Genomic DNA, 57,671 nt, shown 5'->3' with positions numbered 1-57,671 from the left:
CGGCTCCCGGCTCACCGGCCCGGCTCCCCGACGATCTCAGCCTTAAGGACCGCACGGATGGCAACCATGGTCGATGTCGCCCGTCGCGCCGGGGTGTCCGTGGCCACCGTCTCGCATGTGCTCAACGAGACCCGGCCGGTCCGCCCCGGCACCCGTAAGGCCGTGCTGGACGCCATGGACGACCTCGGGTACATCCCCAATACGCTGGCGCGCTCCCTGGTGACCGCGCGTACCCACTCGATCGGCCTGGCCGTCTCGGCGATCAGCAATCCGTACTTCACCGAGATCCTCCAGGGCGTCGAGGCCAGCGCCCTGGAGCGGGGCTACGGTCTGCTGATCGCCGATCCGCATGATGACCCCGCCCATGAGCTCACCGTCGTCCGGCTGCTGCACGAGCGACGGGTGGACGGCGTGCTCGTCGCCCCGTCGGCCGAGCCCGCCGGGCTGCTGGAGTACCTGGCCCGCCGTAAGATCCCCGCGGTCTTCCTCGACCGGCTGGTCGGCGACGCCCATGACCAGGTGTGCGCCGAGAACGCCCGCCCGATGGAACAGCTGGTCAGCCATCTCGCCGGTCTCGGCCATCTCCGCATCGGACTGGTCGCGGGGCTGCCGGGGCTGAGCACCACCACCGAGCGGATCGCGGGCTACCGGACCGGGCTGGAGCGGTACGGGCTGCCGTTCCGCCCCGGGCTGCTGGCCGGGGGCCACTCCGAGGCGCGGGGCGCGGAGGACGCCGTCCACCGGCTGCTCGCCTCCGCCGAGCCGCCCACCGCGATCATCACCGCGAACAACGCGATGACCATCGGCGCGCTGCGCGCCCTGCGGACGGCGGGGCTGAGCGTGCCGGACGATCTCGCACTGGTCTGCTTCGACGACTTCTCCTGGGCGGATGTCTTCTCCCCCGGGCTCACCGCGATCTCCCAGCCCAGCCGGGAGGTCGGCGCCACCGCCGTCCGGCTGCTGCTCGAGCGGCTGGAGAACCCGGGGCGGCCGCCGCGCACCGTCCGGCTGCCCTGCGCCTTCGTCCACCGCACCTCGTGCGGCTGTGTGGCCGAAGCCCTCGACCGACCGCTCCCCGGAACTCCCCGTCCCACCGGAAAGGACCCCGTCTCGTGATCGTCGTCGCCGGAGAAGCCCTGATCGACCTCGTGCCCGAGCGCACGCCGAGCGCCGCGGCGGGTGACCGGCTGCCCGCGCTGCGCCCCGCGCGCGGCGGCGGCCCGTACAACACCGCGCTGGCGCTGGGGCGGCTCGGCTCGCCCACCGCGTTCTGCTCGCGGGTCTCCACGGACGGCTTCGGGGAGGCGCTGCTGGCGGGGCTGCGGAAGGACGGCGTGGACACCGCGCTGGTGCAGCGCGGCGAGGAGCCCACGACCCTGGCCGTCGCCTCCATCGGGGCCGATGGCTCGGCCGGGTACGGCTTCTATGTGCAGGGCACCGCCGACCGGCTCTTCGCCCTGCCACCGTCCCTTCCGGAAGGGGTGCGCGCGCTGTCGCTGGGCACCTGCTCACTGGTGCTCGAGCCGGGCGCGAGCGCGTACCAGGAGCTGCTGCGGCGGGAGGCCGCGCGCGGGGTCTTCACCACGCTGGACCCCAATATCCGCACCGGTCTGATCCCCGACGCCGATGCCTACCGGGCCCGCTTCCACGGCTGGCTGCCCCATATCGGCCTGCTGAAGCTGTCCATAGAGGACGCGAGGTGGCTGGCCGACTCGGAGGACCCGGGGGATGTCGAGAGGGCGATGGGCGGGTGGCTGGCGGCGGGTCCAGCGGCCGTGGTGCTCACCCATGGCGGGGAGGGGCTGAGCGTACGGCGGCAGGACGGGCCGGTGATCTCGGTACCGGGCGAGCGGGTGGACATCGTGGACACCATCGGGGCGGGCGACACCGTGAACGCCGCGCTGCTGCACCGGCTGGCGGGGCACCAGGCGCTGTCGGCGCCCGCGCTGGCCAAGCTGGACGAGGCGGCCTGTCGGGATGTGCTGGGCTTCGCCGCCCGCGCCGCCGCGGTCACCTGCTCCCGGGCGGGCGCGGAGCCGCCGTACGCGTCCGAGCTGGCCTGAGCCCCCAACCGTTGCGCCTGAGCCCCGCTGTTACGCCCGCTCTCGCGCCGCGCCCGGATCGGTCCGGGCACGGCACGGGCGCAGGAGCGTGGGACTACTTCGCGGCCGTCCGTTTGGAGGCGGCCGTGGTCTTGGCCGCCGCCTTCTTGGCCACGGTCTTCTTCGCCGCGGTCTTCTTGGCCGCCGTGGACTTGGCGGCGGTCTTCTTGGCGGAAGCCTTCTTGTCGGGCGCGCCGCCCTTGCGCGCGGCGGGCACCGTGGCGTCGCTCACCCGGTCGCCCAGCATGTCCCGCAGGAACTTCCCGGTGTGGCTGACCGGGATCGAGGCCACGTCCTCGGGGGTGCCCTCGGCGATCACCAGACCGCCGCCGCTGCCGCCCTCGGGCCCCATGTCCACGACCCAGTCGGCCGTCTTGATCACATCGAGGTTGTGCTCGATGACGATCACCGTATTGCCCTTGTCGACCAGTCCGGAGAGCACGCTGATCAGCTTGCTGATGTCCTCGAAGTGCAGACCGGTGGTCGGCTCGTCCAGCACATACACCGTGCGGCCGGTCGACCGCTTCTGGAGCTCACTCGCCAGCTTGACGCGCTGGGCCTCACCGCCGGAGAGGGTCGGCGCGGGCTGCCCGAGCCGGACATAGCCCAGCCCGACCTCGTTGAGGGTGCGCAGATGGCGGGCGATGGTGGGCACCGCCTCGAAGAAGTCCAGGGCCTCCTCGATGGGCATGTCCAGCACCTCGGCGATGGACTTGCCCTTGTAGTGCACCTCCAGGGTCTCCCGGTTGTAGCGCGCGCCATGGCAGACCTCGCACGGCACATACACATCCGGCAGGAAGTTCATCTCGATCTTGATGGTGCCGTCACCGGAGCAGTTCTCACAGCGGCCGCCCTTGACGTTGAACGAGAACCGACCGGGCTGGTACCCGCGGACCTTGGCCTCCATGGTCTCCGCGAACAGCTTGCGGACGTGGTCGAAGACGCCGGTGTACGTGGCCGGGTTGGAGCGCGGGGTGCGGCCGATGGGCGACTGGTCGACATGCACCACCTTGTCGACCAGATCGTCGCCCGCGACCCGGGTGTGCCGCCCGGGAACCGCCCGCGCACCGTTCAGCTCGCGGGCCAGATGGGTGTAGAGGATGTCGTTGACCAGCGTGGACTTACCCGATCCCGAGACGCCGGTGACGGCGGTGAGCACCCCGAGCGGGAAGGACACATCGATGTCCTGGAGGTTGTTCTCCCGGGCGCCGTGGACCGTAAGGCGCCGCTTGGGATCCATGGGCCGGCGCCCCGCCGGCAGCGGGATGGCCTTCTTGCCGGACAGATAGTGGCCGGTCACCGACTCCTGGTTGACCAGCAGCTCGCTCAGCGGGCCGCTGTGCACCACCTTGCCGCCGTGCTCGCCCGCGCCCGGGCCGATGTCCACCACCCAGTCCGAGGTCTTGATGGTGTCCTCGTCGTGCTCCACGACGATCAGGGTGTTGCCCAGGTCGCGCAGCCGCACCAGCGTCTCGATCAGCCGGTGGTTGTCGCGCTGGTGCAGGCCGATGGAGGGCTCGTCCAGCACATAGAGCACACCGACCAGACCGGAGCCGATCTGGGTGGCCAGCCGGATGCGCTGGGCCTCGCCGCCGGAGAGGGTGCCCGCGGCGCGGTTGAGCGAGAGGTAGTCCAGGCCGACGTCGACCAGGAACCGCAGCCGCTCGTTGACCTCCTTGAGGACCCGCTCGGCGATGGTCTTCTCGCGCTCGCTCAGCTCCATGCCGCGCAGGAACTCGGCGCATTCGCTGATCGACATCGCCGAGACATCCGCGATGGACTTGTCCTGCACGGTGACGGCCAGGACGATCGGCTTCAGGCGGGTGCCCTCACAGGTGGGGCAGGGCACCTCGCGCATATAGCCCTCGAACCGCTCCCGGCTGGCGTCGCTCTCCGCCTCAGAGTGGCGCCGCTTCACAAAGGGCAGCGCGCCCTCGAAGGCCGTGGTGTACGCCCGCTGGCGGCCGTAGCGATTGCGGTAGCGGACCTCGATCTGGGTGCGGTGGCCGTTGAGCAGCGCCTTCTTGGCGCGCTGCGGAAGCCCCGCCCAGGGGACGTCCGTACGGAAGCCGAGCGCGTCGGCGAGCGCGCCGACCAGGCGGCCGAAGTAGTCCTTGGTGTGGCCGTGGGACCAGGGGTGGATGGCGCCCTCGTCCAGCGACTTCTCCTCGTCCGGGACGATCAGCTCCGGATCGACCTCCATCCGGGTGCCGATGCCCGTGCACTCCGGGCATGCGCCGAAGGGCGAGTTGAAGGAGAAGGTGCGCGGCTCAAGCTCCTCGAAGGACAGGTCGTCGTACGGGCAGTAGAGATGCTCGGAGAACATCCGCTCCCGCTGCGGGTCGTCCTCCGCCAGGTCCACGAAGTCGAGGATCACCATGCCGCCGGAGAGGCCCAGCGCGGTCTCCACCGAGTCGGTCAGCCGGCGCTTGGCGCTGTCCTTGACGGTGAGGCGGTCCACGACCACCTCGATGGTGTGCTTCTCCTGCTTCTTCAGCTTCGGCGGGTCGGAGAGCTGGATGGTGGCGCCGTCCACCCGGGCGCGGCTGTAGCCCTTGGTCTGGAGATCGGAGAAGAGGTCGACGAACTCCCCCTTGCGCTCGCGCACCAGCGGGGAGAGCACCTGGAAGCGGCTGCCCTCGGGGAGCTCAAGCACCCGGTCCACGATCGCCTGCGGCGACTGGCGGGCGATCGGACGGCCGCACTCGGGGCAGTGCGGCTTGCCGATGCGGGCGAACAGCAGCCGGAGGTAGTCATAGACCTCGGTGATGGTGCCGACCGTCGAGCGCGGGTTCCGCGAGGTCGACTTCTGGTCGATCGACACCGCGGGGGACAGGCCCTCGATGAAGTCCACATCGGGCTTGTCCATCTGCCCCAGGAACTGGCGGGCGTAGGAGGAGAGCGACTCGACGTACCGGCGCTGCCCCTCGGCGAAGATCGTGTCGAACGCGAGGGACGACTTGCCCGACCCGGACAGCCCGGTGAAGACGATGAGCGAGTCGCGAGGAAGGTCGAGTGAGACGTTCTTGAGGTTGTGCTCGCGAGCGCCACGAACGATGAGACGGTCGGCCACGCCGGTCGGCACCTTTCTTGAGTGAGTCGGGGTGCGCCGAGCCCGCTCGCGGGGCGGCCCTGCGATCGGAGCAGAGGCGGAGCGGAGCGAAGCCCCCAACCCAGGGTATGGGGGCACGACGACGATGTCTTAAGGATGCAGCACACCGAGCCTATAGCACGCACATTCGATTTGCGGGACGTGGGAGCCGACTTCACCCGATCGTGTAGTACGGACCGGGGTCGCCGACACCGGCTCACCGCACACATCCGTACAAGCTTCACCGGACACCGGATATTCCCCCGCCACAGCCACCCACAGCGCCTCCGCACTAGGCTTGAGGCCATGACCTACAGCGGAGTGGTGACGGTCGGCGGACCGGCCGATGTACATGAACTGCCCGATCTCATGATCTCGAAGGTCGCGGTGGGCCCCATGGCCAACAACGCCTATCTGCTGCGCTGCCGCGCCACCGACGAGCAGCTGCTGATCGACGCCGCCGCGGAGCCGCACACCCTGCTCTCCCTCATCGGCGAGAGCGGGATCGCGTCCGTGGTCACCACCCACCGCCACCCCGACCACTGGGGCGCGCTGCGCGAGGTGATGGAGGCCACCGGCGCCCGCACCTACGCGGGCCGCTACGACGCGGAGGGCATCCCGGCGCGGACCGATGTGCTGGTCGAGGACGGCGACACGCTGCGGGTCGGCCGGGTCGAGCTGACCGCGCGCCATCTGGTCGGCCACACCCCGGGCAGCATCGCCCTGATCTATGACGACCCGCACGGTCATCCGCACGCGTTCACCGGCGACTGCCTGTTCCCTGGCGGGGTCGGTAACACCCGTAAGGATCCCAAGGCGTTCGAGAGCCTGATCAACGACGTCGAGACCAAGCTCTTCGACCAGCTCTCCGACGAGACCTGGGTCTACCCCGGCCACGGCGACGACACCACCCTCGGCGCCGAGCGCCCGCACCTCGGGGAGTGGCGCGAGCGCGGCTGGTAGCTGTCCAGCGCCCGGCGCCGTACGGCCGCCGGGCGCTCTCGGGCGCCGTCAGATGTCGACGCCGCCCTTGTCCCGGGCCCGGTCCTCCCCGCTTCCCGCCTCCGCCAGGGCCTGCTTCTTCGAGGCGTACAGACTGGTGGCCGTGGTGACGGCGAGCACCGCGCAGATGACGCCGAGCGAGACCGGGATGCTGATCTCCGGGACATCCACCCCGGACTCGTGCAGCGCGTGCAGCACCAGCTTGACGCCGATGAAGCCGAGGATGATCGACAGCCCGTACGAGAGGTGGACCAGCCTCTTGAGGAGGCCGCCGATCAGGAAGTACAGCTGGCGCAGGCCCATCAGCGCGAAGGCGTTGGCAGTGAAGACGATGTACGGATCCTGGGTGAGGCCGAAGATCGCGGGAATCGAGTCCAGCGCGAAGAGGATGTCGGTGGTGCCGATCGCCAGCATGACGATCAGCATCGGGGTCATCAGCCGCTTGCCGTTCTCCACGATGAACAGCTTGGTGCCGTGGTACTGGTCGGTGGAAGGGAACCGCTTCTCGACCGCCTTGAGCAGCCGGTTCTCCTCGAACTCCGCTTCCTCCTCATCGGCCCGCGCCTCCTGGATGAGCTTCCAGGCCGTCCAGATGAGGAAGGCGCCGAAGATGTAGAAGACCCAGGCGAAGGTCGAGACCATCGCGGCGCCGGCGGCGATGAAGACCGCGCGCAGCACCAGGGCGATGAGCACGCCCACCATCAGCACGCGCTGCTGGTAGATCGTCGGCACGGCGAACTTCGCCATGATCAGGACGAAGACGAAGAGGTTGTCGACGCTCAGCGACTTCTCGGTGATGAAGCCCGCGAAGAACTCGCCGGAGGGCTGGCCGCCCGCGAAGAACAGCAGCCCGAGCCCGAAGAGCCCGGCGAGGGCGACCCAGACGCCGGTCCAGATCCCGGCCTCCTTGATGGAGACCTCATGCGGCTTGCGGCCGCCGATGAAGAAGTCGACGGCGATCAGGGCGCAGAGGCCGATGATCGTCAGCCCCCACATGGTCACGGAAACGTCCACGGGTCCTCCGGCATCCGTACGGCAGTCTCAGCGTCGTCGCTGCCGGAGGTCTCTTCCGCCCATGGACCGCGCCGTGGACCGGTGTCCCGGGATTCCATCCGGCCTCCTGGTACCGGACGGAATCCGTGGTGGCGGGAACACCGCTAGGGAGTACTCCCCTCCGCGTAAAGAGAGTACAGGAATCCCCATGAGAGAGTAAAGAGAAAGACAAAAGACCTGGTCAGAGCGATCAGACCTGGTCAGCCGCCATGGGGCCGGTCAGCTGCCATAGGACTCGCGCGCCCGTGCGGCCTTCAGGGCCTGGGCGGCCCTCCCCGCCTCCCCCAGCACCTGGCCCAGCACCCCGCTGCCCGTCGGCACCGTCGGCGGCTCGTACGTCCACGCATGGCCCACCCAGGGGTCGGCGAGGTGGTCGTCGGCCACCGGGGTGAGCCGCAGCAGCGACCGCCACAGCGGGTCCAGCACCGGACCGTAGGCCCGCGCGTCCTCACGGTCGGCGACCATCATCAGATGCACGCCCACCGAGGGCCCCTCGTCCGCCAGATAGCGCAGCTGGGTGACGGCCCGGTCGTCGAAGCCGTGCGGGAAGTCATGGACGATCAGCAGCTGCTCGGCGGTGTCCAGGTCCGGCGGCAGCGCGTCCGTGGCCCCGCTGCGGATCGCCATCTGCACCAGGTCGACACGCTGGGTCAGCGCGGCGAGCACCGCCGAGACCCCCTGGGCCCCGGCCGCCGGCGGCTCGGCCAGCACCCCGGCCCCCACCAGCGGCGCCAGCGAGCCCGCGGCCGAACCCGCCGGGTCGATCACCCGCACCGCGAACTCCCCCGCCGGATAGACGGCCAGCATCCGCGCCGCGATCGCCACCGCCGTGTCCGCCGCCAGCCTGCGCAGCTCACCGGAGTCGGCCGGTTCGTCGAACGAGCCCGAGCGGCCGGCGTCGATCCACAGCCCCCGCTCCAGCGGCAGCCGCACCAGCATGGGGATGTGCAGATCGGCGCGCTCCGGAAGGTGGAGATCGCCCAGGCGCAGGGCCATCGGAACCTCCATCGGCACCTGGTACGCCTGCCACACCGGGCTGTCCCAGCGGGCGAAGGCGTACGGCAGCGCGGGCTCCACCACCTCGGCCTCGGCGATGAGCTGCTCCAGATCGCGGTCGAGGGCGGTCCGGGCCTGCTCGACCAGGTCGGTGTGCTTGGCCCGCGCCTCGGCCCGGGCGGAGTCGGCGGCCGGGCCCACCCGGGTGCGCGGGTCGGAGAGCACCCGGTCCAGCTCCTGCTCCATACGGGACTCGGCGAAGTCCACGGCGCTGCGATAGGCCGCGGCCGTCCGGGCCAGGTCCTCGAACATCCCCCAGACCTGGTTGTAGAGCCGCTCGTCCATGGACCAGCCGGAGGCGTCGCCCGCGACCGGCCGGGCGGGCTCTCCGGGCGCGGCGGGCGGCGCCGCGGGCGGGGGCGTGGGCGGCGCTGCCGTACGGCGGCCCGGGTGCTGGTAGTCGATGGACCCTCCGGCGGCGGGCGTGCCCGATGGCTGCTGCGACGGGTTCTGCGGCTGCGTGGGGGCCAGGTCGGTGCCGCCGTCCGGGGCGGCCGTACGCACCCGGCCGTCGCCCTCCTGGCGGGGCGGGGGCTGGGCGACCGAGCGGGCCATGCCGCGGGCCACCGCCTCGTTGATCCGCGCCGCGAGGCCGGCGCCCTGCTCCAGCCCCTGGTCCTGCAGCATGGCGGCCAGCCCGCCCGCGTACCCCTGGCCGATGGCGCGCACCTTCCAGGCGCCCTGCCTGCGGTAGAGCTCCAGGGCCGCCACCGCGGACTCCGAGTCCAGGTCGGTGATGGTGTAGCTGGCGATCTCGGTGCCGTCGAGGCCGGTGACGGCGATGAACGGCGCGGCCATGGCGCCGAACCGGGCCGGGCCACCGACGCCGGTCGGCAGTGCGAGCAGCACGGTGACCCGGTGGATGTGCTCGGGCACCGCGTCGAGGTCCACGGCGAGCCGGTGGGCGGCCGCCGCCTGTTTGGGCACTTCCAGCCCGGCCAGTTGGGGCGAGGCTGGATGCGCGACCCATTCGTCGCCGTGCACCGTGCCCCGCTCATCGCCGAGTGTCGCCCCGGACACGATCGGATTGCCCGCAGAGATCCGGATCTCCAAACGGGTCTGGGGCAGCGGGTGGTTCTGCCCTCGGACCAGCTCGGCCGTCATGGCTGCGTCCCCTCGTTGTATTCCGCTGTGTGCCGTACATATGGGTGGTGGTGCGGTGGTGCGGTGAGCGCGTCGGCCCGGCGAGCTCTGCTCAACCGGGCCGACGCGCTCATCTGGGCGGTGCGCCGTGATCCCGGCGGTACGCCCTTACGGATGCGGCTTTACAGATGCGGCAGGATGTGCGGCATCAGGTCCTGGAAGGTGCGGCCGTTGGCCGGCTCGCCGACCGCCTTCATCTGCCAGGCGCCGCCCGCGCGCTGCACCGTGGCCATGATCTGGGCGGTGTACTGCCCGCCGCCGGTGAGGGTGTAGCGGGCGAGCTCCTGGCCGTTGGTCTCGTCCACCAGCCGGCAGAACGCGTTCTGCACCTCGGCGAAGGTCTGGCCGGTGAAGGAGTTCACCGTGAAGACGATCTGGTCGATGTGAACGGGCACCCGCTGGAGGTCGACCAGGATGGACTCGTCGTCGCCGCCCTGTCCGGCGCCGCCCACGAGGTTGTCACCGGTGTGGCGGACCGAGCCGTCGTCGCTGACCAGGTGGCGGAAGAAGACGACGTCGGTCGGCTGCTTGTCCGCGAAGAGGACGGCCGACGCGTCGAGGTCGATCTCCCGCGTACGGGAGCCGAACAGCCCGCGGCGGGGCGCCGCCTGCCAGCCCAGCCCCATCCGCACCGCGGTCAGAGTGCCCCCGTCAGCCTTCTGCAGGCTGATGGCCTGTCCCTTGGACATGTTGACCGTCACGCGCTGTCCCTACTCTCATCTCTCGATTCCCCGTGGCCGCCGCGGGTGTGCGGCCATGACCGCGCCGTACGCACGGCCCTTCCGAAAACCCTATGCACTACCGCCGGGGCTCCGGCCGGACGAGCGGACTTTTGTGTCGGTCTTGCAACACAGGGAACCCAACGGGCGCCCCGGTGGGAACCCGGGGCGCCCGGTGATCAGGAGACTCCGGCCTCCCTCATCTGCCGCAGCTCCCTCTTCAACTCCGATACCTCGTCGCGCAGTCGAGCCGCCACCTCGAACTGAAGCTCCGCCGCGGCGGCCCGCATGCGGTCGGTCAGCTCCTCGATCTGCTCGGCGAGCTCGGCCGCGGGCCGGTCGGTCAGCACCGCCTCCTTGGCCTTGCCCTTGGCCGCCTTGGCCTTGCCGCCCTTGGCCGCCTTGCCGCCGGCCGCCGGCTCGGCCGCCTTCCCGCCCCGGCCCTCCTTGCCCTTGCGGTAGCCGGTGCCCAGCAGCTCCTCCGTGTCCACGTCCTCGCGGGCGATCTGGGCCACGATGTCGTTGATCTTCTTGCGCAGCGGCTGCGGATCGATCTTGTTGGCCGTGTTGAACGCGATCTGCTTCTCGCGGCGGCGGTTGGTCTCGTCGATGGCCTTCGCCATCGCCGGGGTGACCTTGTCGGCGTACATATGCACCTGGCCCGAGACGTTACGGGCGGCACGGCCGATGGTCTGGATCAGCGAGGTGCCCGAGCGCAGGAAGCCCTCCTTGTCGGCGTCCAGGATGGCGACCAGCGAGACCTCGGGAAGGTCAAGGCCCTCCCGCAGCAGGTTGATGCCCACCAGCACATCGAACTCACCGGCGCGCAGCTCGCGCAGCAGCTCGACCCGGCGCAGGGTGTCCACGTCGCTGTGCAGATAGCGCACCTGGATGCCCAGCTCGAGCATGTAGTCGGTGAGGTCTTCGGCCATCTTCTTGGTGAGGGTGGTGACCAGGACCCGCTCGTCCTTCTCGGTGCGGGTGCGGATCTCATGGATGAGATCGTCGATCTGGCCCTCGGTCGGCTTGACGACGACCTCCGGGTCGACCAGCCCGGTGGGGCGGATGATCTGCTCCACGAAGCCGTCACCGCGGGACATCTCGTAGGTCCCCGGGGTGGCGGAGAGATAGACCGTCTGGCCGACGCGCTCCAGGAACTCCTCCCACTTCAGCGGGCGGTTGTCCAGCGCGGAGGGCAGCCGGAAGCCGTGCTCGATCAGGGTCCGCTTCCGGGAGGCGTCGCCCTCGTACATCGCGCCGATCTGCGGCACCGTGACATGCGACTCGTCGATGACCAGGAGGAAGTCCTCCGGGAAGTAGTCCAGCAGGGTGTGCGGCGGGGAGCCGGTCTCACGGCCGTCGATGTGCAGCGAGTAGTTCTCGATGCCGGAGCAGGTGCCGATCTGCCGCATCATCTCGATGTCGTAGGTGGTGCGCATCCGCAGCCGCTGGGCCTCCAGCAGCTTGCCCTGCTTCTCCATCCGGGCCAGGGTCTGCTCCAGCTCGGCCTCGATCCCGGCGATGGCCTTCTCCATGCGCTCGGGCCCGGCCACATAGTGGGTGGCCGGGAACACATACAGCTCCTGGTCGTCACTGATCACTTCGCCGGTGAGCGGATGGAGCGTGGAGAGCGCCTCGATCTCGTCGCCGAACATCTCGATGCGGACCGCGAGCTCCTCGTAGACCGGGAAGATCTCGATGGTGTCGCCGCGGACCCGGAAGGTGCCCCGGGTGAACGCCATGTCATTGCGGCTGTACTGGATATCGACAAAGCGACGCAGCAGCTGATCGCGGTCGATCTCGTCGCCGACCTTGAGCTGCACCATACGGTCCACGTACTCCTGCGGCGTACCGAGGCCGTAGATGCAGGAGACGGAGGCCACCACGACCACGTCACGCCGGGTGAGCAGCGAGTTCGTCGCCGAGTGGCGCAGCCGCTCCACCTCCTCGTTGATCGAGGAGTCCTTCTCGATGTAGGTGTCCGACTGCGGGACGTACGCCTCCGGCTGGTAGTAGTCGTAGTACGAGACGAAGTACTCGACCGCGTTGTTCGGCAGCAGCTCGCGGAACTCGTTGGCCAGCTGGGCCGCCAGCGTCTTGTTCGGAGCCATGACCAGCGTGGGCCGCTGCAGTTTCTCGATCATCCATGCGGTGGTCGCGGACTTGCCGGTGCCGGTCGCACCGAGCAGGACGACATCCCTCTCCCCCGCGCGGACGCGCCGGTCGAGGTCGGCGATGGCGGTGGGCTGGTCACCGCTGGGCTGATAGGGGCTGACGACCTCGAAGGGCGCCACCTTGCGTTCGAGCTGAGTTACGGGCCGCATGAGACCAACGGTACGACTCGCCACTGACAACGGCGGAGCGCTCGTCCGCGCCACCCCGGCCCCGGCCTTCCGGACGGATTCGGGCGATCATGCGCATGATGTCGCCCGTGGCACGAATTTTCAGCCCATCCGGTATCTATCCTCCACTGCCGCGCATCTGGGACCCTCTGCCCGTCCATGAGTCGGACGAGAACCAGACGACGCGAGGAGTCCGTATGCAGATCCGCCCGGCCGCCGCGTTAACCGGCGCGCTCATCGGGATGTCCGCGCTCTTCCTCCCCACGGCCACGGCCCAGGCCACCGGCCGGACGACGCACCACCACCACCACCACCACCCGGTCACCGTGGCCCATCGCGGCGCCTCCGGGTACGCCCCCGAGAACACCCTGGCCGCCGTCGACGCCGCCGACGACCTGGGCATCGACTGGGTGGAGAACGACATCCAGCGCACCAGGGACGGCGAGCTGATCGTCATGCACGACACCACGCTGAACCGGACCACCGATGTGGAGCAGGTCTTCCCGGACCGCGCGCCCTGGAAGATCTCCGACTTCACCCTCGACGAGATCGAGAAGCTGGACGCCGGAAGCTGGTTCGGCCCCGACTTCCAGGGCGAGACGGTGCCCACCCTGGAGGAGTACATGGACCGGGTTTCGGACAACCACCAAAAGCTCCTGCTGGAGCTCAAGGCTCCCGAGCTCTATCCGGGGATCGAACGCCAGACACTGCGGGAGCTGCGCAGAGAGGGCTGGCTTGACCACCGGCACAAGCGGCGGCTGATCGTCCAGAGCTTCAACGCCGAATCCGTACGGACGGTCCACCGGCTGCGGCCGGACGTCAAGACGGGTTTCCTGGGCACCCCGGCCGTCGCCGACCTGCCGGAGTACGCCGAGTTCTCCGACCAGATCAACCCCAGCTACCCGACCATCGACGCCAGCTATGTGGCCGCGGTGCGGTCGGTGGACGGGGCGCACGGCAAGCCGCTGGAGGTCTACACCTGGACCGTCAACGACGGCCCGACGGCGGTCTCGGTCGCGGGCATGGGCGTGGACGGCATCATCACCAACAAGCCCGATGTGGTCCGGGACGCCCTCGACGACGCCTCGTGATCCACGGCCGCCCCTGACCGGGCGCCCCGTCGGCCGACCGGCGGGGCGCTGTCAGTGGGGGGTATGGGGCGCCGTGGAGGGGCGCTGTCAGTGGGGGGTTCTACGCTGAAGGCGTGACGATCGCAGAGCGGCAGACACAGCCGGACCCGCGGGAGCGGACGGAACAGCCGGAGCGCCCGGAGGGGCGGGAGGCGCGCGCCTGGACCTGGGCGGTCCTGGCCACACCCATCGGCCCGCTGCTGCTCGCGGCCACCGACGAGGGGCTGGCCCAGGTGGTCTTCCACGCGGAGGAGAAGGCGGCGGCGGAGGCCGTCGCCAGGCTGACACGCCGCCTCGGCGCAGAGCCCACCGCCGCGCCGCCCGGGGCCAGCGGTACCGAGGCCGCCCCGCCCGCCCCGTCCGCCCCGTCCACACCTCGCAGTGCCGGGCATCTCGCCGAGGCGATACGGCAGTTGGAGAGCTATTTCGCGGGGGGCACCAAGGCGTTCACCCTCTCCCTGGACTGGTCCCTGATCACCGGCTTCAACCGCCGGGTGCTGCGCGAGCTGGCCGCGCACGTGCCCTACGGCACGGTCGTCGGGTATCAGAACCTCGCCGACCGGGTGGGCGAGCCGGGCGCGGCCCGCGCCGTCGGCGTGGCCATGGGGAGCAATCCACTGCCGGTCGTGGTGCCGTGCCATCGAGTGGTGGAGAGCGGCGGGGGCATCGGCGGCTTCGGTGGCGGGCTGGAGACCAAGCGCCACCTGCTGGCGCTGGAAGGCGTCCTTCCGCGGCCGCTCTTCTGAGGCGTTCTTCTGAGGCGTTCTTCTGAATCGTTTGTGCGCACCGCCGCGAAACGCATCCGGCTACGGTTCCGGGCGGTGCCAGGCCGGATGCCGGGGGTCGTCCATCCGCACCACCACATCCGCCGCCTCCCCGGGCCCCACCTCGTCCTCGTAGCGCGCGAAGGCGGGCAGGGTCCAGCGGTCGCCCTCGTCGGTGCGGCGGGCGAGGGCGGCCGGGGACAGCCGCAGATGCACCGAGAGGTCGAACGGGAACCAGTGCCCCAGCAGCAGCGCGCCGTGCAGCAACAGCACCCCGCCCGGCGGAAGTTCGGCGTACGGGCTGCGCGTGGCCCGGTCGGTCTCCGGATCCCACAGGTCGGGCAGCACCCGCCCGGTGCCGCCGGGACCCGGTTCCAGCGGATCGAAGACCTCGCGCCACAGGGCGCCGGTGTCGAGCCAGCGGTCGTAGTACGCGTCGGGGTCCCGCTTCCCGTACTCGTAGCGCAGCGAGGCGGGCCGCCAGAACCCCGCCGCCGCGACCACCAGTGCCGGCCGGCCGAGGACGCGCAGCGCCTCCGCCAGATCCCGCGCCAGCTCGCCCGTGGGGGCCGCCGGAGCCCCGTCGACGGCCACCCTCAGCCAGGGGCCGCCGTCCGCCGCCGTCAGCCCGGCGATGCGGTCGGCGGTCTCGTCGGTCAGCCGTTCCCAGGTGATCGCTTCGAGCCGCACGCCCCCATCATGCCGGGGCCCGGGGGCCACGGGGGATCTGGGGCTCCGGGCTCCAGGGCCCCAGGCCGCTGGTGCCCCGGAGAGGTACCCTCCGGCCATGGCCTCTCAGATAGCGCTGCTCCGCGGCATCAATGTGGGCGGGAACAGGAAGTTCCCCATGGCTCGGCAGCGTGAGCTGATGGCCGAGCTGGGCTTCGAGGACGTCACCGTCCACCTCCAGACCGGCAATATCGTCTTCGCCGACCCCGGCACCCCGCCCGAGCAGACGGCCCGCACTCTCGAGGACCACTTCGCCGCCGGTCTCGGCTTTCCCGTGGAGGTCATGGTCCGTACCCGCGACGAGCTGGCCGCGGCGATCGGGGCCAACCCCTATCCGGAGGCCGTGGCCGAGCCCAAGAGCCTGCACGTGGTCTTCCTCACGGACGTGCCCGCGGACCCGGCCGCGCTGGACGCACTCGATCAGGCCGCCCACGCCCCCGATGCGTTCCGCCTCATCGGCCGCGAGATCTTCCTGCACTGCCCGGACGGGATCGGCCGCTCCAAGCTGGCCGCGAAGGTCACCAACGCCCGGCTCGGAGTGCGGGCCACCGCCCGCAACTGGAACACGGTCACCAAGCTGCTGGCGCTGGCCGACGGCTGAGACGCGCCCCCAGACGTTCCCTCAGCACCGGCCGTGGCCCCGCCGGGCCGCGCTCAGCTCCAGCCGTACCGCTGCCGCAGCCGCAGCACGACCAGGTCGAAGCGCGGCCGGTCGAGGGCGCAGGCCTCGCGCCGCATCCCGTCCGGGTGCAGCCGCAGCACCCGGTCCACATCGACCCATGACTCCCGCCCGGCCCGGTCCCACGGCCCGGAGCCGATCGGCACCCACTCACGGTCGCCGTCGTGCCGCTTGCTGGACAGCTGCACGGCGAGCAGCGTCCCGGCCCGCTCCCGCGCGACCACCAGCACCGGCCGGTCCTTGCCGCGACCGTCGTTCTCCTCGTACGGCACCCATGTCCAGACGATCTCGCCGGGGTCCGGGTCCCCGTCCGGATCGGGTGCGTACTGCGTCCGTACCCGCCCGACCTGGCGCGGATGGGCCTCGACGGTGGCGGCCGGGCCGGTGCTCCCGGGAAGCGCCGCGCCGTCCCCCGTCCCCTGCGTTCCGTTGAATGGGCTGATCACGCCGGACACGTTAACCCGTCCGCGAAGCCCGATGACATGGCGGCCCCCTCGACGTGGAAAGGGCATGTACGTGCCCGATGTTCTCGACCCACTGGCGGAGGTCGTCAAACGGCGCCATGACCCGGTCGTGGTGCAGACCGTGCGCTCCACGGCGGCCGCGACCATCGCCTATGTCGTCGCCCTCGAGCTCAGCAAGGAACCCGCCCCGCTCACCGCCCCGCTGACCGCCCTCCTGGTCGTCCAGGTCACCCTCTACGCGACCCTCACCAGAAGCCTCCGCAGGGTCGAGGCCGTGGTCGTGGGCGTCCTGATCGCCGTGGCCTTCAGCGTGCTGGTGGGGCTGACCTGGTGGAGCCTGTGTCTGATCATCCTCGCCGCCCAGACCGCCGGCTACCTCACGCGCGTGGGCGACTGGGTCCAGGAGGTGGCGATCAGCGCCATGCTGGTCCTCGGTGTGGCGCAGGTGACCACTTACGCCTGGGACCGGGTGCTGGAAACCCTCATCGGGGCCGGTGTCGGCATGGCCTTCAACTTCTTCCTCGCCCCTCCGGTGTGGGTCCAGACGGCCGGGAAGTCCATCGAGGACCTGGCCCGCCGGATGCGTCAGCTGCTGCTGCACATCGGCGAGGAGCTGGGCGGCCAGGTGGGCGTCGACCGCGCCGCCGCCCGGCTCTACGAGGCCCGCCTCCTCGACCACGACATCTCCCAGGTCGACGCCGCCCTCCGGCAGGCGGAGGACAGCGTGCGGCTCAACCCCCGCGTCAAGGAGGGCCTGCTCTACCGCGTGGTGCTCCGTACCGGCCTGGACACGCTGGAGATCTGCACCGTCATCCTGCGCGTCATGACCCGCACCCTGACCGACCTCGCCAGGGCGCGGACGGACGAACCCCTCTTCCCCCCGGACGTGGCCGACGCCCTTAAGGACCTCTTCGCCCATCTCGCCGCCGCCGTCGAGAGCTTCGCGATCCTGGTCACCACCCAGGTCAGCGCCAACGCCGAAGAGGCCGAATCCCGGCTCTCCAGCGAGTTGGTCAAGGCCCACGCCAGCCGCGACCGCGGCGCCGACCTCCTGCTGCGCCGCGTCCAGGAGCACCCCCGCCAGTGGCAGCTGCACGGTGCCCTGCTGGCGGAGATCGACCGCATCCTCGACGAACTCGACATGGAGGCCCGCTCCAAGCGGCTCATGGAAGAGCTCGACCGCAGCACCCGCGAGAAGCGCGAGCGCTTCCGCTTCCTCCACAAGCTGCGGCGCCGGGTACGGCGCGGCCGTACGGATGGCTCCGGAGCGGTCTGAGCCCCCCCGGGGCCTTAAGGGGGCGGTCAGTTGAGCGGGTAGCGGTCGCGGGGGAAGACCACGTCGTCGTAGGGCTCGTACAGCTCTACCGAGCGGTGGAACTCGGCGGCGAAGTCATCGGCGAGTTCGGCGATCGTGCCGCGGCCCTCGGTCAGGGCCAGCCAGGACGGCGGAAGGCGGAGGTCGCCGTGGTGGGCACCGAGGATGTTGCCGCAGATCGAGCCCGTCGAATCGCTGTCGCCCGAGTGGTTGACGGAGAGCAGCAGGGCCGCCTGGACGGGGGTGCGCGGGGGCGTCGGATCGTAGCTGATCTCACCGCCCGGACCGTACAGGATCTGCTGGGCGGGGGTGCGGGCCAGGGCGCTGTACACCGCGATGGCCAGGGCCTCCTCGGCGACCCAGCCGCCGCCGAGCGATTCTGCCTTCTCGGGCGTCGGCTCGCCCTCGGCCGCCAGGTCGACCGCCTTGCGGAGGACGGCGGTGGTCTCCTCGTGGCCGGGGTAGCGGGCCAGGAGCTCCAGGGTGCGCAGGGTCGCGCCTTCTAGGGACTCGCCGTCGAGCAGGCACGCGATCATGGCGGCCAGGGCGCCGGCCGCGTTGTAGCCCGTCGGATGGCCGTGGGTGATCTGGGCGCAGCGGGCGGCGAGTTCGAAGCAGTCACGGGGGGCGAGCCCGGTGAGGCCGAACGGCGCCGAGCGCATCACGGTGCCGCAGCCCTTGGAGCCGGTGTTCACCGGGCCGGGGGTGCCGTCGAGGGGCGCGCGCGGGGCGGGGACGTGCTTCGCGGTGAGGCCGGAGAGGCAGGCGTTGCCGGGGGCGCGGCGGGCGTACAGCCAGGGCTGGGTGCGCAGCCAGCCGGAGCGGACCAGGTCCCCGGTGCCCTCCGCGGGCGGCGGACCGGGGTGGTTCTGGGTGTCCAGCCAGCGCAGATAGGCATGGCGGACAACGGCGGTCTCAATTCCCCCGAGGCCCTTGGACGAGCTTCTGGCGTGGGCCCGTATCAGGCCCTCGGCCGTGAAGAGGGTCATCTGGGTGTCATCGGTGACCCGGCCCACGACTCCGCTGCCGTCCGGGACGAGGGTGGTGACGCCGGTGGCGCCATGGGTCTCGCGGATCGACCGCAGGGACAGGAACTCGATGGGATTGCCGAGGGCGTCACCGATCGCCCCGCCCAGCAGGCAACCGCGGATGCGGGCCCGCTTGGCGGCGGTTTCGTCCCATGACTGGCGGATCACTGGCAGCTCCTCATCGTCCTGGTTCCCTGCCGTCCCGGGTGGATGCATACGACATGATCTCAGCTGTCGGTGGGCGCCCCCCGGCGGTAGATTCGAGAGGGCAGAAAGCGGAAGGAAGCGGCCGAAAACGGGAGATGCGGTGCCATGCCGATGCGGCTGATCCGAACGGGCGATGAACCGGTACACGCGCGCAGTCCGCTGCGGATGCGGCTGGGGCTGGCCGCATGGGGGCTGCTCTGGACGCTCGGCGGCGCGGTGGCCTTCGCGGTGGTGGGACGCCCGGGCTGGGCGGCGGCGTGCGGGGCGCTCGCCGTCATCACGCTGATCGACCTCGTCCTGGTCATCCGGCACATCCGGCAGGGGCCGCACTATCAGCCGGGCCGGGATGTGCCGCCGTACGCACCGATGGCCGAGCGCGGCCGGGGCCGCGGGCGGCGACGGGCTCCGTAAGGCGGCGTCGGCGTCTCGCCGCTGAAGCGTGGGCACCGTAAGGCGGGCACGGCACCGTAAGGCGGGCACGGCCTCCGGCGGTGGCGGGATATCGACGGCGGGGAGCACCCCGTTCCGGGGGATACTGCCCAGTACCAGCTGAGTACCTGCCGCGACAGGGGGCCGTCATGGGGGTGCTGGCGATCGGCATCGCGCTCTGTGCGCTCGGGCTGATGCTCTCCGGGACCGGAGAGCCATACGGGCGGCGGGAGGTGCGGCGGGGCCCGGAGGCCCCTCCGCACGACCCTTACGACATCGCCCGTCAGCGCGGAGTGGCGCTCGGGCTCGGCGGGGTGGTGCTGCTGGGCGCGGTGGTCCTCGGCGGCTTCGCGCTCTGGCGCTGACCGGGGGCCAGGCCCGCGCCCCGGCTATCCGCTCCGGCCCCCCTTCTCCTCGAACCGGGCCGCCTCGACGAAGTCCGGGCGCGGATCGAGCGCCGCGGCCAGCCGGAAGTGGCGGGTGGCCTCGGACGGGCGGTTGGCCCGCTCCAGGGTGCGGGCCAGGGCGAAGTGAGCGAAGGCGTTGTCCGGCTCGCGCTCCAGGACGAGCTGGAACTCCAGCTCAGCCGAGCGCAGCTGGGCCGCGCCGAAGAAGGCACGGGCCCGGAGCAGCCGGGCAGCCGTGTTCTCGGGGTGGGCGCTGATGACCGAGTCGAGCAGCTTCACGGCGCCCCGTGGATCTCGGGCGGCCAGCAGCTGCTCAGCGGCGCGGAAGTCGATGACGTGGGTCTCGGGCGTGGGCTCGGGCACAGCCGTTTCCTTCCCCGGGTACGTACTCCGTGGTGAGGCGTCGGATGAGGTGGGGGATGGGATGAACCGATACGGATGATCGTTCGCTACGGGGTGCACAACAATCACCCCGCACGGCGCATTCCCCGCCACGAGCCGCCGCACGCGCCCCGCCCCGCCCCGGCTCGCCGCTCCCCCGCCCGGCTCAGCCCCGGGCGCTCCGTACGCCTCCGCCCCGCCCCGGCTCGACCGCTCAGCCCTCCGCCGTGGCCGCTCGCCGGGCCAGATCCGCCCAGGCCCTTCTGACCTGCGGCTCCAGCGCCTCGATCGGGCCATTGTTGTCGATCACGACATCGGCGATCGCCAGCCGCTCCGCGCGGGTGGCCTGTGCCGCCATCCGGGCCCGCGCCTCGTCCTCGGCCATGCCGCGCAGCCGCACCAGCCGGTCCAGCTGGGTCTCGGGCGTGGCGTCCACGACCATGACCAGGTCATAGAGCGGCGCCAGCTCGTTCTCGGCCAGGAGGGGGACGTCATGGACGACCACGGCGTCGGGCGCGGCCGCCGTCTGGAGTTCGGCGGAGCGGTCCCGGACCAGCGGGTGGATGATCGCGTTCAGCGCGCTCAGCCGCTCCGGGTCGTTGAAGACGATCCCGCCCAGCCTGGGCCGGTCCAGACGGCCGTCGGCGGTCAGCACCTCGGACCCGAACTCGGCGACCACGGCGGCCAGTCCCGGCGTGCCCGGCTCGACCACCTCGCGAGCGATCCGATCCGAGTCGATCAGTACCGCTCCCAATGAGGTCAGGATCCGTGAGACCTCGCTCTTGCCCGCGCCGATTCCGCCCGTGAGCCCCAGGTTCAGCATGGGGCCCACGCTATACGGCGGGTCGGTGGGGCTGTCGGTCAGGCTCCGCCGTCGCCCTCGCGCTCGGCGAGGAACCGTTCGAACTCCGCGCCCAGTTCATCCGCCGAGGGCAGCTCGGTCGGCTCCGCGACCAGATTTCCGCGGCTCTCGGCCCCGGCCACCGCGTCGTACTGGTGCTCAAGGCCCCGTACGAGCGCGACCAGCTCCTCATCGCCCTCCGCGATCTGCCGCTCGATCTCCTCCTGCGTCCTGAGGGCGTCGTTGCGCAGGGCGTGGGTGGGCCCCGGCAGCACCAGACCGGTGGCCGCGGTAATGGCCTCCAGCGCGGTGAGCGCCGCGTCCGGGTAGGCCGACCGGGCCAGATAGTGCGGCACATGCACGGCGACGCCGAGCACATCGCGGCCCGCCTCGGCCAGCCGGTACTCGATCAGGGACTCCGCGCTGCCGGGCACTTGGGCCTCGTCGAAGTAGCCCCGGTGACCGGGCATCAGATCGGTGCGATTGCCGTGCGGGGTGATGCCGACCGGCCGGGTGTGCGGCACGCCCATCGGGATGCCGTGGAAGTTCACCGCGAGCCTGACGCCCAGCCGCTGGACCATCTGCCGCACGGCCGCCGCGAACCGCTCCCACTCCACATCCGGTTCGGGCCCGGTGAGCAGCAGGAACGGGGCCGCGGTCGCGTCGCGCACCAGATGCAGCTCGATCTTCGGGGTCTCGTACGCCGTCCACCGGTCCCGCTGGAAGGTCAGCAGGGGACGACGGGCCCGGTAGTCGACCAGCCGGTCATGGTCGAAGCGCGCGACCACCTTGCGCGGCAGACCGTCGAGCAGCCGCTCCACGATCTGGTCCCCGGTCTCGCCGGCGTCGATATAGCCGTCGAAGTGGTACAGCAGCACCAGCCCGGCCGAGTCCCGCGAGGCTATCGCGTCGACCTCCGCCAGCCCGCTCGGTTCCCATGCGTACAACTCCTGCGGATCATGCACTGTGACCGCTCCTCCTCGTGTTCGCACCGAAGAACACCGAATGGGGGCGGGGGCATTCCCCGGGTGGGGTCTTCGATGATTCCCCGGGCGGGACCTCCGAGGTCCTGGCGGCCCCGAACCCCGTCTCCGAGGGGCCCACTTGGGCGAGGTTTCCCACGCCCCACGGGGGTGGACGGAAGCGGCCCGATCTCGACGTCGGCGCACGTCGCGGGGTTGACGCGCATATGCGGCACGCCTATCTTCGCCAGCCGTCAGCCGTTCACCATGTCATCCGGCGTTCACTGGTCAGAACCTCGCGCGTTCACCTCCGGCCACGGCACAGGAAGGCAGCCTCGTATGCACTCCCCCGGCCGCACCGCCACCCGATTACGCACCCTCCTCATCGCCATCGCCGCCGGGCTGATCGCCACCGGCGGGCTGATCGCGTCGGGCACGACCGGGCGGGAGGCTCCCGCCGCCCGCGCCGCCTCCGTCGTCCCGATCTCCGTCGAGGACACGGACGGGCTCAGGAAGGCCCTTGCCGGGGCCCGGCCCGGCGATACGATCCGGCTCGCCGACGGCCGGTACCGCGGCGGCTTCGAGATCACCGCCTCCGGCACCTCCGGCTCGCGGATCACCCTCACCGGCTCCCCGAAGGCGGTCCTCACCGCGAGCGGGGGCTACGGGCTGCGGCTGAACGGCGCCTCGTACTGGACCGTCAGGGGGATCACGGTCCGCGGCGGCGAGGAGGGCATCAGGATCGACGGCGCCCGGGGCGTGACCGTTGACTCCGTTTCGGTCAGTGTGCGGCGCCATGGGCATGCGTAAGGCCCGCCCCCCAGGGGGAGCGGGCCTTACCTGCTCAGCTGGTGCCAGCTAGTGGCAGCTGCTGGTGCCGACTAGCGGCGGCTGGTCAGCTCTGGCCGCCGGCCAGCTTCTCGCGGAGCGCGGCCAGCGCCTCGTCCGAGGCCAGGGCGCCGGAGTTGTCGGTCGACTCCGAGGAGTACGAACCGCCGCCGGCCGCCTGCCCGCCCGGGGCCGGGGCGGCGCTACCCGCCTCGGCAGCGGCCTGCTCGTCGGCCTCGCGGGACTTGATGACCTGCGCCTGGTGCTGCTCGAAGCGCTGCTGCGCCTCGGCGTACTGGCGCTCCCACTCCTCGCGCTGCTTCTCGTAGCCCTCGAGCCAGTCGTTGGCCTCGGGGTCGAAGCCCTCGGGGTAGATGTAGTTGCCCTGGTCGTCGTAGGACGCGGCCATGCCGTACAGGGTCGGGTCGAACTCGACCACGGACGGGTCGGCACCGAAGGACTCGTTGGCCTGCTTCAGCGAGAGGCTGATGCGGCGGCGCTCGAGGTCGATGTCGATGACCTTGACGAAGATCTCGTCGTTGACCTGGACGACCTGCTCCGGGATCTCCACGTGGCGCTCGGCCAGCTCGGAGATGTGGACCAGGCCCTCGATGCCCTCGTCCACCCGGACGAACGCACCGAACGGCACCAGCTTGGTGACCTTACCCGGGACGACCTGACCGATCTGGTGGGTCCGGGCGAACTGCTGCCACGGGTCCTCCTGGGTCGCCTTGAGCGACAGGGAGACGCGCTCGCGGTCCATGTCGACGTCCAGGACCTCGACCGTGACCTCCTGGCCGACCTCGACGACCTCGGAGGGGTGGTCGATGTGCTTCCAGGACAGCTCCGAGACGTGGACGAGACCGTCGACGCCGCCCAGGTCCACGAACGCGCCGAAGTTGACGATGGAGGAGACGACGCCGGAGCGCACCTGGCCCTTCTGGAGGGTGGTGAGGAAGGTCTGGCGGACCTCGCTCTGGGTCTGCTCCAGCCAGGCGCGGCGGGACAGGACCACGTTGTTGCGGTTCTTGTCGAGCTCGATGATCTTCGCCTCGAGCTCCTTGCCCACGTAGGGCTGCAGGTCGCGAACGCGGCGCATCTCCACCAGGGAGGCGGGGAGGAAGCCACGGAGGCCGATGTCGAGGATGAGACCACCCTTGACGACCTCGATGACGGTACCGGTGACGATCCCGTCCTCTTCCTTGATCTTCTCGATGGTGCCCCAGGCGCGCTCGTACTGGGCGCGCTTCTTCGAGAGGATCAGTCGGCCTTCCTTGTCCTCCTTCTGGAGGACAAGGGCCTCGATCTCGTCGCCGACGGCGACGACCTCGTTGGGGTCGACGTCGTGCTTGATCGACAGTTCGCGAGAGGGGATGACGCCTTCGGTCTTGTAACCAATGTCGAGCAGGACCTCGTCCCGGTCGACCTTCACGATGACGCCGTCGACGATGTCGCCGTCGTTGAAGTACTTGATCGTCTCGTCGATCGCGGCGAGGAAGGCTTCCTCGGAACCGATGTCGTTGACCGCCACCTGCGGGGTGGTGCGGGTTGCCTCGGTGCTGCTCGTCATGTGGAAAAGGGCTCCGGTACGGACATGAAGTCGTAGGTACTGCTACGCCGAGGACCCTTATCGCACCGCCGAAGCCGGACAGCCTTGGAGACGCCGATTCTTTCCGATGTCAGGAATCGAAAAGCACTAGCGCCTCGACAACCGAGGGGACATACAACAGATGCGAGCGCGGCCTGCTCCGTCCGAGGCGCACAGGCCCGCAGCGCAACTTGTAGCATACGGGGGCAGCCGGGCATGGTCAATGCACGAAGAGCACACGCGGGGATTAACGCCCCGAACCCGGCAAATTGCATGGTCCGTACTGCGACGCGGTTCTCACCGTGCCCCGCAGCCACAGGTCGATACAGAGAGTACGACGACGCGCGCGATGGTCCAAGAACACGAGCCCAGCACCCCTGGGGAGGCCGCCGAGCCGACGGCCACCCGCCGGATCGCCGACACGGCGGAGAGCAGCCGGGCCAACCGGGGCTGGTGGGACCGCAACGCGGATGAGTACCAGGAGGAGCACGGCGCCTTCCTGGGCGACGACCGGTTCATATGGGGCCCGGAGGGGCTGGACGAGGCGGAGGCCGGGCTGCTTGGCCCGGCGGCGGCGCTCAAGGGGCGCGATGTGCTGGAGGTGGGCGCGGGCGCCGCGCAGTGCGCCCGCTGGCTGGCCGCGCAGGGGGCGCGGCCGGTGGCGCTCGACCTCTCCCACCGGCAGCTGCGGCACGCGCGGCGGATCGACGCGGAGGCGGCGGTCCCCGGGGCCTCCGGAGCTCGGAGCGGCGACGCGGCCGGGGTCGCGCTGGTGCAGGCCGACGCCACCGCCCTGCCCTTCCGGGACGGCTCGTTCGACCTGGCGTGCTCCGCGTACGGGGCGGTGCCGTTCGTGGCCGAGCCGGTGCGGGTGATGCGCGAGGTGCGCCGGGTGCTGCGGCCGGGCGGACGGTGGGTCTTCTCGGTGACGCACCCGATCCGCTGGGCGTTCCCCGACGAACCGGGCCCCGAGGGGCTGTCCATCGCCGCCTCCTACTTCGACCGCACGCCCTATGTGGAGCAGGACGGGTCGGGCCGGGCCGTCTATGTGGAACACCACCGGACGCTGGGCGACCGGGTGCGGGACGTGGTGGCCGGGGGCTTCCGGCTGGTCGACCTGATCGAGCCGGAGTGGCCCGCGTGGAACCACCAGGAATGGGGCGGCTGGTCCCCGCTTCGGGGGAACCTCATCCCGGGCACGGCGATCTTCGTGTGCGAGCGGGACTGAGCGGGATCGGGGCGGAGGGGTTGACCATTCCCACGGACGCGCGCGCCGAGGCACTGGGCCGCCTTCCCGTCCGCGAGGCGGTGCCCGAACTGCTGCGCGCGCTCGACGACCGCGGGGTCGCCGTGCTGTGCGCGCCCCCGGGGACCGGTAAGACGACGCTGGTGCCGCTGGTGCTGGCCGGGCTGGTGGACGGCGGGCCGGTGCGGCGGGTGCTGGTGGCCGAGCCGCGGCGGATCGCGGCACGGGCCGCCGCGCGGCGGATGGCGTGGCTGCTGGGCGAGCGGCCGGGCGGCAGGGTCGGCTTCACCGTGCGCGGCGAGCGGCAGGTTGGCCGCGGGACTCTGGTCGAAGTGGTCACGACCGGTGTGCTGCTGCAACGGCTGCAACGTGATCAGGAGCTGGCCGGTGTCGATGTCGTCGTGCTCGACGAATGCCATGAGCGCCATCTGGACGCGGACACGGCCGCCGCCTTCCTGCTGGACGTCCGGGCCGCCCTGCGCCCCGATCTGCGGCTGATCGCCGCCTCCGCGACCACGGACGCGGAGGGCTGGGCACGGCTGCTCGGCGACGGCGGGGATGACGGGCATGTGGGGGCTGGCGGGACGCACGGCGGGGGCGGCCCCGGGGAGCCCGCTCCTGTCGTTTCCGCGCCGGGGGTCTCCCATCCGGTGGAGGTGGTGTGGGCGCCGCCCGAGCGCCCCGTAAGGCCGCCGCACGGGATGCGGGTGGACCCCGCCCTGCTGGACCATGTCGCGGCCGTGGTGCGGCGGGCGCTGGGCGAGCGGGAGGGCGATGTGCTGTGCTTCCTGCCGGGCGTCGGGGAGATCGCCCGGGTGGCCGGGAAGCTGGGCGGGCTCGCCGGCGCGGAGGTCCTTCAGGTGCACGGGCGGGCGCCCGCCGCCGTCCAGGAGGCGGTGCTCGCGGGCGCGGACGGCGGACGGCGGCGGGTGGTGCTGGCCACCTCGGTCGCCGAGTCGAGCCTGACCGTGCCGGGCGTGCGGATCGTCGTGGACTGCGGGCTGGCGCGTGAGCCCCGGATGGACCACGCACGCGGGCTGAGCGCGCTGACGACCGTAAGGGCGTCACGGGCCACCGCCGGGCAGCGCACGGGCCGCGCGGGGCGCGAGGCACCCGGGGTGGTCTACCGCTGCTGGCCGGAGGCTGAGGACGCCCGGCTGCCGCGTTTCCCGTCCCCGGAGATCGCCGGTGCGGACCTTACGGCCTTCGCCCTGCAGACGGCGTGCTGGGGCGATCCGGACGCCTCGGGGCTGGCCCTGCTCGATCCGCCGCCCGCAGGGGCGATGGCGGCCGCGCGCGAGACGCTTACCGCGATCGGCGCCGTGGACGCCGCCGGGCGGGCCACCGAGCGCGGCACCCGGATGGCGCGCCTCGGCCTCCACCCCCGCCTCGCGCGGGCGCTCATCGACGGCGCGCAGGAGGTCGGCGCGCGCCGGGCGGCCGAGGTGGTGGCCCTGCTGAGCGAGGAGCCCCCGAGGGAGTACGGCGACGACCTCGCCGCCGCCTGGCGCACCGCCCGCCACGGCAGCGACCCCTACGCCACCCGCTGGCGCCAGGAGGCCCGCCGCCTCGAACACGCCCTGACCACGACGGAGACTCCCCGACAGGGCGACGCACAGGCCAGTGACGGCCCCCTGCGAGGCGGCGACCGCCCGGGGCGTGACGGGGACGGCCCGGCGCACGGCAGTGGTGACCGTGCGCGTGGCAGTAGTGGTTCGGCCCGCGGCGGAGTCGGTCCGCGCGACGGTAACAGCGGCCCCATCCACGGCGGAGACGGTCCGCACGACGGCGATGGCGGGCCCGCCCGCCGGGGCGACGGTTTGCGTGGGGATGATGCCGTGGCGGGGCTGTTGGCCGCGTTGGCGTTTCCGGAGCGGGTGGCGCGGCGGCGCGGTGAGCGGGCGTATCTCATGGCCGCCGGGACGGGTGCGGAGCTGGGCGGCGGTTCGCGGCTGGGCGGGGCGCCGTGGCTCGCGGTCGCCGTCGCGGACCGGCCGGTGGCCTCCGCGTCGGCGCGGGTGCGGCTCGCCGCGGTGACCGACGAGGACACCGCCCGGGCGGCGGCCGCGGCGCTGGCCTCGGAGGGTGCGGAGGTGCGCTGGGCCGACGGGGACGTCCTGGCCCGGCGGGTGGCTCGGCTCGGCGCGATCGAGCTGGTGTCCCGGCCGCTGGCGGACCCCGATCCGGAACGGGTGCGACAGGCGCTGCTGGACGGGCTGCGCCGCGAGGGCACGGGGCTGCTGCGCTGGTCGGCGCAGGCCACGGCGGTCCGGCAGCGGATGGCGTTCCTCCACCGTGAGCTGGGCGGGGCCTGGCCGGATGTCTCCGACGAGGCGCTGCTGGACCGTGCGGATGACTGGCTCGGGACGGAGCTGGCGCGGGCCCGCGGGCGCGCCGAGCTGGGGCGGGTGGACGCCGGGCAGGCGCTGGCCCGGCTGATGCCGTGGGCCACGGGCGAGGCGGCGCGGTTCGAGGAGCTGGCGCCGGAGCGGATCGAGGTGCCGAGCGGATCGCGGGTACGGGTGGACTACGGCGCGGACCGGCCCGTGCTGGCCGTCAAGCTGCAGGAGCTGTTCGGCTGGCCGGAGGCACCCCGGATCGCGGGCGGCCGGGTGCCGCTGCTGATCCACCTGCTGTCCCCGGCGGGGCGCCCGGCCGCGGTCACCGCCGATCTGGCGTCCTTCTGGAAGGACGGCTACCGCTCGGTCCGCGCCGAACTCCGCGGCCGGTACCCCAAGCACCCCTGGCCCGAGGACCCGACCACGGCCGAGCCAACCCGCCGCACCAACACCCACCGCTGAACGGTGCGCCCAAGGAGCGGCCCAGTTGAACCACAGGGGCGCGGCGGGCCACGCGGCGTCAGTCGGCCCAGGCGCGCAGGCGGCGGGCGGTTTCGCTGAGGCGGAAGCCGCTGATCTCCCGTATGTCGCGGACCAGTTTGACCATGGCACCCGGCGGGGGCGCGATCGGCTCCCCGGACTCCTCCATGTACATCTGCGCGCAGGCCACGCCGATCGTGGCGTTGTAGTCGGAGAACGGCTCGAGGATCAGTGAGGTGTGCAGAAAGGTCGCGGCGCGGGCGGCGGCCTCCTCGTAGTAGGGCTCGCCCGCGAACCGCTCGTAGCGGTGGCGCTCGGTCATGCAGTGCAGCGCACCCCAGTCCCGGACCGGGGTGTTCACCGGGGAGACCTCGACCTGGACGTTCAGCACCCAACCGGCGTCGACGTACAGGATCACCGCATGCCGTGCGGGAACTCCCGCTCGAACTCGGCCTTGTAGGCCAGGGCGAACTTCACGGCGCCCTCGACGAAGCGCTGCCTCTGGCGCCGCCGCACCACGTCCTCGGTCAGTATGTCGTGCGCCAGCCGCTTGATCGGGACGCCCTTCTCCCTCGCCTCGGCACGCAGCTCGGCCAGCTCCTGCTCGGTGAACTCAATCGTGATGCCAGGCATGGGCGGCATGCTAGCCACGCCCGCGCCCTGATCACTACCGGCTTGGCCACCACGAGCGAATCGCGGGACGGAGGTTGACGCGATGCCCGTCCCGCGCACCGGTCCGCCCTGCTCACCAAGCCAACCCGCTCAGCACTCCAGCCTCAGCGCCAGCTGCTCCCCCGTCGGGAAGGGCTCGTCCACGGCGTGCGGCCCGATCCATATGAGCGCCTGTTCGAAGGTCATATACGAGCCGCTGTCGACGCACTGGCCGACCACCACCGCATTGCCGCCGCAGCGCCATGCGGCGTAATTCCACGGGTGGTCGCCCTTCTCGTCCCGCACCACGGTCTCCGGCTCGCCCAGACGCTCGCTGAAGGCGTCCACCGCGGCGCGCCAGCGGCCGTCGAAGCCCGAGCGGTCGGCCTCGCGGTCGAAGACCCAGCCGGGGGCGCCGGAGTGGTACCCGGCGAGCCAGTCGACATTGCCGCTGAGCCCGTCGGCCTGCAACTCCGCGTCGAAGTCGTCCGGTTCGTAGTAGTAACAGAACGGGATCATGCATTCGGTGTCCGCGTCCTCGGGCCCGCCGAACCACTCCGGGAGGACATGGTGCCCGGTGTTGGTGGCGTAGGAGGACGTGCGCGAGCCGTCACGCACCCAGCCGAAGCGCTTCGCGGCGGCCGCCGTGGCGCCCGGGGTCCATTCCAGGCGCGCCAAGTCGGCGATGTGGCCGATCAGTTCGGGGCCGGGTACGCAGCTGTTCACTGGCATGGTCCTACGCTACGGCCCGCCACTGACAACGGGGTCGGCCGACACCGCGGGCGGCTGCGCCGGGGCGGCCGGCGGGCGCACCGCGCGCCCGCGCGCCTCCAGCAGCAACGCGAGCGCGAGCAGGGCCAGCCCCAGGACCAGGAAACCCCACGGCAGATAGGACGTGAGCAGCAGGACCAGCTGGCGCTGGGACGTGACCAGGTCCACCGTGTGCCGGATGTAGTCCTCGCGCATCTTCACATGGCCGGAGAAGGCGGTCACCCGGTCGCGGTCGCCCAGCAGGGTGCCGCCGCGCAGCTCCTCCCGGTGGATCTCCTGCCCGTTGACCGGGGCACCCGTGGTGGGCTCGACCCAGAACATCCGCTTGGTGCTGTACCAGCGGGTGGTGCCCGCCTTGCGGACGGTCTCGGGGGTGACGCCGTCGACCGGCATGGTCTTGGGCAGCGGCACCTTGGTCCAGGGAATGGTCTGCTCGAAGTAGTAGACCTCCAGACCGCGGAAGTTCCGGGTGCCCCGGTAGTGGATGGGGGCGGAGGTGCGGGTCTGGGGATCGAAGTAGCGGTAGTCGCGCTTTTCGGTGAGGAACGGCCACTTGTACTCGATGCCGTCGCGGCGCACCGCGTCCCCGTCGACGTGTTCGCCGCCCGTGTGCACCGGGTCCTGGGAGTGGGCGTCGAAGACATAGCGTTCGGGGATCTTGGAGACCATCTTGCCGTCGGGCCCGGCCACGTACGACAGGGCGTCCCAGACGACGACATCGCGCCCGGTCGCCTTCCCGGCCCGCTTCGCGGCGGGCACATTGCCGCGCAGGGTCTGCACGATGCTGACCTTGGGGACGGTTCGGGGCTTCATGGTGCCGTAGTCGAGCAGGGTGGCGGGACTGGCCTCCAGCACCGCCGTCTGGTACTCGCTGGGCGGGATCTTGGCCAGCCGGGGATAGGCGTACCAGCGCAGCAGCGGCGCGAGGGCGGCGAAGAAGACGGCGAAGGCCAGCAGCACCAGGCTTGCTCTGCGGCGCATGGCGGATGTCCCTCCCTCTAGGGGTGCTTGGGGACGGTGGTGAGCAGGGGCTCCGGGGAGGTCGCACCGCTGGGCGCGCCGATGGCCGTCACCGTGAGGACGATGGCGAGGGCGGCGGCGAGTCCGATCGCGGCGGCGGCGAGGGCACGCATACGGGGCCTCCTCGTGGTCGGTACGAGGCGCTGCCTGACGCTTCGTCAGGGATGGGGCACCGTAGCAACGGGGGCCGCAGATGAGAACACGAAGGCCGGAAAGCGTCACACCGCCCCTGGGCCCGGTGGGGGCTCAGGGGCGGTGCGGTGTGAACCGTGGGAGGAGCGCTCGTCTACGAGGCGGGGGCCTGGGTGACCGTCAGCTCGACGTCCAGGACGGCGCCGCCCTCGGCGGTGAGGCGGAGCAGGAAGGTGCCCGCGTGGTCATCGGTGAGGATCTTCGGCAGGGTGAGCCGGCCGAGGCCGTCGGTCTTCAGGGCGGCCAGGGTGCGCACCGGCTCGCCCTCGTCGTCCAGGAAGTAGGGCCCCTTGTCGCTGGGGACCGGTTCGTCGTCGGGCTTCGGGTCCTTCGGCAGGGTGATCATGGTGGCGGTCACCGGGACATCCGCCATGGCCTTGCCCTTGTTGGTGGCCTCGACGGTGAGCGCGTCGGCGAAGGAGGCACCGGTCTCGGCCGTGAGCTTCTTGTCGCCGATCCGGGCCAGCGCGTCGGCCTGCGGCACGGGCCGGGCCTTGACGGTGGCGGTGAACTCGACCGGGGCGGCCTCCCGCCCCACGGCGGTGGCGCGCACGGTGAAGGTGCCGGTCTTCTCGCCCGCGAGCAGCTTGGGCGCGGTGGCGGTGCCATCGGCGGCGGTCAGCACGGTGGCGGACTTGGCCAGGCCGAGGAAGCGCGCGTCGGTGTCGCCGAGGATTTCGTACCGCACCCGGGCGCTGGCCACCGGCTTGCCCGCGGTGTCCACGGCCTTGACGCGCGGCGACCGGGCGAACCCGGTGCCCGCGGTGGTGGACAGCTCCTTCGCGCCGACGGTGGTGAGCTTGCTGGTGCCGCTCGGGGTGGACGGCGGAGTGGTGGGGGGCTTCGGGGTCGGGGTCCCGGTGCCGGGGGTGCCCCCGTTCTCATCGGACGGCGGGGTCGGGGTGCTGGTGTCGGGCTCGTCGTTGGGCTTGGGCAGGGTGTGGGCGTCGTTCTCCTTGCCCTTCCCGGGGCCCTTCCCCGGGTTCCGGCCCGAGTCCTTGCCCTTGTCGCCCGAGCCGTTCCCCGGGACCACACCGGTGCCGTCGGGGACCTCATGGGTGCCGCGCTTGTAGTACTCGAACCACGACAGGACGGTGTTCAGGTACTCCCGCGAGTGGTTGTAGCCGAGGATCGCGCGGTCCAGATCGGCCTTGACCGACAGATCGCGGCCGTCCGCGCAGAGGTAGCCGCCCGCGGCGAGGGCGGCGTCATAGACGTTGTTGGGGTCCTTCTCGCCGTCACCATTGCCGTCCCGGCCCCAGTTGGCCCAGGTGGACGGGATGAACTGCATGGGGCCGACCGCGCGGTCGTGCTTGCTGTCGCCGTCGTAGGCACCGCCGTCGGTGTCCTTGATCAGGGCGAAGCCGTCGCCGTTGAGAACCGGGCCGAGGATGGGCGAGACGGTGGTGCCGTCGGCGCCCACATTGCCGCCACCGGCCTGGCCGGACTCGACCTTGCCGATCGCGGCAAGCAGCTCCCAGGGCAGATTGCAGCCGGGGTTGGACTCCCTCAGGGCCGCTTCCGCCTTCTTGTAGGCGGCGAGGACGCTCGCGGGTATGCCCGCCTCGGGCTTGGAGCTGCTGCCCCCGGGCAGCCCGGGCAGATCGATCGAGGAGCCCGGCTTGTCGGGGGTGACCAGGGGTGGCAGATCGGTGTGGTACGAGGAGCCACCGTCGATGGGGGTGTCATCCGGCGCCGGTGCCTCCCCCGCCCGCTGCTCCCGGCTCCCCTCGCCATGGTCGGAATTGGCGAATCCGGGCGCCTGGGACGCGGTGAGGGCGGCCATCGCGGCCGCCGCCACCGCCGTCGTGGCGGCCCCCTTGCGCAGACGTCGGCCGATAAACGGTGCCATCCGTGCGTCCCTCCCGTCGAACACCATGCGCTCCCCCTGCGCGTCAACTCTGGTGACACTACGACAACTTATGGCCCGCAGCTACCGGTGCAAACACCGCGTCCGGCGAACTCTCAGTGAGCCGCGGACTCCCAGTCGGCACCGGATCCTACCGATACGTCCAGCGGAGCGCTGAGCTGGAAGGCGCCCGTCATCTCCCGGCGCACCAGCTCCTCGACCCGCTTCCGCTCCCCGGGCGCGATCTCCAGCACGATTTCGTCGTGGACCTGCAACAGCATCCGCGACGACAGTTTCTCCCTCGTCAACGCCGCGTCCACCTTGAGCATCGCGATCTTCACGATGTCGGCGGCGGTGCCCTGGATCGGGGCGTTGAGCGCCATCCGCTCGGCCATCTCGCGGCGCTGGCGGTTGTCGCTGGTGAGGTCCGGCAGATAGCGGCGGCGGCCGAGCATGGTCTCCGTATAGCCGGTGGCGCGCGCCTCCTCGACGACCCGCTGGAGGTAGTCGCGCACCCCGCCGAACCGCTCGAAGAAGTTCTCCATCAGCTTGCGGGCCTCATCGGGGGTGATGCCCAGCTGCTGGGAGAGGCCGAACGCCGAAAGGCCGTACGCCAGCCCGTAGGACATCGCCTTGATCTTGCGGCGCATCTCCGGGTCGACCGCCGACTTCTCGACCGAGAAGACCTGGGAGGCGACCGTGGTGTGCAGGTCCTCACCGGAGGTGAACGCCTCGATCAGGCCCTCGTCCGCGGAGAGATGGGCCATGACGCGCAGCTCGATCTGGCTGTAGTCGGCGGTCATCAGCGACTCGAAGCCGTCGCCGACCACGAAGCCGCGCCGGATCGCCCGGCCCTCGTCGGTGCGCACCGGGATGTTCTGCAGATTGGGGTCGGTGGAGGAGAGCCGGCCGGTGGCCGCCACGGTCTGGTTGAAGCTGGTGTGGATGCGGCCGCCGGGGGCGATGGTCTTGATCAGACCCTCGACGGTGGAGCGCAGCCGCGCCTGCTCGCGGTGGCGCAGCATGATCACCGGGAGCTCGTGGTCGGTCTGCGCGGCCAGCCAGGCCAGCGCGTCGGCGTCCGTGGTGTACCCGGTCTTGGTCTTCTTGGTCTTGGGCAGGCCGAGCTCGCCGAAAAGCACCTCCTGGAGCTGCTTGGGCGAGCCGAGGTTGAACTCGTGGCCCACCGCGGCGTGGGCCTCCTTCACGGCATGCTGCACGGCGGCCGCGAACTGCTGCTCCATGCGCTCCAGCCAGCCGCGGTCGGCGGCGATGCCCGACCGCTCCATCCGGGCCAGCAGCTCGGAGACGGGCAGCTCCATGTCGTGCAGCAGCTCGGCCGCGCCGACGTCCTTCAGCCGGCCGCCGAAGGTCTCGCCCAGGTCCAGGATGGTCCGCGCCTTGATCATCAGGGCGTCCCGCTCGGCCTCCTCATCGGCGCCGAAGGCCAGCTGTCCGCCGTCCGCTGCCGCCGCCGGGGACAGCTCACGGCCCAGGTACTCCACCGACAGGGCGTCCAGCTCGAAGGAGCGGCGGCCGGGCTTGACCAGATAGGCGGCGAGGGCGGTGTCCATGCTGACGCCCGCGACGGACCAGCCGTGCTCGGCGAAGACCCGCATGATCCCCTTGGCGTTGTGCAGCACCTTGGGGCGGTCCGGGTCCGCGATCCACTCGGCGAACGCCCGCTCGTCGGCCTCGTCCAGCTGCGCGGGGTCGAAGAAGGCGGCGGGCCCTGAGCCGGTGGCCAGCGCGACCTCGCTGACGCTGCCGCTGCCCAGCGCCCAGGTGTCGACGGTGGCCAGGCCCAGCGGGGCGTCACGGTGGCTCTCCAGCCAGGGGGCTAGCTCGCCCGCGCCCAGCGCCACTCCGTCGACCGCGACGCCCGGCTCGGTGGCCGCTGGCTCGTCCACCGCCGCGCCCGGGTCGACGGCCATGATCCGGTCGCGGAAGTTCTGGTGGCGGAACTCCAGCGCGTCCAGGATCACCCCAAGCGCCTCCCGGTCGTACGGGGTGCGCTCGAGCCCTTCGGGGCCGGTGGCGAGCTCCACGTCCCGCACCAGCTCGGTCAGCTGGCGGTTGAGCTTCACGGACTCCAGGTGGTCACGGAGCTTCTCGCCGACCTTGCCCTTGACCTCCTCGACCCGCTCCACCAGGTCCTTGAAGGAGCCGAACTGGTTGATCCACTTCGCCGCGGTCTTCTCGCCGACGCCCGGGATACCGGGGAGGTTGTCCGACGGGTCGCCGCGCAGGGCCGCGAAGTCGGGGTACTGGCTCGGGGTGAGGCCGTACTTCTCCCGCACCTTCTCGGGGGTGAACCGGGTCAGCTCGGAGACGCCCTTGGTGGGGTAGAGCACCGTGACATGGTCGGTGACCAGCTGGAAGGAGTCCCGGTCGCCGGTGACGATCAGGACGTCGAAGCCCTGCTCCTCGGCCTGGGTGGCGAGGGTGGCGATCACATCGTCGGCCTCGAAGCCCTCGATCGCGAAGCGCGTGATCTTCATGGCGTCAAGCAGCTCGCCGATCAGCTCGACCTGGCCCTTGAACTCATCGGGGGCCTTGGAGCGGTTCGCCTTGTACTCGGTGAACTGCTCGGAGCGCCAGGTCTTGCGCGAGACGTCGAACGCCACGGCGAGGTGGGTGGGCTTCTCATCACGGAGCGTGTTCGCCAGCATCGAGGTGAAGCCGTAGATCGCGTTGGTGGTCTGGCCGGTGGTCGTGTTGAAGTTCTCCGCCGGCAGCGCGAAGAACGCCCGGTATGCCAGGGAATGCCCGTCCAGCAGGAGCAGGCGGGGACGGTCATTCCCCGTGCCGTCGGGCGCGGGCGCTGCGGTCTTCTTCGATGCTTTCTCTGCCACGCCCCCGATCCTGCCACGCCCCACCGACAATGCCTCCCGCCCCGGCCACCGGACCGGCCCGGACGCGAGATCGCACCGGTCCAGACACGCGATCGCACCGGACCGGGGCAGAAGATCGCGCCAGGGGCGGGCACAAGATCGCACCGGGCCGCCGCCCCGGCTGTCAGTGGCCCGTGACAGGATCGGATGCGGTAGGTCCCGCACAGGTCCCGCAACGCTCGAGCCAAGGGGAGCGACATGGCAGCCAAGCCGCCCGCAGGCGATCCGGTCCAGGACGCACCCGAGGTCACACCCCCACAACACGCCGCCGCCGGGCTGCCGGCCGTGGGGCGTTCGCTGCGCATCGCCCAGCAGCAGATGGGCGTGCGCCGCACCGCGCTCACGCTGCTGCGCGTCAACCAGAAGGACGGCTTCGACTGCCCCGGCTGCGCCTGGCCCGAGCCGGACAAGCGCCATGCGGCCGAATTCTGTGAGAACGGCGCGAAGGCCGTCGCCGAGGAGGCCACCCTCCGCCGGGTGACCCCCGACTTCTTCGCCGCCCACCCGGTGGCCGACCTCGCCACCCGCAGCGGTTACTGGCTCGGTCAGCAGGGCAGGCTGACCCAGCCCATGTACCTGCCCGAGGGCGCCGAGCGGTACGAGCCGGTGAGCTGGGACCGGGCGTTCGACATCGTCGCCGACGAGCTGACCGCGCTCGGCTCCCCCGACGAGGCGGTCTTCTACACCTCGGGCCGCACCAGCAATGAGGCGGCCTTCCTCTACCAGCTCTTCGCCCGCGAGTTCGGCACCAACAACCTGCCCGACTGCTCCAACATGTGCCATGAGTCGTCCGGCTCCGCCCTCACCGAAACCCTCGGTGTCGGCAAGGGCAGCGTGCTGCTGGAAGACCACTACAAGGCCGACCTGATCGTCGTGGCCGGGCAGAACCCGGGCACCAACCACCCGCGCATGCTCTCCGCCCTGGAGAAGGCGAAGGCCAACGGCGCGAAGATCATCTCCATCAACCCGCTGCCCGAGGCCGGTCTGGAGCGGTTCAAGAACCCGCAGAACGCCCGCGGCATCGCCGGTGGCGGCACCGCGCTCACCGATCTCTTCCTACAGATCAGGCTCGGCGGCGACCAGGCGCTCTTCCGCCTCCTCAACAAACTCATCCTCGAAGCGTCCGACAGCGCCTCCGGCGCGGGCGGGGGAGCCATCGACGAGGAGTTCATCCGCGAGCACACCCATGGCTTCGAGGAGTTCGCCGCCGCGGCCCGCGCCGCCGACTGGGACGAGACGCTGCGCGCCACCGGTCTCGACCGCGCCGACATCGACCGCGCGCTGCGCATGGTCCTCGCCTCCAAGCGCACCATCGTGTGCTGGGCGATGGGCCTGACCCAGCACAAGCACTCGGTGCCCACCATCCGCGAGGTCGTCAACTTCCTGCTGCTGCGCGGCAACATCGGTCGCCCCGGCGCCGGGGTCTGCCCGGTGCGCGGCCACAGCAATGTGCAGGGCGACCGCACCATGGGCATCTTCGAGCGGCCCGCCCCGGCCTTCCTGGACGCCCTGGAGCGCGAGTTCGGCTTCGCCCCGCCCCGCGAGCACGGCTTCGATGTCGTCCGGGCCATCCGCGCGCTGCGCGACGGCCAGGCCAAGGTCTTCTTCGCCATGGGCGGCAACTTCGTGTCGGCGTCCCCCGACACCGAGGTCACCGAGGCCGCGATGCGCGCCGCCCGGCTGACCGTCCATGTCTCCACCAAGCTCAACCGCTCCCATGTGGTCACCGGCGCCCGGGCGCTGATCCTGCCCACCCTCGGCCGCACCGAGCGCGATCTCCAGGGCGGCGGCCCGCAGTTCGTCACCGTCGAGGACTCCATGGGCATGGTGCACGCCTCCCGCGGGCGCCTGGAGCCCGCGAGCTCCCATCTGCTCTCCGAGCCCGCCATCGTCTGCCGGCTGGCCCGCCGGGTGCTGGGCCCCGAGAGCCGCACCCCCTGGGAGGAGTTCGAGAAGGACTACGCGAGCGTCCGCGACCGCATCGCCGCCGTCATCCCCGGCTTCGAGGACTTCAACGAGCGGGTGAGCGACCCCTCCGGTTTCGCCCTGCCGCACGCCCCGCGCGACAGCCGCAGCTTCCCCACCGCCACCGGTAAGGCCAACTTCACCGCGGCCTCCGTCGAGTACCCGGAGGTGCCCGCGGGCCGACTGCTGCTGCAGACCCTGCGCTCCCACGACCAGTACAACACCACCATCTACGGCTTGGACGACCGCTACCGCGGCATCAAGAACGGCCGCCGGGTGGTGCTGGTGCACCCCGAGGACGCCGGGGAGCTCGGGCTGGCCGACGGCGCTTATGTCGACCTGGTCGGCGAGTGGAAGGACGGCATCGAGCGGCGTGCCACCGGCTTCCGCGTGATCCACTACCCGACCGCGCGCGGCTGCGCCGCCTCGTACTACCCGGAGACCAACGTCCTGGTCCCGCTGGACTCCACCGCCGACACCAGCAACACCCCGGCGAGCAAGTCCGTGGTGGTCCGCCTGGAACAGACCACCCCGGCCGCCCAGACGACCCCGGCCTAAGCGTTTGCTCAGTTGCCTGGTAAGAAGGTGGCCACCACAAGCAAAGGTGGCCACCACAGCAAGCGAACGGAGCCTGTCCCGATGGGCGAGCAGACCAGCGTGAAGTTCCCGCAAGAGGTACTCGACGAGTACGCGGCGCTCGGCGTGGATCTTCCCGCGCTGTTCTCCGCAGGACACCTCGGCACCCGCATGGGCGTGCGGATCCTCGAGGCCTCGGCCGAGCGGGTCGTGGGCACCATGCCGGTGGAGGGCAACACCCAGCCGTACGGGCTGCTGCACGGCGGCGCCTCCGCCGTGCTGGCCGAGACCCTTGGCTCGGTCGGCTCGATGCTGCACGGCGGCAGCGCGCGGATCGCGGTCGGCGTGGACCTCAACTGCACCCACCACCGGGGCGTCCGCTCGGGCCTGGTCACCGGTGTCGCCACCCCCGTCCACCAGGGACGCTCCACCGCCACCTACGAGATCGTCATCAGCGATGAGCAGGACCGGCGGGTGTGCACCGCCCGCCTCACCTGTCTGCTGCGCGAGGTCGACGACGCCGGGCGGGCCAAGACGGTCGCCGACATCGCGGGGGCGAAGGAGCGCGCCGAGGCGTGACCCGGCACCACCGCCGCTGTCCCCGCTTGCCGTTGCCCCCATCGACGTTGCCCCCAGCACCGTTGTCCCCCGGGGAGGCCGGGAATACCGTGACTCCCCATGGGGGCAACGACCCGGGCGGGCGCCTGGCCCGCCGCCGTCAGCGGATGCGCTCTCGTACTCGCCGTAACGGTGACCGGATGCGGCGGCTCCGGTTCCGCCTCCTCAGGCGACTCCCGCGACCCCGGTGACTCCGGTAGCGCCCCGGCGTCCGCACCCGCCGCACACCACCCCACACCACAGACCGCCTCCCCCGTGCGGCTGTGCGCCGACCTCATCTCCTACTGGGCCGGACAGGACCTGGCAGGCAGCCAGTGGGCCGGGCTCGACTGGGAGCAGAAGGGGCTCTCCAACGAGCAGTACGAGATCTACGACGACATCGTCCGGGCCGCGCGCGCCGAGCGGAAGCGGCATGGCGCCCCGGCGGCCAAAACACTGATCAAGCGGCTGGCCGAGCGCCGCTGCGCGGCGGCGAACGGCGCCACCCGCAGCTCCGAGAACTGGCGCCCGCCGACCTGAGCCGCACCGGCCCGGCACGGCCAGGCGCCGATCCGAAACGGGCCAGAAACCGGTCCGAAACCCTTCCGGAACCCCCACCCACGGCCCACCCACGACCCAGCCCACAGCCCCGGACCCGCACCGTTATCCGTAACACTGCGTAACGCTGACGCAATATAAGATCGCATTTTCAGCACCCTCGGCAACATCGAAATCGATCTTCCCGCGCCCCTCCGCACACGCCCCTCCGCGCTTCATTCACAAGCCCACCGCACTCCTTAGCGGAACTGCACCTTCTCAGGATCCGGACCTAATGATTGGTCCAAATGCGCCCCATTCATCCCTTCCGTTCCGCTACACGGACATCCCGGGGTGACGCGCGTCATAACAAGACAGTCACATCATCGCCTGGACCTCTGCCCCACGTCGCGCCCCGCGCTTAGAGTCACAGCCAGTCACGGCCCCGTGGGATGTACGCCGCACCCACACGGCCATTCCAGGTTCATCCGGCGAGGACACGGCACCCCACGAACCCGGGGTGCCGGGCCAGGGAAAGGATTCCTCGTGCGACACCGTTCCTTGCTCATCATCACGACCGCCATCACCGCGGGCGCACTCACACTCAGCGCCTGCGGGTCGCGAGACGACAAAGACGACAGTGGCGGCAAGGACGGCAAGACGACCGTGGTGATCGGTGTCGACGCCCCGCTCACCGGCTCGCTGTCCGCCCTCGGCCAGGGCATCAAGAACTCCGTCGACCTCGCGGCGAAGATAGCCAACAAGAACAACGAGGTGGACGGGGTCACCTTCAAGGTCAAGTCCTTCGACGACCAGGCCGTGCCCTCCTCCGGCAAGGCGAACGCGACCTCGATGGTCGACGACGAGGACATCCTCGGCGCGGTCGGGCCGCTCAACTCGGGCGTCGCCCAGTCCATGCAGGGCGTCTTCGACCGGGGCGACCTCGCCCAGGTCTCCCCGGCCAACACCAACCCGGCCCTCAGCCAGGGCGACGACTGGGCCACGGGCAAGAAGTCGCGCCCGTTCAAGACCTACTTCCGCACCGCGACCACCGACATCATCCAGGGCCGCTTCGCCGCGCAGTACTACTACAAGGACGCGAAGAAGCGGAAGGTCTTCGTCATCGACGACAAGCAGGCGTACGGCAACGGCCTCGCCACCATCTTCGCCGATGAGTTCAAGCGCCTCGGTGGCAAGGTCGTCGGCCGTGACCACCTGACCGTCAAGGAGACCGACTTCTCCGGCATCGCCAACAAGGTGAAGTCCTCCGGCGCCGACTCGGTCTACTTCGGCGGTCAGTACCCCGAGGGCGGTCTGCTGTCCGACCAGGTCAAGCAGGCCGGCGCACAGGTCCCGATCATGGGCGGCGACGGCATCTACGACCCCGCCTTCATCAAGGCCTCTGGCACCAGCAACGACGGTGACCTCGCCACCTCCGTCGGCTACCCGGTCGAGCAGCTGGACTCCGCCAAGACGTTCGTGAAGAACTACGGGGACCAGCACTACAAGGACCCGTACGCGGCCTACGGCGGCTACTCCTACGACGCCGGCTGGGCCATCATCCAGGCCGTCAAGGCCGTGGTCGAGGACAACGACGGCAAGCTCCCGGACGACGCCCGCGCCAAGATCACCGAGGCGCTGAGCAAGGTCTCCTTCGACGGCGTCACCGGCAAGGTCTCCTTCGACAAGTACGGCGACACCACCAACAAGCAGCTGACCGTCTACAAGGTCACCAAGGGCGCCTGGAAGTCCGTGAAGAGCGCGACCTTCAAGGACTGACGCCGGCGGCAATCCGCACACCCACGAAACGAATCCGCGCGAGGGCGTACCCATCGCCCTCGCGCGGTGTCATATCCGACACGCTCATCGGAGGCCCTGCGGTGCACGAACTGCCGCAAACGCTGGTCAACGGCCTGACCCTCGGCGCCCTCTACGGCTTGATCGCCATCGGGTACACCATGGTCTACGGCATCGTCCAGCTCATCAACTTCGCCCATGGCGAGATCTTCATGATCGGGGGCTTCGGGGCCCTCAGCATCTACATCTGGCTGCCCAGCGGCACCGCGCTCTCCCTCGCCCTGCCCCTGATGCTGATCGGCGGCATCGTCGCCTCGGTCGCCATCGCCACCGCGGCGGAACGCTTCGCCTACCGGCCCCTGCGCGGCGGCCCCCGGCTCGCCCCCCTGATCACCGCGATCGGCCTCTCCATCGCACTGCAGCAGGCCGTCTGGGCCTTCTACCCCGACGCCAAGAAGCCCCGCAGCTTCCCGCAGTTCGAAGGCTCGTCGTTCGAGATCCTCGACAATCTGCACATCCAGCGCGGCGACGCCTTCCTCCTCATCGCCGCACCGCTGTGCATGCTCGCCCTCGGGCTGTTCGTCTCCAAGAGCCGGGCCGGCCGCGCCATGCAGGCCACCGCGCAGGACCCCGACACCGCCAAGCTCATGGGCATCAACACCGACCGCATCATCGTGATGGCCTTCGCCATCGGCGGTGTGTTCGCCGCCGTCGCGGCCCTCTCCCACGGGCTCAAGTACGGCCAGATCAACTTCGAGATGGGCTTCATCGCCGGTCTCAAGGCGTTCACCGCGGCCGTGCTCGGCGGCATCGGCAACATCTACGGCGCCATGCTCGGCGGTGTCGTCCTGGGCGTCGTCGAGGCCCTGGCCATCAAGTACATCCAGGACATCCCCGGGATGGACCAGCTCGGCGGCGGTGCCTGGAAGGACGTATGGGCCTTCACCCTGCTCATCGTCGTCCTGCTGGTCAGGCCACAGGGCCTGCTCGGCGAACGCGTAGCGGACCGGGCGTGAGGGAGTGAACCGATGACCACCGACAAGACCCAGCCCACCTCCGTGCCCACGGCCGAGGCCGGCGCACCCGCCCCGCGCACCACCTTGCTCCGGGCCCTCACCGCGGCCGGCGGCGCCGCCGCCGTCGTCTCCACCTTCCTCGCCTGGACCTGGACCGCCGAGTTCCCCGGCGATCTGACCGTCTACGGCTACCCCGGCGGACTGCAGCTCCTCACCCTCGTCCTGGGTATCGCCACCGGCGTCTTCGCGCTCGCCGCCCTCGATCTGAAGGGCCTGCGCTGGCTCACCCCCAGCGGCTCCACCCAGGCCCTGCGGCTGCTGGCCCTCGGCACCTTCGCCGTCACCTGGTTCACCGTCATCGCCATCGCGGTGGATCTGGACGGCCTGGTCAACCTGGAACCCGGCGGCTGGATAGCCGCCGTGGTGACCGCCGCGCCCGTGGCCACCACCTTTCTGCTCCCGGACGACAGCCGCCCGCTGCGCCGCCCCAAGGAGCTGCCCTCCTGGGCCGAGATCCTGATCATCGCGGCGGTCTTCGCCATCGGCCTCTACGTGGTCAACTACGGCATCCAGACCGACGCCGACCACCCCGAGCCGTTCCTCGGCTACCTCATCGCCGTCGGATTCGCCGCCGTCGCCCTGGTCAAGGCCGGGCTCATCAGCCGGATCAGCGAGCTCACCACCTCCTACCGCTCCGTCACCCTGGTGGCGGCGCTGATCACCGCGATCGTCTTCCCGTTCTTCCAGGACAAGTCCAGCTTCACCGAACTGGGCGTCAACATCGCCATCTTCGCGACCGTCGCCCTCGGTCTGAACATCGTCGTCGGCCTCGCGGGCCTCCTCGACCTCGGGTACGTCGCCTTCCTCGGCGTCGGTGCCTACACCGCCGCCCTGGTCTCCGGATCCACCGCCTCGACGATCGACGTCAAGTTCCCGTTCTGGGCCGCCGTGATCACCGGCGGAGTGGTCTCCCTGATCTTCGGCGTGGTCATCGGCGCCCCGACCCTGCGGCTGCGCGGCGACTACCTCGCCATCGTGACCCTCGGCTTCGGAGAGATCTTCCGTCTCGCCATGCTGAACCTCGACGGCACCTCGGGCCCCTCCGTCACCAACGGCCCCGACGGCATCCCCAACATCCCCCCGCTGGAGATCTTCGGGTTCAACTTCAACGACGACCACAGCGTCGGCGGAGTCACCCTCGACTCCAACGGCAACTACTACCTGCTGATGCTGCTGGTCACGGTGGTCGTCGTACTGATCTTCAGCCGGGCGGGCAACTCCCGCATCGGCCGCGCCTGGGTCGCCATCCGCGAGGACGAGACCGCCGCCACCGCGATGGGCATCAACGGATTCCGGGTCAAGCTCATCGCCTTCGCGCTCGGCGCCACCCTGGCCGGGGTGGCCGGCGCCGTATGGGCCCACTTCCAGTCCACGGTCGTCCCCGAGCAGTACGTCTTCGCCGGACCCGTGCCGCCCAACTCCACCTTCCTGGTGGCCGCCGTCATCCTCGGCGGCATGGGCACCATCGGCGGCCCGCTGCTCGGCGCCACCCTGCTCTATCTGATCCCCAAGAAGCTGGAGTTCCTCCAGGACTACCAGCTGCTCGCCTTCGGCATCGCGCTCATCCTGCTGATGCGCTTCCGCCCCGAGGGGATCGTCCCCAACCGGCGGCAGCAGCTCGAATACCACGAGACCGGCCAGCTCGACGTCCCCGGCGCCACCGGACTCAAGGACGGTGCCGTCGGCGTCACCAAGGCGGAGGCATGACAGCGATGACCACCACCACGACCTCCCCCGTGCTCACCGCCACCGGCGTCACCATGCGCTTCGGCGGGCTCACGGCCGTCCAAGCGGTCGACCTCGATGTCCACCCCGGCGAGATCGTCGGTCTCATCGGGCCCAACGGCGCGGGCAAGACCACCTTCTTCAACTGCCTCACCGGTCTCTACGTCCCCACCGAGGGCAGCGTCGCCTACCGGGGCACCGTGCTCCCGCCCAAGCCCCATCTGGTCACCCAGGCGGGCATCGCGCGCACCTTCCAGAACATCCGGCTCTTCGCCAATATGACGGTCCTGGAGAACGTGCTCGTCGGCCGCCACACCCGCACCAAGGAGGGCCTGTGGTCGGCCCTGCTGCGCGGCCCCGGCTTCAAGCGCGCCGAGACCGCCTCCAAGGCCCGCGCCATGGAACTCCTGGAGTTCACCGGCCTCGCCGACAAGGCCGACCACCTCTCCCGCAACCTCCCCTACGGCGAACAGCGCAAGCTGGAGATCGCCCGGGCCCTCGCCAGCGACCCCGGGCTGCTGCTCCTCGACGAGCCCACCGCCGGAATGAACCCCCAGGAGACCCGCGCCACCGAGGAACTGGTCTTCGCCATCCGGGACCTGGGCACCGCCGTGCTCGTCATCGAGCACGACATGCGCTTCATCTTCAACCTCTGCGACCGGGTCGCCGTGCTCGTCCAGGGCCAGAAGCTCGTCGAAGGCACCTCGGAGACCGTCCAGAGCGATGAGCGCGTCATCGCCGCCTACCTCGGCACCCCCTTCGAGGGCGCACCGGGCGCGGAGGAGGCCGCCGAGGTCGAGGCCGCGGAGTCCGGGGCCACGGGCGGGGCCACGCAGGACGAGGCCCAGCGGGGCCCCACAGCACGTACGGAGGACGGACAGTGACCGCACTGCTCGAGGTCGAGGACCTGCGGGTCGCCTACGGCAAGATCGAGGCCGTCAAGGGCATCTCGTTCAGCGTCGAGGCCGGACAGGTCGTCACCCTCATCGGTACCAACGGCGCGGGCAAGACGACCACGCTGCGCACCCTGTCCGGTCTGCTCCAGCCGCTCGGCGGGGAGATACGCTTCGACGGCAAGCCACTGCGGGGCGTCCCCGCGCACAAGATCGTCTCCCTGGGACTGGCCCACTCGCCCGAGGGGCGGCATATCTTCCCGCGGCTGTCGATCGCCGAGAACCTCCAGCTCGGAGCGTTCCTCCGGAAGGACGCGGACGGCATAGCCGCGGACATCCGGCACGCGTACGAGCTCTTCCCCATCCTCGGCGAACGCCGCAACCAGGCGGCGGGCACCCTCTCCGGCGGTGAGCAGCAGATGCTCGCGATGGGGCGGGCCCTGATGTCCCGGCCCAAGCTGCTGATGCTCGACGAGCCCTCGATGGGCCTCTCACCGATCATGATGCAGAAGATCATGCAGACCATCGCCGAGCTCAAGTCCCAGGGCACGACGATCCTGCTGGTCGAGCAGAACGCCCAGGCGGCCCTGTCGCTGGCCGACCAGGGCCATGTGATGGAGATCGGCAACATCGTGCTGTCGGGGACCGGGGAGACGCTGCTGCACGACGAGTCGGTGCGGAAGGCGTACCTCGGCGAGGACTGAGGGCCGACGCCTACGGGGCCGACGCCTACGGAAGGGCCCGCACCGCCGAAGCGGCGGTGCGGGCCCTTCCCCCCGCTTACTGCTCCTTGTTGGCGGACTTCTTCTCCGCCGCGTCCTCGATGACGGCCTCCGCCACCTGCTGCATGGACAGCCGGCGGTCCATCGAGGTCTTCTGGATCCATCGGAAGGCGGCGGGCTCGGTGAGTCCGTACTGGGTCTGCAGGACGCTCTTGGCCCGGTCGACCAGCTTGCGGGTCTCCAGCCGCTGGGAGAGGTCGGCGACCTCCTGCTCCAGGGTCTTCAGCTCGGTGAAGCGGGAGACGGCCATCTCGATGGCCGGGACCACATCGCTCTTGCTGAACGGCTTCACGAGATACGCCATCGCCCCGGCGTCCCGGGCCCGTTCGACCAGTTCGCGCTGGGAGAAGGCGGTCAGCATCAGTACGGGGGCGATGCGGTCGGCCGCGATCCGCTCGGCGGCTGAGATGCCGTCGAGCACCGGCATCTTCACATCGAGGATGACGAGATCGGGGTGGTGCTCCTGGGCGAGCGCGACAGCCGTCTCCCCGTCGCCCGCCTCGCCGACGACGGAGTACCCCTCCTCCTCGAGCATCTCCTTGAGGTCGAGGCGGATGAGCGCCTCGTCCTCGGCGATGACGACGCGGGTTGTCTGCGGCGGGACGTGCGACTGCGCGTCGGGGGCGTCAGCGGTGCTCACTGTGCTCCTCGTTTTCCTGGCAGGTGGGCACCACGAGCCTACCTAGCTGCGGTAGGGTGGACGCGCAGCGGGTCATCGGTGACCTTCGAAACTGCAAGCCCCGGTAGCCCAATTGGCAGCAGGCAATGGATTCAAAACCCATACAGTGTCGGTTCGAGTCCGACCCGGGGCACTTTTCCTTCGATTCCAAGGTCACATTGGAATCAATCTTCTTCACTCGATGAAGTGAACGCCCCTGCGGAATACCACGTCGGGCCGAAGCACTGAACCAGTGCTTCGGCCCCCAGGAGCGAGGCTCGGTTACCTCAGGTCGTCCGCGCCGATGTGGTGGACGCGGACCAGATTGGTGGAGCCGGAGACGCCGGGTGGGGAACCGGCGGTGATGATGACCAGGTCGCCCTTCTTGCAGCGGCCGAGGCGCAGCAGTTCCTCGTCCACCTGGGCCACCATCTCGTCCGTGGAATCGACCTTCGGGCCGAGGAAGGTCTCCACGCCCCAGGTCAGATTGAGCTGGGAGCGGGTGCCCGGCTCCGGGGTGAAGGCCAGGAGGGGGATCGGGGAGCGGTAGCGGGAGAGGCGGCGCACGGTGTCGCCGGACTGGGTGAAGGCGACGAGGCACTTCGCACCGAGGAAGTCGCCCATCTCGGCCGCCGCGCGGGCCACCGCGCCGCCCTGGGTGCGGGGCTTGCTGCGCTCGGTGAGCGGGGGCAGGCCCCTGGCGAGGATGTCCTCCTCGGCGGCGGCCACGATGCGGCCCATGGTCTTGACCGTGACGATCGGGTACTTGCCGACGCTGGTCTCGCCCGAGAGCATCACCGCGTCCGTGCCGTCGATCACCGCGTTGGCGACGTCGGACGCCTCGGCCCGGGTGGGGCGGGAGTTCTCGATCATGGAGTCGAGCATCTGGGTGGCGACGATCACCGGCTTGGCGTTCCGCCTGGCCAGCTTGATCGCGCGCTTCTGGACGATCGGCACCTGCTCCAGCGGCATCTCCACGCCGAGGTCGCCGCGGGCGACCATGATGCCGTCGAAGGCGTCGACGATCCCCTCGAGGTTCTCCACCGCCTGCGGCTTCTCGACCTTGGCGATGACCGGGAGCCGGCGGTCCTCCTCGGCCATCACCCGGTGGACGTCCACGACGTCGTCGCCGTTGCGGACGAAGGAGAGGGCGATGACATCGGCGCCGATGCGCAGGGCCCAGCGCAGGTCCTCGATGTCCTTCTTGGACAGCGCGGGGACCGAGACGGCCACACCGGGGAGGTTGAGCCCCTTGTGGTCGGAGATCATGCCGCCCTCGATGGCGATGGTGTGCACCCGGGGGCCGTCGACGTCGACGACCTCGAGGGTGACCCGGCCGTCGTCGACGAGGATCCGCTCGCCCTTGCTGACGTCGCCCGCCAGCCCCTCGTAGGTGGTGCCGCAGCGGAACCGGTCGCCCTCGATGGGTTCTACGGTGATGGTGAACTCATCCCCGCGTTCAAGGAGTACCGGCCCCTCGCGGAAACGGCCGAGCCGAATCTTCGGACCTTGAAGGTCGGCGAGGATGCCGACGCTGCGACCGGTTTCCAGCGAGGCTTTGCGCACTCGCCGATAACGCTCCTCGTGCTCGGCATAGGTGCCGTGGCTGAGGTTGAAGCGGGCCACGTCCATTCCGGCCTCGATGAGTGCCTTGATCTGCTCGTACGAGTCGGTGGCGGGTCCCAAAGTACAGACGATTTTTGCTCGGCGCATGCCGCCGAGCCTATGACTTACCGGCTAGTAAAGAACCGAGAACTTCACACTCCTCCATGGCCTTTGCATGGCAGGTTATTGACAACTAATGAAACGTGCAGTGGGCCGCTCCGATGAGCGTTTCGGAGGGTGGTTCCGGGGCTCCGGATGAGGTGTTTCAGAGCTCGGGCGGGGTCATGGTGAAGCGCGCGTTGACGTGCGCGAACACCGTCTGGCGCTGCGGTTCGAGGTCGAGCGCGGCGACGGCGTCCCGGTCGGCGGGGCCGCCGTAGCCGGACCGGGTGCGCGGGGCGGCGACGCCCGCGGGCTGGAAGGGACCCTCCTCCACCTCGAGGTCGGCGAGCTCGGTGAGCGCCACCAGCCGGGCGCCGAGCGCTCCGGCGTACTCGCGGGCCCGCTGCACGGCCTCGCGCACCGCCTGCTGCCGGGCCCGGCCGTACGCGGGCGAGTCGGGGCGCAGCCCCCACCGGGGGCCGTCGACGCGGGTGAGCTCGAGGTCGGCGAGGCGGGTGGTGAGCTCGCCCAGGGCGGTGAAGTCGGTCAGGGCCGCGGTGAGGTGCACCCGGCCGTGATAGGCCCGTACCCGCTCGTGGCGGCTCTTGGGGTTGATCTCGGGGGCGACCGAGAAGGCGCCGGTCTCCAGCTTCTCGACCGCCTCGCCGTAGGACCTCACCAGCTCAAGGACCTCGTTGTTGCGGCGGGTGAGGTCCTCCAGCGCGGTGCGCCGGTCGGCGCCGCGGGCGCTGATGGTGATGGTGAGCCGGGCGATCTCGGGGTCGACCTCCAGGGTGGCCTCGCCGCGTACGGCGACGCGCGGGGTCTCGGGGGTGCCGTACGGCACGTGGGTGCCGTACGGCACGGGCGCGGCGGGCTGCTGCGGCGGCGGGCCGGGCTGGGCGGGCTGGGGCGGCTGGTGCATGGCGGGCTCCCGGTCGGATGTGCGAGGGCTGGTGCGAAGCGGTGCGGTTGGGCCAGAATCTACGCGCGTTGTGCCCAATTCGCAGGTATCTCAGGGGAGATCAGCCATGCCGCTCAACCGTCGGAAGTTCCTCGGCCGCACCGCGGCGACCAGTGCGGGCGCCGCCCTCGCCTCCGCCGCGGCCGCCGTCCCGGCCGAGGCGCGCGGCCACGGACGGCCGCCCCGGCGGCGGTACGCCTTCACCGTGATGGGCACGACCGATCTGCACGGCAACGTCTTCAACTGGGACTACTTCACCGACGCCGAGTTCGACGACACGGCGCACAACGATGTGGGCCTGGCGAAGATCTCCACCCTGGTCGACCAGATCCGGAAGGAGAAGGGGCGCCGCAATACGCTGCTGATCGACGCGGGCGACACCATCCAGGGCACCCAGCTGTCGTACTACTACGCCCGGGTGGACCCGATCACCGGGGAGGGCGGCCCGGTGCATCCCATGGCGCGGGCGATGAACGCGATCGGCTATGACGCGGCGGCGCTCGGCAACCACGAGTTCAACTACGGCATCCCGGTGCTGCGGAAGTTCGAGGAGCAGTGTGACTTCCCGCTGCTGGGGGCGAACGCGCTGGACGCGAAGACGCTGCGGCCCGCCTTCCCGCCGTACTGGATGACGCGGCTGCGCACCCCGTGCGGACGGGATGTGCGGGTGGCGGTGCTGGGGCTGACCAACCCGGGCATCGCGATCTGGGACAAGGTCAATGTGCAGGGCAAGATGACCTTCCCGGGCCTGGAGGAACAGGCCGCGAAGTGGGTGCCGCGGCTGCGCTCGATGGGCGCGGACGTGGTGATCGTCTCGGCGCATTCGGGGACCAGCGGCACCTCAAGCTACGGCGACCTGGTGCCGTACGTGGAGAACGCGGCGGCTCTGGTGGCCGAGCAGGTGGCGGGGATCGACGCGATCCTGGTGGGCCATGCGCATGTGGAGATCCCCGAGTCCCGGGTGGTCAACAAGGAGAGCGGACGTGAGGTCGTGCTCTCGGAGCCGCTCAAGTGGGGTCAGCGGCTGACCCTCTTCGACTTCGAGCTGGAGTGGGAGCGGGGCCGCTGGCAGGTGGCGTCGGTGTCGGCGGAGGTACTGAACTCCAACGCGGCCGGGGAGGACCCGCGGATCGTGCGGCTGCTCGACGCCGAGCACAAGAAGGTCATCGGCTATGTGAACCAGGTCATCGGCACCTGCTCGGCGGAGATGACGGCCACCGAGGCGCCGTACAAGGACGCGCCGATCGTGGACTTCATCAACCATGTGCAGACGGAGACGGTGAAGGCGGCGCTGGCGGGGACGGAGCACGCGGAGCTGCCGGTGGTCTCCCAGGCGTCCTGCTTCTCCCGTACGGCGGCGATCCCGGCCGGGGAGGTCACGATCCGGCAGGTGGCGGGGTTGTACCCGTTCGAGAACACCCTGGAGGCGCGGGTGCTGACGGGCGCCCAGCTCAAGGAGTATCTGGAGTTCTCGGCGCGCTACTACGTCCAGACCCCGGCAGGCGGCGATGTGGACCCCGAGAAGCTGACGAACGCCTCGGACATCCCGGACTACAACTACGACGCGCTCGGCGGCCTCACCTACGAGATCGACATCGCGAAGGCGCCGGGCTCGCGGATCGCGCGGCTCAGCTTCGACGGCAAGCCGGTCGACGAGAAGGCGGAGTTCGTGCTGGCGGTCAACAACTACCGGGCGAGCGGGGGCGGCAACTTCCCGCACGTGGCCTCCGCGAAGCAGGTGTGGGCCAATTCGGAGGAGATCCGGAACACGATCATCGCCTGGGTGCAGGCGAAGGGGACGATCGATGTGTCGGAGTTCGGGACGGTGGACTGGAAGCTGACCCGCGACGGCGTTCCGGTGTTCTAGTCCGCCTCGTGGAGCACGCCTCGTGCCGTCGTCCGGTACGGCTCGTGGCGTGGTGCCCCGGCGCGCTCAGGTCCGCGTCGGGGTGAGGGGGGTGCGCTGGTCGGGGAGGTGGGGATCGCCGATGACGGTGCCGCACCGCCCCGAAGGCTGGAGCCCGAACGCGGTGAACGCGGTGCGGGACGGCAGCCGGTAGGCGGGGTCCGCGAGCAGCGAGTTGAGGATGACGGCGGAGCGCCAGGCGGCGAGGCCGAGGTCGGGGGTGCCGACGCCGTGGGTGTGGCGCTCGGCGTTCTGGACGTACACCGAGCCCTTGATCATGGGGTCGAGGACCAGACGGTGCTCGGCGTCGACGCGCGGGCGCTCGGAGGCGTCCCGGCGGATGTAGGGGTCGAGGGCGGCGAGGAGGGTGTCGACGCGGCGCTCGCGGTAGCCGGTGGCGAGGACGACGGCTTCGGTGGTGTGGCGGGCCCGGGTGCCCTGTTCGGTGTGTTCCAGGTGGAGTTCGAGCTGGGCGGCGGCGATACGGCCCGCGGTGCGGACGGTGACCCCGGGGGTGAGGACGGCGCCGGGCCAGCCGTCGGAGTGCAGGGCGCGGCGGTAGAGCTCGTGGTGGATGGCGTCCAGCGTCTCGTGGGCGATGCCCTTGTAGAGCTGCCACTGGCGGGGCAGCAGCTGGTCGCGGACGGGCTCGGGCAGGGTGTGGAAGTAGCGGGTGTAGTCGGGGCTGAACTGCTCCAGGCCGAGCTTGCTGTACTCCATGGGCGCGAAGGCGGGGGTGCGGGCCATCCAGTGGAGCCCTTCGGCGCCGAGGGGGCGGTTGCGCAGCAGGTCGAGGAAGACCTCGGCGCCGGACTGGCCGGAGCCGATGACGGTGACGTGGCCGGTGGCCAGCAGCCGCTCGCGGTGTTCGAGGTAGTCGGAGGAGTGGAGTACGGGGACGTTGGGGGCGTCGGCGAGCGGACGCAGGGGTTCGGGGACATATGGCTCGGTGCCGACGCCGAGGACGAGGTTGCGGGCGTATACGCGGCCGAGGGCCCGGCCCTCCTCATCGGTTCGGGCGGCGCCGAACGCGGGGGCGCCGGACGCGGGGCCGTCGGCGGCCGGGCCGAGCCGGGTGAGGTCGATTTCGAACAGCTCGTATTCGTGGTCCCAGCGGACGGCGTCGACGCGGTGGTCGAAGTGGAGCCCGGGGAGCCGTTCGCTGACCCAGCGGCAGTAGGCGTCGTACTCGGCGCGCTCGATCTGGAAGCGCTCGGCGATGTAGAAGGGGAACAGCCGCTCATGGGCCTTGAGGTACTGGAGGAAGGTCCAGGGGCTGCCGGGGTCGGCGAGGGTCACCAGGTCGGCGAGGAAGGGGACTTGGATGGTCGCGCCGTCGATGAGGAGGCCGGGGTGCCAGTGGAAGGCGGGCCGCTGCTCGTAGAAGGCGGTGCGCAGGGCGGGGACGCCGTGGGCGAGGGCGGCGAGGGAGAGGTTGAACGGGCCGATGCCGATACCGGCGAGGTCCACGGGCCGGTCGGCGGCCGTGGCGGGCGCGGAGTCGGCGGACCCGGCGGGGTTGGGGGGCTGTGCGGTGCTCATGGGGTGGTGTCGCCTTCCACGAGTTCGAGCAGCCCGCGCAGATCGTCGGGCTGGATGTGCGGGTTGAGAACGGTGGCCTTGAGCCACAGCCCCTCGGGGGTGGCGGCGCGGCCGAGGACGGCCGCCCCGTGGTGGAGCAGGCGGCGGCGCAGCGCGGCGACGGTGGCGGGCGGTGCCCCGGTGGGGCGGAACAGGACGGTGCTGATGGTGGGGCGGGCGTGGAGCTCGAACCCGGGATGGTCCTCGATGAGGTCGGCGAGGTGCTGGGCGGCCGCGCAGACGTGCTCCACGAGCTCGCCGAGACCGCGTCGACCCAGCGCCCGCAGCGTGACGGCGATCTTGAAGATATCGGGGCGGCGGGTGGTGCGGAGCGAGCGCCCGAGCAGATCGGGCAGGCCCGCTTCGGTGTCGTCGTCGGCGTTCAGGTAGTCGGCGTGGTGGGCCAGCGCGGTGAACGCGGCGCCGTCGGGCACGGCGAGTAGGCCCGCTGCGACCGGCTGCCAGCCGAGTTTGTGCAGGTCGAGGGCGACGGTATGGGCACGGTCGAGCCCGTGGAGCCGCTTGTGGAGGGTGTCGCTGAAGAGGAGGGGCGCACCGTAGGCGGCGTCGATGTGGAGGGTGGCGGCGTGGTGGTCGCAGACGTCGGCGATGTCGGGGAGCGGGTCGATGGCCCCGGTGTCGGTGGTGCCCGCGGTGGCGATCACCAGGGTGGGGGCATCGGACGGCCGGTCGAGGGCGGTGTGGAGCGCGACCGGGTCGAGGACGCCGCCGGGGGTGGGGAGGGTGTGGGGCTCGGGCAGTCCGAGCAGCCAGGCGGCGCGCTGGACGCTGTGGTGGGCGTTGGCGCCGCGGACGATACGGAGGGGTGCGCCCTGCGCGGCCTCGCGGGCGAGGAGCAGGCCGAGCTGGTTGGACTCGGTGCCGCCGGTGGTGACGAGGGCGTCGGGGTCGGGGCCGTGGGGGTGGACGAGTTCGGCCAGCGCACGGCAGGTCAGCGCCTCCAGCGCACAGGCGGCGGGGGCCTGGTCCCAGGAGTCGAGGGAGGGGTTGAGCGCGGAGACCGCGAGGTCGGCGGCGGTGGCGACGGCGAGCGGCGGACAGTGCAGATGGGCGGTGCAGCGGGGGTCGGCGGGTTCGGCGGCGCCATGGGCGAGGGCGCGGACGAGGCTGCGCAGCGCGTGGTGGGGCCCCTCCCCCTCGTCGGGGATGAGCGGCCGGGCCGCACCCCGTATCCGCTGGGCGACCGCGGCCGGTCCCCCGGCCGGGAGGGGCCCACCGCGGTCGGCGGCGCCGTGGGCGAGGGCGTCGAGGACGGTGTCCACCATCGGGCGGAGCACGCCCGGTCCGCTCTGGCCCCCGGCGAGGAGGCGGGCGGTTCCGGATGCGGGCACGGGCATGGGTGTGCCCCTAGGGGGTGTCTGAGCGGCGGTCAGGGCTGCCCAAATTACTTCGCCCACGAGGTCCGCCAACCGGGGTCGGCGTGAAGTGCACCCATACGTGGTACGGCCCGGCCCCGCGGATTGATCGGGGCCCCACGAATCGGGCGGAGCCCGCAGATCGGTCGGGGCCGGGCAGATCGACCGAGGCCCCACGGATCGGCGACGCCCCCCCCAACCGGGCCGGGCCACGGATCGGCGGGGCCCACGGACCCGCGGCTCGCCAAACGGGCCAGGCCACGGATCCGCAGGCCCGCAGATCGGGCGGGGCCGGGCAGATCGACCGGGCTCGCGGGTCGGCGGGGTCGGGCGGATTGATCGGCGGGGCCGGGCTGCCCCGGCTTGCCGGTGCTCGGTGGCGAGCTCATCCTCGTCATCCAGCTCGCCGAGGCCCCCAGGTGAAGGCGCCCCGCCGACGGCGTGGGGTCAGTTCGCCTGCTTCTCCCGTACGCGCAGGGCGCGCCGCAGGTCGTCGATCTGGTCGGCGAGGCGGCGGCGGAGGGTGGGAATGGCGTCGGGGGCGCCAAGGCACTCCTCGCCCAGGCGCAGGGTTTCGGCGTCCACGGTGCTCGGGAAGCCGAAGCGGGCGACGGAGTTGGCGATGGCGGGGCCGCGGCGGGCGCCGAGCGCGACGGCGGCCGGGAAGTAGCGCGGCACGTAGTCGGCGAGGACGTCGTGGTGCTCGGGCTGCCAGAAGCCCGCGGCGGTCGCGGTGACCAGGTAGTTGGAGAGTTCGGTGCCTTGGGCGTCGGCGCCCTGGCCGCCGTTCGTCCCGTCCCCGAAGAGGGTCTGCCAGGCGGCCTCCTTCGCCTCGGCGTCCGGCAGGGCGGCCCTGCAGCGGGCAGCGCCCTCCTGGCCGGTGGCGCTGGAGTCGCGGGCGCGTTCGGCCTCGATGTCGGCCGGGCCGACGGCGCCGAGGACGGCGAGGCGGCCGAGGATCTGCCAGCGCAGCTCGGGGTCGAGGGCGGGGCCGCCGGGAACGGTGTCGCCGTCGAGCCAGTCGCTGAGCTCGGCGGGGGCGGTGGCGCTGCCGATGAACGTACGGACGGCGGCGAGCCGCAGCCCGTCCCCGGAGCCGTCCTCGGTGCGGCGCAGCAGATCGCGGCAGGTGGCGCTGATGGTGGCCAGGGCGGCGGGGCGGAGGTCGGCGGGGAGGTAGCGGTCGGCGATCTCGGTGCGGGCGAAGGCGAGGACGCCCTGGACGATCGCTATGTCGGTCTCGTGCGGCAGATGGGCGCGGGCGGCCTCGAGGTAGTCGGTGGCGGGCAGCTCGCCGTCGCGCACCATGTCGCGGGCGGCGTTCCAGACCACGGCGCGGCTGACGGCGTCGGGGAGGCCGGACAGCGAGCGCTGGATGGCCTTCCAGGAGGCGGGGTCGAGCCGGATCTTGGTGTAGGTGAGGTCGCCGTCGTTCAGCAGCAGCAGATCGGGGCGGGGCCCGGTGAAGGAGAGGCTGAGGCTGGGCTCGGCGCCGTCGAGCTCGGCCTCGACGCGTTCGCGCAGGACCAGTTGGTGCGGGGCGGCGGGCGCGTGGTCGTACAGGCCGATGGCGATGCGGTGCGGGCGCCGGGCGGGGGCGTCCCCGTCGTGGGCGTCGCCGTCGGGGCCGCTGCCCTGGTGGCGGATCTCGGCGCTCCAGCGGTCGCCGTTGGCGCTGACGACGGGCGCGAGGGTGTCGACGCCGGTGGTGCGCAGCCAGCGGTCGGCCCAGGCGTGGACGTCACGGCCGGAGGAGCGGGCGAGGGAGTCGATGAAGTCGGCGAGGGTGGCGTTGCCGAAGCGGTGCCGGGTGAAGTGGTCGTTGATGCCGTCGAGGAAGGTCTTCTCGCCGAGCCAGGTGACGAGCTGGCGCAGTGCGGAGGCGCCCTTGGCGTAGGAGATGCCGTCGAAGTTGAGGCGGGCGGCGGCGGTGTCGGGGACCAGCTCGGGCGCGGGGGCGACCGGGTGGGTGGAGGGGCGCTGGTCGGCGTCGTAGCCCCAGTTCTTGCGGCGGACGCCGAAGTCGGCCCAGGTGTCGGTGAAGCGGGTGGTCTCGGTGAGGATCTGGTACCCCATGTACTCGGCGAAGGACTCGTTCAGCCAGATGTCGTCCCACCACGTCATGGTGACGAGGTCGCCGAACCACATATGGGCCATCTCATGGGCGACGATCATGGCGCGGGTCTGGCGCTCGGCGTCGGTGACGGCGGAGCGGAAGACCAGTTCGTCGCGGAAGGTGACCAGGCCGGGGTTCTCCATGGCGCCGGAGTTGAACTCGGGGACGAACGCCTGGTCGTAGGAGTCGAAGGGGTACGGCTCCTCGAAGATCTCGTGGTAGCGGTCGAAGCAGCGCCTGGTGATGTCGAAGAGCTCGTCGGCGTCGGCCTCCAGGTGGGGCGCGAGGGAGCGGCGGACGTGCAGCCCGAAGGGGAGTCCGGCGTGCTCGGTGCGCACCGAGTGGTACGGGCCCGCGGCCAGGGCCATGAGATACGTGCTGATGGGCGGGGTGGGCGCGAGCTGCCAGCGGCCCTCCTCGGGGGCGCCGACGCGGGTGGCGATGCCGTTGCCGAGGACGGTCCACTCGGGCGGGGCGGTGACGCGGACGTCGAAGACGGCCTTGAGGTCGGGCTGGTCGAACGCGGTGAAGACGTCGTTCGCGTCCGACATGCAGCACATCGTGTAGAGGTACGTCTCGCCGTCGGCGGGGTCGGTGGAGCGGTGCATGCCCTCGCCGGTGTGGGAGTAGCGCATGTCGGTCTCGACGCGCAGCTCGTGCTCGCCCTCGTCGAGCCCGGTGAGCGGGAGCCTGCCGTCCGCTAGCGCCTCGGCGGTCCCGCCGGTGAGGTCGAGCTCCCGGCCGTCGAGCACGGCGCGGTGGACGGCGGCCGGGTTGAGCTCGGCGAAGGTATCCGCACCCGCCTGGCGCGCGCTGAAGCGGATGGTCGTGGTGGAGCCGAAGAGCTCTTCTCCGCGGGTGAGGTCGAGGTCGATCGTGTAGCGGTGGACCTCGATGAGGCGGGCTCGGTTCTGCGCTTCCTCGCGCGTCAGTACGGACATGGGGACATGCTGCCCTACGTGCGGCGGGCGGCACACGGGTGGGAAGTGGTCGCCCGGGGCGGACGGCCGCCCCGGGCGCACTACCGGAGTGCGCCCTCTGGGCCCCCTGTGCCTTCGGAGTCCCCGGGGCCGCTGTCGGAGCGCGCGATGGTCTCGTGGTGCCGGATGACCTCGGCGATGATGAAGTTGAGCAGCTTCTCGGCGAAGCCGGGGTCGAGCTTGGCGCTCTCGGCGAGCTGCCGGAGCCGGGTGATCTGGCGCGTCTCACGGGCCGGGTCGGCCGGGGGGAGCCGGTGGGCGGCCTTGAGGTGGCCGACCTGCTGGGTGCATTTGAAGCGCTCGGCGAGCATATGGACCACGGCCGCGTCGATGTTGTCGATGCTGTCGCGCAACCGGGTCAGCTCGTCGAGGACGGACGGGTCGATCCCCTCGGGGTCTCCCGGCGTCGCCGACTGCCCGGCGGTGTGGTCGCTCATGCTGTGCGTCATGCCTCCCGAGACTACTTTCCCGGGGGTCAGGTTCCGCTCGGGGGCGCTGCGGCCCACGTCCGCCGCCGGGCCCCGGGCGTGCCCCTGGTCGGCCCCGGACCGCCCCGACCCCTGTGGGGGGTTTGGGGTCCGGCCCGCGGGGGGCTCGGAAGGGGGCGGGGCGGTCGTGGTGGGAGGGCCGCTCGGGGGTACGGCGCCTCCACCGTGGAGGAGGCGGGTGGGCGGGGAGGGGTTCCACTTCGGCCCGATTTTCCCGGGTGCGGATGGTGGCGCCTGCGGCGGGC

47 protein-coding genes and 1 tRNA gene are annotated in these 57,671 nt (G+C 71.1%); 22 read left to right on the top strand and 26 right to left on the bottom strand.

What is annotated here, in order from left to right:
• The first annotated feature begins 57 nt into the window (after positions 1-57).
• Both VT50_RS25295 and VT50_RS25290 read left to right on the top strand, forming a co-directional pair.
• On the top strand, positions 58-1,116 hold the full coding sequence (locus VT50_RS25295) for a LacI family DNA-binding transcriptional regulator (protein WP_046085664.1): 1,059 nt from the start codon (positions 58-60) through the stop codon (positions 1,114-1,116).
• Positions 1,113-2,063, top strand: coding sequence for a carbohydrate kinase family protein (locus tag VT50_RS25290; protein ID WP_046085663.1), 951 nt, complete (start codon positions 1,113-1,115; stop codon positions 2,061-2,063). Before VT50_RS25295 ends, VT50_RS25290 begins: the two co-directional genes overlap by 4 nt.
• 94 nt (positions 2,064-2,157) lie before the next feature.
• On the opposite strand, the gene uvrA is transcribed toward VT50_RS25290, so the two are convergent.
• On the bottom strand, positions 2,158-5,175 hold the full coding sequence (uvrA, locus tag VT50_RS25285) for an excinuclease ABC subunit UvrA (RefSeq protein WP_046085662.1): 3,018 nt from the start codon (positions 5,173-5,175) through the stop codon (positions 2,158-2,160).
• A gap of 324 nt (positions 5,176-5,499) precedes the next feature.
• Between uvrA and VT50_RS25280 the strand changes: the two genes are divergently transcribed.
• A complete protein-coding gene (locus VT50_RS25280) occupies positions 5,500-6,156 on the top strand; it encodes an MBL fold metallo-hydrolase (RefSeq protein WP_046085661.1) in 657 nt (218 codons plus the stop codon).
• Positions 6,157-6,204: 48 nt separating this feature from the next.
• Here VT50_RS25280 and VT50_RS25275 read toward each other — a convergent pair whose 3' ends face one another.
• From VT50_RS25275 to uvrB, 4 genes are all read right to left on the bottom strand, one after another.
• Positions 6,205-7,209: a TerC family protein gene (locus tag VT50_RS25275; RefSeq protein ID WP_046085660.1), complete on the bottom strand. Its 1,005-nt coding sequence runs from the start codon at positions 7,207-7,209 to the stop codon at positions 6,205-6,207.
• 258 nt (positions 7,210-7,467) lie between these two features.
• On the bottom strand, positions 7,468-9,408 hold the full coding sequence (locus VT50_RS25270) for a TerD family protein (RefSeq protein WP_046085659.1): 1,941 nt from the start codon (positions 9,406-9,408) through the stop codon (positions 7,468-7,470).
• A 161-nt stretch (positions 9,409-9,569) separates the two neighbouring features.
• Positions 9,570-10,148: a TerD family protein gene (locus VT50_RS25265; RefSeq protein WP_046085658.1), complete on the bottom strand. Its 579-nt coding sequence runs from the start codon at positions 10,146-10,148 to the stop codon at positions 9,570-9,572.
• A gap of 197 nt (positions 10,149-10,345) precedes the next feature.
• Positions 10,346-12,490, bottom strand: a complete 2,145-nt coding sequence (gene uvrB, locus VT50_RS25260; protein ID WP_046085657.1) for an excinuclease ABC subunit UvrB — start codon at positions 12,488-12,490, stop codon at positions 10,346-10,348.
• A gap of 215 nt (positions 12,491-12,705) precedes the next feature.
• On the opposite strand from uvrB, the gene VT50_RS25255 reads away from it, so the two are divergent.
• Entirely contained in the window at positions 12,706-13,599 is an 894-nt protein-coding gene (locus VT50_RS25255; protein WP_046085656.1) for a glycerophosphodiester phosphodiesterase, read from the top strand.
• Between the two features lie 113 nt (positions 13,600-13,712).
• Positions 13,713-14,384 carry a methylated-DNA--[protein]-cysteine S-methyltransferase gene (locus VT50_RS25250; protein ID WP_078840663.1) on the top strand — a complete coding sequence of 224 codons (672 nt, stop codon included), beginning with the start codon at positions 13,713-13,715 and terminating at the stop codon, positions 14,382-14,384.
• A 60-nt stretch (positions 14,385-14,444) separates the two neighbouring features.
• Here VT50_RS25250 and VT50_RS25245 read toward each other — a convergent pair whose 3' ends face one another.
• Positions 14,445-15,092: a nucleoside/nucleotide kinase family protein gene (locus VT50_RS25245; RefSeq protein WP_046085655.1), complete on the bottom strand. Its 648-nt coding sequence runs from the start codon at positions 15,090-15,092 to the stop codon at positions 14,445-14,447.
• Positions 15,093-15,189: 97 nt separating this feature from the next.
• Here VT50_RS25245 and VT50_RS25240 point away from each other — a divergent pair, with 97 nt between their 5' ends.
• Entirely contained in the window at positions 15,190-15,732 is a 543-nt protein-coding gene (locus tag VT50_RS25240) for a DUF1697 domain-containing protein (RefSeq protein WP_046085654.1), read from the top strand.
• 53 nt (positions 15,733-15,785) lie between these two features.
• On the opposite strand, the gene VT50_RS25235 is transcribed toward VT50_RS25240, so the two are convergent.
• Positions 15,786-16,256 (bottom strand): type II toxin-antitoxin system PemK/MazF family toxin, encoded by a 471-nt coding sequence (locus tag VT50_RS25235; RefSeq protein ID WP_240529306.1) that lies wholly within the window; start codon positions 16,254-16,256, stop codon positions 15,786-15,788.
• A gap of 64 nt (positions 16,257-16,320) precedes the next feature.
• Between VT50_RS25235 and VT50_RS25230 the strand changes: the two genes are divergently transcribed.
• Positions 16,321-17,550, top strand: a complete 1,230-nt coding sequence (locus VT50_RS25230; protein ID WP_046085653.1) for an FUSC family protein — start codon at positions 16,321-16,323, stop codon at positions 17,548-17,550.
• 26 nt (positions 17,551-17,576) lie between these two features.
• Here the strand turns inward: VT50_RS25230 and VT50_RS25225 are convergent, their stop codons facing one another.
• Positions 17,577-18,785 (bottom strand): ADP-ribosylglycohydrolase family protein, encoded by a 1,209-nt coding sequence (locus VT50_RS25225; RefSeq protein ID WP_107424885.1) that lies wholly within the window; start codon positions 18,783-18,785, stop codon positions 17,577-17,579.
• 144 nt (positions 18,786-18,929) lie between these two features.
• On the opposite strand from VT50_RS25225, the gene VT50_RS25220 reads away from it, so the two are divergent.
• Both VT50_RS25220 and VT50_RS25215 read left to right on the top strand, forming a co-directional pair.
• A complete protein-coding gene (locus tag VT50_RS25220) occupies positions 18,930-19,235 on the top strand; it encodes a DUF6343 family protein (protein ID WP_046085651.1) in 306 nt (101 codons plus the stop codon).
• Positions 19,236-19,402: 167 nt separating this feature from the next.
• Entirely contained in the window at positions 19,403-19,618 is a 216-nt protein-coding gene (locus VT50_RS25215) for a hypothetical protein (RefSeq protein WP_046085650.1), read from the top strand.
• Between the two features lie 24 nt (positions 19,619-19,642).
• On the opposite strand, the gene VT50_RS25210 is transcribed toward VT50_RS25215, so the two are convergent.
• The 3 genes from VT50_RS25210 to VT50_RS25200 all read right to left on the bottom strand — a co-directional run bounded on the left by VT50_RS25210 (position 19,643) and on the right by VT50_RS25200 (position 21,847).
• Positions 19,643-20,023: a tetratricopeptide repeat protein gene (locus VT50_RS25210; protein ID WP_046085649.1), complete on the bottom strand. Its 381-nt coding sequence runs from the start codon at positions 20,021-20,023 to the stop codon at positions 19,643-19,645.
• A 232-nt stretch (positions 20,024-20,255) separates the two neighbouring features.
• Complete coding sequence (gene coaE / locus VT50_RS25205) at positions 20,256-20,864, bottom strand: dephospho-CoA kinase (protein ID WP_046085727.1); 609 nt, start codon at positions 20,862-20,864, stop codon at positions 20,256-20,258.
• Positions 20,865-20,902: 38 nt separating this feature from the next.
• On the bottom strand, positions 20,903-21,847 hold the full coding sequence (locus VT50_RS25200; RefSeq protein WP_046085648.1) for a PAC2 family protein: 945 nt from the start codon (positions 21,845-21,847) through the stop codon (positions 20,903-20,905).
• Between the two features lie 336 nt (positions 21,848-22,183).
• Here VT50_RS25200 and VT50_RS25195 point away from each other — a divergent pair, with 336 nt between their 5' ends.
• Complete coding sequence (locus tag VT50_RS25195) at positions 22,184-22,654, top strand: right-handed parallel beta-helix repeat-containing protein (protein WP_046085647.1); 471 nt, start codon at positions 22,184-22,186, stop codon at positions 22,652-22,654.
• 85 nt (positions 22,655-22,739) lie between these two features.
• Here the strand turns inward: VT50_RS25195 and rpsA are convergent, their stop codons facing one another.
• Positions 22,740-24,242, bottom strand: a complete 1,503-nt coding sequence (gene rpsA, locus VT50_RS25190; RefSeq protein WP_046085646.1) for a 30S ribosomal protein S1 — start codon at positions 24,240-24,242, stop codon at positions 22,740-22,742.
• 367 nt (positions 24,243-24,609) lie between these two features.
• Between rpsA and VT50_RS25185 the strand changes: the two genes are divergently transcribed.
• Together VT50_RS25185 and VT50_RS25180 are read left to right on the top strand one after the other, a co-directional pair.
• Positions 24,610-25,488 (top strand): class I SAM-dependent methyltransferase, encoded by an 879-nt coding sequence (locus VT50_RS25185; RefSeq protein ID WP_046085645.1) that lies wholly within the window; start codon positions 24,610-24,612, stop codon positions 25,486-25,488.
• A gap of 20 nt (positions 25,489-25,508) precedes the next feature.
• Positions 25,509-28,307 (top strand): ATP-dependent RNA helicase, encoded by a 2,799-nt coding sequence (locus tag VT50_RS25180; RefSeq protein ID WP_046085644.1) that lies wholly within the window; start codon positions 25,509-25,511, stop codon positions 28,305-28,307.
• A 58-nt stretch (positions 28,308-28,365) separates the two neighbouring features.
• Here VT50_RS25180 and VT50_RS25175 read toward each other — a convergent pair whose 3' ends face one another.
• From VT50_RS25175 to polA, 7 genes are all read right to left on the bottom strand, one after another.
• Entirely contained in the window at positions 28,366-28,743 is a 378-nt protein-coding gene (locus VT50_RS25175) for a hypothetical protein (protein ID WP_046085643.1), read from the bottom strand.
• On the bottom strand, positions 28,740-28,958 hold the full coding sequence (locus tag VT50_RS25170; protein WP_046085642.1) for a hypothetical protein: 219 nt from the start codon (positions 28,956-28,958) through the stop codon (positions 28,740-28,742). Before VT50_RS25170 ends, VT50_RS25175 begins: the two co-directional genes overlap by 4 nt.
• A 129-nt stretch (positions 28,959-29,087) precedes the next feature.
• Positions 29,088-29,708, bottom strand: coding sequence for a hypothetical protein (locus tag VT50_RS25165; protein WP_046085641.1), 621 nt, complete (start codon positions 29,706-29,708; stop codon positions 29,088-29,090).
• A 9-nt stretch (positions 29,709-29,717) separates the two neighbouring features.
• The gene (gene pgfA, locus VT50_RS25160) at positions 29,718-30,728 is read right to left on the bottom strand and encodes a cell envelope lipid trafficking protein PgfA (RefSeq protein ID WP_046085640.1); all 1,011 of its coding nucleotides are present in this window, start codon (positions 30,726-30,728) and stop codon (positions 29,718-29,720) included.
• Between the two features lie 17 nt (positions 30,729-30,745).
• Positions 30,746-30,880 (bottom strand): SPW_0924 family protein, encoded by a 135-nt coding sequence (locus tag VT50_RS38615; protein ID WP_107424884.1) that lies wholly within the window; start codon positions 30,878-30,880, stop codon positions 30,746-30,748.
• A gap of 173 nt (positions 30,881-31,053) precedes the next feature.
• Positions 31,054-32,811, bottom strand: coding sequence for a lytic transglycosylase domain-containing protein (locus VT50_RS25155; protein ID WP_046085726.1), 1,758 nt, complete (start codon positions 32,809-32,811; stop codon positions 31,054-31,056).
• A 113-nt stretch (positions 32,812-32,924) separates the two neighbouring features.
• Positions 32,925-35,663, bottom strand: coding sequence for a DNA polymerase I (gene polA, locus VT50_RS25150; RefSeq protein ID WP_046085639.1), 2,739 nt, complete (start codon positions 35,661-35,663; stop codon positions 32,925-32,927).
• Positions 35,664-35,900: 237 nt separating this feature from the next.
• Between polA and VT50_RS25145 the strand changes: the two genes are divergently transcribed.
• The 8 genes from VT50_RS25145 to VT50_RS25110 all read left to right on the top strand — a co-directional run bounded on the left by VT50_RS25145 (position 35,901) and on the right by VT50_RS25110 (position 45,572).
• Positions 35,901-38,225, top strand: a complete 2,325-nt coding sequence (locus VT50_RS25145; protein ID WP_046085638.1) for an FdhF/YdeP family oxidoreductase — start codon at positions 35,901-35,903, stop codon at positions 38,223-38,225.
• 81 nt (positions 38,226-38,306) lie between these two features.
• Positions 38,307-38,822, top strand: a complete 516-nt coding sequence (locus tag VT50_RS25140) for a hotdog fold thioesterase (protein ID WP_046085637.1) — start codon at positions 38,307-38,309, stop codon at positions 38,820-38,822.
• Between the two features lie 99 nt (positions 38,823-38,921).
• The gene (locus tag VT50_RS25135) at positions 38,922-39,380 is read left to right on the top strand and encodes a hypothetical protein (protein ID WP_046085636.1); all 459 of its coding nucleotides are present in this window, start codon (positions 38,922-38,924) and stop codon (positions 39,378-39,380) included.
• 543 nt (positions 39,381-39,923) lie between these two features.
• Positions 39,924-41,156, top strand: a complete 1,233-nt coding sequence (locus tag VT50_RS25130; protein ID WP_046085635.1) for a branched-chain amino acid ABC transporter substrate-binding protein — start codon at positions 39,924-39,926, stop codon at positions 41,154-41,156.
• 101 nt (positions 41,157-41,257) lie between these two features.
• On the top strand, positions 41,258-42,190 hold the full coding sequence (locus VT50_RS25125; protein WP_046085634.1) for a branched-chain amino acid ABC transporter permease: 933 nt from the start codon (positions 41,258-41,260) through the stop codon (positions 42,188-42,190).
• A 12-nt stretch (positions 42,191-42,202) separates the two neighbouring features.
• Positions 42,203-43,957: a branched-chain amino acid ABC transporter permease gene (locus tag VT50_RS25120; RefSeq protein ID WP_046085633.1), complete on the top strand. Its 1,755-nt coding sequence runs from the start codon at positions 42,203-42,205 to the stop codon at positions 43,955-43,957.
• On the top strand, positions 43,954-44,859 hold the full coding sequence (locus VT50_RS25115) for an ABC transporter ATP-binding protein (protein ID WP_046085632.1): 906 nt from the start codon (positions 43,954-43,956) through the stop codon (positions 44,857-44,859). Before VT50_RS25120 ends, VT50_RS25115 begins: the two co-directional genes overlap by 4 nt.
• Positions 44,856-45,572 (top strand): ABC transporter ATP-binding protein, encoded by a 717-nt coding sequence (locus VT50_RS25110; RefSeq protein ID WP_046085631.1) that lies wholly within the window; start codon positions 44,856-44,858, stop codon positions 45,570-45,572. Before VT50_RS25115 ends, VT50_RS25110 begins: the two co-directional genes overlap by 4 nt.
• Positions 45,573-45,648: 76 nt before the next feature.
• Here VT50_RS25110 and VT50_RS25105 read toward each other — a convergent pair whose 3' ends face one another.
• Positions 45,649-46,290, bottom strand: a complete 642-nt coding sequence (locus tag VT50_RS25105) for an ANTAR domain-containing response regulator (RefSeq protein ID WP_046085630.1) — start codon at positions 46,288-46,290, stop codon at positions 45,649-45,651.
• A gap of 97 nt (positions 46,291-46,387) precedes the next feature.
• On the opposite strand from VT50_RS25105, the gene VT50_RS25100 reads away from it, so the two are divergent.
• Positions 46,388-46,462, top strand: a tRNA-Leu gene (locus VT50_RS25100).
• Between the two features lie 128 nt (positions 46,463-46,590).
• Here VT50_RS25100 and pyk read toward each other — a convergent pair.
• The gene (gene pyk, locus VT50_RS25095; RefSeq protein WP_046085629.1) at positions 46,591-48,021 is read right to left on the bottom strand and encodes a pyruvate kinase; all 1,431 of its coding nucleotides are present in this window, start codon (positions 48,019-48,021) and stop codon (positions 46,591-46,593) included.
• Positions 48,022-48,178: 157 nt separating this feature from the next.
• Positions 48,179-48,940, bottom strand: coding sequence for an SIMPL domain-containing protein (locus VT50_RS25090; RefSeq protein ID WP_078840662.1), 762 nt, complete (start codon positions 48,938-48,940; stop codon positions 48,179-48,181).
• Between the two features lie 106 nt (positions 48,941-49,046).
• Between VT50_RS25090 and VT50_RS25085 the strand changes: the two genes are divergently transcribed.
• The gene (locus tag VT50_RS25085; protein WP_046085628.1) at positions 49,047-50,846 is read left to right on the top strand and encodes a bifunctional metallophosphatase/5'-nucleotidase; all 1,800 of its coding nucleotides are present in this window, start codon (positions 49,047-49,049) and stop codon (positions 50,844-50,846) included.
• Positions 50,847-50,912: 66 nt separating this feature from the next.
• On the opposite strand, the gene VT50_RS25080 is transcribed toward VT50_RS25085, so the two are convergent.
• From VT50_RS25080 to VT50_RS25065, 4 genes are all read right to left on the bottom strand, one after another.
• Entirely contained in the window at positions 50,913-52,427 is a 1,515-nt protein-coding gene (locus VT50_RS25080) for a lysine N(6)-hydroxylase/L-ornithine N(5)-oxygenase family protein (protein ID WP_046085627.1), read from the bottom strand.
• Positions 52,424-53,824: a pyridoxal phosphate-dependent decarboxylase family protein gene (locus VT50_RS25075; RefSeq protein ID WP_046085626.1), complete on the bottom strand. Its 1,401-nt coding sequence runs from the start codon at positions 53,822-53,824 to the stop codon at positions 52,424-52,426. Before VT50_RS25075 ends, VT50_RS25080 begins: the two co-directional genes overlap by 4 nt.
• A gap of 465 nt (positions 53,825-54,289) precedes the next feature.
• Entirely contained in the window at positions 54,290-56,899 is a 2,610-nt protein-coding gene (pepN, locus tag VT50_RS25070) for an aminopeptidase N (RefSeq protein ID WP_046085625.1), read from the bottom strand.
• 80 nt (positions 56,900-56,979) lie between these two features.
• Positions 56,980-57,375, bottom strand: a complete 396-nt coding sequence (locus VT50_RS25065; RefSeq protein WP_046085724.1) for a chorismate mutase — start codon at positions 57,373-57,375, stop codon at positions 56,980-56,982.
• Between the last annotated feature and the right edge of the window lie 296 nt (positions 57,376-57,671).

The organism is Streptomyces antioxidans (assembly GCF_000968685.2).
Lineage (GTDB): Bacteria > Actinomycetota > Actinomycetes > Streptomycetales > Streptomycetaceae > Streptomyces > Streptomyces antioxidans.
The sequence above is the reverse complement of the archived record's forward strand: the minus strand, read 5'-3'. Positions and strand labels throughout refer to the sequence as shown.

Bases quoted from the DNA above. Each gene is read 5' to 3' on its own strand.
- VT50_RS25295 (WP_046085664.1), top strand. From the start codon at position 58: ATGGCAACCATGGTCGATGTCGCCCGTCGCGCCGGGGTGTCCGTGGCC.
- VT50_RS25280 (WP_046085661.1), top strand. From the start codon at position 5,500: ATGACCTACAGCGGAGTGGTGACGGTCGGCGGACCGGCCGATGTACAT.
- VT50_RS25270 (WP_046085659.1), bottom strand. From the start codon at position 9,408: ATGACGGCCGAGCTGGTCCGAGGGCAGAACCACCCGCTGCCCCAGACC.
- uvrB (WP_046085657.1), bottom strand. From the start codon at position 12,490: ATGCGGCCCGTAACTCAGCTCGAACGCAAGGTGGCGCCCTTCGAGGTC.
- VT50_RS25255 (WP_046085656.1), top strand. From the start codon at position 12,706: ATGCAGATCCGCCCGGCCGCCGCGTTAACCGGCGCGCTCATCGGGATG.
- VT50_RS25240 (WP_046085654.1), top strand. From the start codon at position 15,190: ATGGCCTCTCAGATAGCGCTGCTCCGCGGCATCAATGTGGGCGGGAAC.
- VT50_RS25230 (WP_046085653.1), top strand. From the start codon at position 16,321: ATGTACGTGCCCGATGTTCTCGACCCACTGGCGGAGGTCGTCAAACGG.
- VT50_RS25220 (WP_046085651.1), top strand. From the start codon at position 18,930: ATGCCGATGCGGCTGATCCGAACGGGCGATGAACCGGTACACGCGCGC.
- VT50_RS25215 (WP_046085650.1), top strand. From the start codon at position 19,403: ATGGGGGTGCTGGCGATCGGCATCGCGCTCTGTGCGCTCGGGCTGATG.
- coaE (WP_046085727.1), bottom strand. From the start codon at position 20,864: ATGCTGAACCTGGGGCTCACGGGCGGAATCGGCGCGGGCAAGAGCGAG.
- VT50_RS25195 (WP_046085647.1), top strand. From the start codon at position 22,184: ATGCACTCCCCCGGCCGCACCGCCACCCGATTACGCACCCTCCTCATC.
- rpsA (WP_046085646.1), bottom strand. From the start codon at position 24,242: ATGACGAGCAGCACCGAGGCAACCCGCACCACCCCGCAGGTGGCGGTC.
- VT50_RS25185 (WP_046085645.1), top strand. From the start codon at position 24,610: ATGGTCCAAGAACACGAGCCCAGCACCCCTGGGGAGGCCGCCGAGCCG.
- VT50_RS25170 (WP_046085642.1), bottom strand. From the start codon at position 28,958: ATGCCTGGCATCACGATTGAGTTCACCGAGCAGGAGCTGGCCGAGCTG.
- VT50_RS25165 (WP_046085641.1), bottom strand. From the start codon at position 29,708: ATGCCAGTGAACAGCTGCGTACCCGGCCCCGAACTGATCGGCCACATC.
- pgfA (WP_046085640.1), bottom strand. From the start codon at position 30,728: ATGCGCCGCAGAGCAAGCCTGGTGCTGCTGGCCTTCGCCGTCTTCTTC.
- VT50_RS38615 (WP_107424884.1), bottom strand. From the start codon at position 30,880: ATGCGTGCCCTCGCCGCCGCCGCGATCGGACTCGCCGCCGCCCTCGCC.
- VT50_RS25155 (WP_046085726.1), bottom strand. From the start codon at position 32,811: ATGGCACCGTTTATCGGCCGACGTCTGCGCAAGGGGGCCGCCACGACG.
- VT50_RS25145 (WP_046085638.1), top strand. From the start codon at position 35,901: ATGGCAGCCAAGCCGCCCGCAGGCGATCCGGTCCAGGACGCACCCGAG.
- VT50_RS25140 (WP_046085637.1), top strand. From the start codon at position 38,307: ATGGGCGAGCAGACCAGCGTGAAGTTCCCGCAAGAGGTACTCGACGAG.
- VT50_RS25135 (WP_046085636.1), top strand. From the start codon at position 38,922: ATGGGGGCAACGACCCGGGCGGGCGCCTGGCCCGCCGCCGTCAGCGGA.
- VT50_RS25120 (WP_046085633.1), top strand. From the start codon at position 42,203: ATGACCACCGACAAGACCCAGCCCACCTCCGTGCCCACGGCCGAGGCC.
- VT50_RS25115 (WP_046085632.1), top strand. From the start codon at position 43,954: ATGACAGCGATGACCACCACCACGACCTCCCCCGTGCTCACCGCCACC.
- pyk (WP_046085629.1), bottom strand. From the start codon at position 48,021: ATGCGCCGAGCAAAAATCGTCTGTACTTTGGGACCCGCCACCGACTCG.
- VT50_RS25090 (WP_078840662.1), bottom strand. From the start codon at position 48,940: ATGCACCAGCCGCCCCAGCCCGCCCAGCCCGGCCCGCCGCCGCAGCAG.
- VT50_RS25085 (WP_046085628.1), top strand. From the start codon at position 49,047: ATGCCGCTCAACCGTCGGAAGTTCCTCGGCCGCACCGCGGCGACCAGT.
- VT50_RS25080 (WP_046085627.1), bottom strand. From the start codon at position 52,427: ATGAGCACCGCACAGCCCCCCAACCCCGCCGGGTCCGCCGACTCCGCG.
- VT50_RS25075 (WP_046085626.1), bottom strand. From the start codon at position 53,824: ATGCCCGTGCCCGCATCCGGAACCGCCCGCCTCCTCGCCGGGGGCCAG.
- pepN (WP_046085625.1), bottom strand. From the start codon at position 56,899: ATGTCCGTACTGACGCGCGAGGAAGCGCAGAACCGAGCCCGCCTCATC.
- VT50_RS25065 (WP_046085724.1), bottom strand. From the start codon at position 57,375: ATGAGCGACCACACCGCCGGGCAGTCGGCGACGCCGGGAGACCCCGAG.